Source organism: Burkholderia guangdongensis (assembly GCF_013403875.1).
GTDB classification, from domain to species: Bacteria; Pseudomonadota; Gammaproteobacteria; order Burkholderiales; family Burkholderiaceae; genus Burkholderia; species Burkholderia guangdongensis.
Window position 1 is genome coordinate 115344 of sequence record NZ_JACBNX010000007.1, and the last position, 56920, is coordinate 172263.

Annotated in this window: 50 protein-coding genes and 1 pseudogene (2 of these 51 only partly in view); 25 read left to right on the top strand and 26 right to left on the bottom strand. The window is 67.0% G+C overall.

What is annotated here, in order from left to right; genetic code table 11:
• The 4 genes from HZI36_RS09025 to HZI36_RS09040 form a co-directional block, all read right to left on the bottom strand.
• Positions 1-266: the 5' portion of a DUF4148 domain-containing protein gene (locus HZI36_RS09025; protein WP_179402301.1), read on the bottom strand. The gene continues 46 nt to the left of window position 1, outside the view; only the first 266 of its 312 coding nucleotides appear in the window; it begins with the start codon at positions 264-266; the stop codon falls past the left edge of the window.
• Between the two features lie 214 nt (positions 267-480).
• The gene (locus tag HZI36_RS09030; RefSeq protein ID WP_179402302.1) at positions 481-768 is read right to left on the bottom strand and encodes a DUF3331 domain-containing protein; all 288 of its coding nucleotides are present in this window, start codon (positions 766-768) and stop codon (positions 481-483) included.
• A gap of 213 nt (positions 769-981) precedes the next feature.
• Complete coding sequence (locus tag HZI36_RS09035) at positions 982-1521, bottom strand: hypothetical protein (protein WP_179402303.1); 540 nt, start codon at positions 1519-1521, stop codon at positions 982-984.
• 311 nt (positions 1522-1832) lie between these two features.
• Positions 1833-2132: a 2Fe-2S iron-sulfur cluster-binding protein gene (locus HZI36_RS09040; RefSeq protein ID WP_179402304.1), complete on the bottom strand. Its 300-nt coding sequence runs from the start codon at positions 2130-2132 to the stop codon at positions 1833-1835.
• A 277-nt stretch (positions 2133-2409) separates the two neighbouring features.
• Between HZI36_RS09040 and HZI36_RS09045 the strand changes: the two genes are divergently transcribed.
• Entirely contained in the window at positions 2410-2601 is a 192-nt protein-coding gene (locus HZI36_RS09045) for a DUF2964 family protein (protein WP_179402305.1), read from the top strand.
• Positions 2602-2812: 211 nt separating this feature from the next.
• Positions 2813-3100 carry a DUF1488 family protein gene (locus tag HZI36_RS09050; protein ID WP_179402306.1) on the top strand — a complete coding sequence of 96 codons (288 nt, stop codon included), beginning with the start codon at positions 2813-2815 and terminating at the stop codon, positions 3098-3100.
• A gap of 164 nt (positions 3101-3264) precedes the next feature.
• On the opposite strand, the gene HZI36_RS09055 is transcribed toward HZI36_RS09050, so the two are convergent.
• Both HZI36_RS09055 and HZI36_RS09060 read right to left on the bottom strand, forming a co-directional pair.
• Positions 3265-3693 carry a cupredoxin domain-containing protein gene (locus tag HZI36_RS09055; RefSeq protein WP_179402307.1) on the bottom strand — a complete coding sequence of 143 codons (429 nt, stop codon included), beginning with the start codon at positions 3691-3693 and terminating at the stop codon, positions 3265-3267.
• Positions 3694-3881: 188 nt separating this feature from the next.
• On the bottom strand, positions 3882-5183 hold the full coding sequence (locus tag HZI36_RS09060) for an NCS2 family permease (RefSeq protein ID WP_179402308.1): 1302 nt from the start codon (positions 5181-5183) through the stop codon (positions 3882-3884).
• A 480-nt stretch (positions 5184-5663) separates the two neighbouring features.
• Between HZI36_RS09060 and HZI36_RS09065 the strand changes: the two genes are divergently transcribed.
• Complete coding sequence (locus tag HZI36_RS09065) at positions 5664-5942, top strand: hypothetical protein (RefSeq protein WP_179402309.1); 279 nt, start codon at positions 5664-5666, stop codon at positions 5940-5942.
• Positions 5943-6000: 58 nt separating this feature from the next.
• Here the strand turns inward: HZI36_RS09065 and HZI36_RS09070 are convergent, their stop codons facing one another.
• The 7 genes from HZI36_RS09070 to HZI36_RS09100 all read right to left on the bottom strand — a co-directional run bounded on the left by HZI36_RS09070 (position 6001) and on the right by HZI36_RS09100 (position 13839).
• Entirely contained in the window at positions 6001-6285 is a 285-nt protein-coding gene (locus HZI36_RS09070) for a hypothetical protein (protein WP_179402310.1), read from the bottom strand.
• 60 nt (positions 6286-6345) lie between these two features.
• Entirely contained in the window at positions 6346-7254 is a 909-nt protein-coding gene (locus HZI36_RS09075; RefSeq protein ID WP_179402311.1) for a metal-dependent hydrolase, read from the bottom strand.
• 36 nt (positions 7255-7290) lie between these two features.
• Positions 7291-9078 (bottom strand): SDR family oxidoreductase, encoded by a 1788-nt coding sequence (locus HZI36_RS09080; RefSeq protein ID WP_179402312.1) that lies wholly within the window; start codon positions 9076-9078, stop codon positions 7291-7293.
• Positions 9079-9200: 122 nt separating this feature from the next.
• Positions 9201-10088: a M24 family metallopeptidase gene (locus tag HZI36_RS09085; RefSeq protein WP_425485210.1), complete on the bottom strand. Its 888-nt coding sequence runs from the start codon at positions 10086-10088 to the stop codon at positions 9201-9203.
• A gap of 224 nt (positions 10089-10312) precedes the next feature.
• Complete coding sequence (locus tag HZI36_RS09090; RefSeq protein WP_179402360.1) at positions 10313-11086, bottom strand: slipin family protein; 774 nt, start codon at positions 11084-11086, stop codon at positions 10313-10315.
• Positions 11086-12714: an NfeD family protein gene (locus HZI36_RS09095; RefSeq protein ID WP_179402313.1), complete on the bottom strand. Its 1629-nt coding sequence runs from the start codon at positions 12712-12714 to the stop codon at positions 11086-11088. Before HZI36_RS09095 ends, HZI36_RS09090 begins: the two co-directional genes overlap by 1 nt.
• 72 nt (positions 12715-12786) lie before the next feature.
• A complete protein-coding gene (locus HZI36_RS09100) occupies positions 12787-13839 on the bottom strand; it encodes an AraC family transcriptional regulator (protein WP_179402314.1) in 1053 nt (350 codons plus the stop codon).
• A 156-nt stretch (positions 13840-13995) separates the two neighbouring features.
• On the opposite strand from HZI36_RS09100, the gene HZI36_RS09105 reads away from it, so the two are divergent.
• The 5 genes from HZI36_RS09105 (at position 13996) to HZI36_RS09125 (ending at position 20607) form a co-directional block, all read left to right on the top strand.
• Positions 13996-15129, top strand: coding sequence for an acyl-CoA dehydrogenase family protein (locus HZI36_RS09105; protein WP_179402315.1), 1134 nt, complete (start codon positions 13996-13998; stop codon positions 15127-15129).
• A gap of 35 nt (positions 15130-15164) precedes the next feature.
• The gene (locus tag HZI36_RS09110) at positions 15165-16880 is read left to right on the top strand and encodes an AMP-binding protein (RefSeq protein WP_179402316.1); all 1716 of its coding nucleotides are present in this window, start codon (positions 15165-15167) and stop codon (positions 16878-16880) included.
• A 12-nt stretch (positions 16881-16892) separates the two neighbouring features.
• Complete coding sequence (locus tag HZI36_RS09115) at positions 16893-18422, top strand: CoA-acylating methylmalonate-semialdehyde dehydrogenase (RefSeq protein ID WP_179402317.1); 1530 nt, start codon at positions 16893-16895, stop codon at positions 18420-18422.
• 12 nt (positions 18423-18434) lie between these two features.
• Positions 18435-19334, top strand: a complete 900-nt coding sequence (mmsB, locus tag HZI36_RS09120; RefSeq protein ID WP_179402318.1) for a 3-hydroxyisobutyrate dehydrogenase — start codon at positions 18435-18437, stop codon at positions 19332-19334.
• Between the two features lie 115 nt (positions 19335-19449).
• A complete protein-coding gene (locus tag HZI36_RS09125; protein WP_179402361.1) occupies positions 19450-20607 on the top strand; it encodes an enoyl-CoA hydratase/isomerase family protein in 1158 nt (385 codons plus the stop codon).
• Positions 20608-20687: 80 nt separating this feature from the next.
• On the opposite strand, the gene HZI36_RS09130 is transcribed toward HZI36_RS09125, so the two are convergent.
• Entirely contained in the window at positions 20688-20948 is a 261-nt protein-coding gene (locus HZI36_RS09130; RefSeq protein ID WP_179402319.1) for a hypothetical protein, read from the bottom strand.
• 587 nt (positions 20949-21535) lie between these two features.
• Here HZI36_RS09130 and HZI36_RS09135 point away from each other — a divergent pair.
• The 5 genes from HZI36_RS09135 to HZI36_RS09155 all read left to right on the top strand — a co-directional run bounded on the left by HZI36_RS09135 (position 21536) and on the right by HZI36_RS09155 (position 28891).
• Positions 21536-22795, top strand: a complete 1260-nt coding sequence (locus HZI36_RS09135; protein WP_179402320.1) for an HlyD family secretion protein — start codon at positions 21536-21538, stop codon at positions 22793-22795.
• Positions 22796-22806: 11 nt separating this feature from the next.
• Positions 22807-25023, top strand: coding sequence for a peptidase domain-containing ABC transporter (locus HZI36_RS09140; RefSeq protein WP_179402321.1), 2217 nt, complete (start codon positions 22807-22809; stop codon positions 25021-25023).
• A 5-nt stretch (positions 25024-25028) separates the two neighbouring features.
• The gene (locus HZI36_RS09145) at positions 25029-26456 is read left to right on the top strand and encodes a TolC family protein (RefSeq protein ID WP_425485212.1); all 1428 of its coding nucleotides are present in this window, start codon (positions 25029-25031) and stop codon (positions 26454-26456) included.
• Between the two features lie 161 nt (positions 26457-26617).
• Positions 26618-27925 carry a dicarboxylate/amino acid:cation symporter gene (locus HZI36_RS09150; RefSeq protein ID WP_179402323.1) on the top strand — a complete coding sequence of 436 codons (1308 nt, stop codon included), beginning with the start codon at positions 26618-26620 and terminating at the stop codon, positions 27923-27925.
• A gap of 15 nt (positions 27926-27940) precedes the next feature.
• Positions 27941-28891, top strand: a complete 951-nt coding sequence (locus HZI36_RS09155) for an amino acid ABC transporter substrate-binding protein (RefSeq protein ID WP_179402324.1) — start codon at positions 27941-27943, stop codon at positions 28889-28891.
• A 51-nt stretch (positions 28892-28942) separates the two neighbouring features.
• Here HZI36_RS09155 and HZI36_RS09160 read toward each other — a convergent pair whose 3' ends face one another.
• Positions 28943-31159 (bottom strand): transglycosylase domain-containing protein, encoded by a 2217-nt coding sequence (locus HZI36_RS09160; protein ID WP_179402325.1) that lies wholly within the window; start codon positions 31157-31159, stop codon positions 28943-28945.
• Between the two features lie 184 nt (positions 31160-31343).
• Between HZI36_RS09160 and zwf the strand changes: the two genes are divergently transcribed.
• Complete coding sequence (gene zwf, locus HZI36_RS09165) at positions 31344-32819, top strand: glucose-6-phosphate dehydrogenase (protein WP_246327023.1); 1476 nt, start codon at positions 31344-31346, stop codon at positions 32817-32819.
• A gap of 109 nt (positions 32820-32928) precedes the next feature.
• Here the strand turns inward: zwf and HZI36_RS09170 are convergent, their stop codons facing one another.
• Complete coding sequence (locus HZI36_RS09170; protein ID WP_179402326.1) at positions 32929-34353, bottom strand: DHA2 family efflux MFS transporter permease subunit; 1425 nt, start codon at positions 34351-34353, stop codon at positions 32929-32931.
• A 5-nt stretch (positions 34354-34358) separates the two neighbouring features.
• Complete coding sequence (locus HZI36_RS09175) at positions 34359-35216, bottom strand: LysR family transcriptional regulator (RefSeq protein ID WP_179402327.1); 858 nt, start codon at positions 35214-35216, stop codon at positions 34359-34361.
• A 170-nt stretch (positions 35217-35386) separates the two neighbouring features.
• Between HZI36_RS09175 and HZI36_RS09180 the strand changes: the two genes are divergently transcribed.
• The 6 genes and pseudogenes from HZI36_RS09180 (at position 35387) to HZI36_RS09200 (ending at position 39374) form a co-directional block, all read left to right on the top strand.
• Positions 35387-35581: a hypothetical protein gene (locus HZI36_RS09180; RefSeq protein ID WP_218883758.1), complete on the top strand. Its 195-nt coding sequence runs from the start codon at positions 35387-35389 to the stop codon at positions 35579-35581.
• Positions 35582-35705: 124 nt separating this feature from the next.
• The gene (gene yfcF / locus HZI36_RS09185) at positions 35706-36338 is read left to right on the top strand and encodes a glutathione transferase (RefSeq protein WP_179402328.1); all 633 of its coding nucleotides are present in this window, start codon (positions 35706-35708) and stop codon (positions 36336-36338) included.
• Positions 36339-36395: 57 nt separating this feature from the next.
• Positions 36396-37070 carry a dihydrodipicolinate reductase C-terminal domain-containing protein gene (locus HZI36_RS09190; protein WP_179402329.1) on the top strand — a complete coding sequence of 225 codons (675 nt, stop codon included), beginning with the start codon at positions 36396-36398 and terminating at the stop codon, positions 37068-37070.
• A gap of 357 nt (positions 37071-37427) precedes the next feature.
• Complete coding sequence (locus tag HZI36_RS09195; protein WP_179402330.1) at positions 37428-38372, top strand: WD40/YVTN/BNR-like repeat-containing protein; 945 nt, start codon at positions 37428-37430, stop codon at positions 38370-38372.
• A 33-nt stretch (positions 38373-38405) separates the two neighbouring features.
• A pseudogene (locus HZI36_RS26960) lies at positions 38406-38626 on the top strand (PAAR domain-containing protein); the annotation flags it as partial.
• A gap of 130 nt (positions 38627-38756) precedes the next feature.
• Positions 38757-39374 carry a hypothetical protein gene (locus HZI36_RS09200; protein ID WP_246327024.1) on the top strand — a complete coding sequence of 206 codons (618 nt, stop codon included), beginning with the start codon at positions 38757-38759 and terminating at the stop codon, positions 39372-39374.
• Between the two features lie 53 nt (positions 39375-39427).
• Here HZI36_RS09200 and HZI36_RS09205 read toward each other — a convergent pair whose 3' ends face one another.
• Positions 39428-40741, bottom strand: a complete 1314-nt coding sequence (locus tag HZI36_RS09205) for an MFS transporter (protein ID WP_179402332.1) — start codon at positions 40739-40741, stop codon at positions 39428-39430.
• A gap of 92 nt (positions 40742-40833) precedes the next feature.
• Positions 40834-41916, bottom strand: a complete 1083-nt coding sequence (locus HZI36_RS09210) for a tartrate dehydrogenase (RefSeq protein ID WP_179402333.1) — start codon at positions 41914-41916, stop codon at positions 40834-40836.
• Positions 41917-42027: 111 nt separating this feature from the next.
• On the opposite strand from HZI36_RS09210, the gene HZI36_RS09215 reads away from it, so the two are divergent.
• Together HZI36_RS09215 and HZI36_RS09220 are read left to right on the top strand one after the other, a co-directional pair.
• On the top strand, positions 42028-42945 hold the full coding sequence (locus tag HZI36_RS09215) for a LysR substrate-binding domain-containing protein (protein WP_179402334.1): 918 nt from the start codon (positions 42028-42030) through the stop codon (positions 42943-42945).
• 235 nt (positions 42946-43180) lie between these two features.
• On the top strand, positions 43181-44515 hold the full coding sequence (locus HZI36_RS09220) for an alkaline phosphatase family protein (RefSeq protein ID WP_179402335.1): 1335 nt from the start codon (positions 43181-43183) through the stop codon (positions 44513-44515).
• Positions 44516-44620: 105 nt separating this feature from the next.
• Here HZI36_RS09220 and HZI36_RS09225 read toward each other — a convergent pair whose 3' ends face one another.
• On the bottom strand, positions 44621-45562 hold the full coding sequence (locus HZI36_RS09225) for a LysR family transcriptional regulator (protein ID WP_179402336.1): 942 nt from the start codon (positions 45560-45562) through the stop codon (positions 44621-44623).
• Positions 45563-45738: 176 nt separating this feature from the next.
• On the opposite strand from HZI36_RS09225, the gene HZI36_RS09230 reads away from it, so the two are divergent.
• Both HZI36_RS09230 and HZI36_RS09235 read left to right on the top strand, forming a co-directional pair.
• Positions 45739-47058, top strand: coding sequence for an MFS transporter (locus HZI36_RS09230; protein ID WP_179402337.1), 1320 nt, complete (start codon positions 45739-45741; stop codon positions 47056-47058).
• A gap of 359 nt (positions 47059-47417) precedes the next feature.
• Positions 47418-48998, top strand: a complete 1581-nt coding sequence (locus HZI36_RS09235; RefSeq protein ID WP_179402338.1) for an isocitrate lyase — start codon at positions 47418-47420, stop codon at positions 48996-48998.
• Between the two features lie 87 nt (positions 48999-49085).
• Here the strand turns inward: HZI36_RS09235 and HZI36_RS09240 are convergent, their stop codons facing one another.
• The 3 genes from HZI36_RS09240 to HZI36_RS09250 all read right to left on the bottom strand — a co-directional run bounded on the left by HZI36_RS09240 (position 49086) and on the right by HZI36_RS09250 (position 51891).
• Positions 49086-50330, bottom strand: a complete 1245-nt coding sequence (locus HZI36_RS09240; RefSeq protein WP_179402339.1) for a saccharopine dehydrogenase family protein — start codon at positions 50328-50330, stop codon at positions 49086-49088.
• A 34-nt stretch (positions 50331-50364) separates the two neighbouring features.
• Complete coding sequence (locus tag HZI36_RS09245; RefSeq protein WP_179402340.1) at positions 50365-51291, bottom strand: acetoacetate decarboxylase family protein; 927 nt, start codon at positions 51289-51291, stop codon at positions 50365-50367.
• Between the two features lie 150 nt (positions 51292-51441).
• Positions 51442-51891: a MerR family transcriptional regulator gene (locus HZI36_RS09250; protein ID WP_179402341.1), complete on the bottom strand. Its 450-nt coding sequence runs from the start codon at positions 51889-51891 to the stop codon at positions 51442-51444.
• A 183-nt stretch (positions 51892-52074) separates the two neighbouring features.
• Here HZI36_RS09250 and HZI36_RS09255 point away from each other — a divergent pair, with 183 nt between their 5' ends.
• Positions 52075-53307: an NADH:flavin oxidoreductase/NADH oxidase family protein gene (locus HZI36_RS09255; RefSeq protein ID WP_179402342.1), complete on the top strand. Its 1233-nt coding sequence runs from the start codon at positions 52075-52077 to the stop codon at positions 53305-53307.
• Between the two features lie 97 nt (positions 53308-53404).
• Here HZI36_RS09255 and HZI36_RS09260 read toward each other — a convergent pair whose 3' ends face one another.
• The 3 genes from HZI36_RS09260 to HZI36_RS09270 form a co-directional block, all read right to left on the bottom strand.
• Positions 53405-54328 carry a glutaminase gene (locus HZI36_RS09260; protein ID WP_179402343.1) on the bottom strand — a complete coding sequence of 308 codons (924 nt, stop codon included), beginning with the start codon at positions 54326-54328 and terminating at the stop codon, positions 53405-53407.
• Between the two features lie 130 nt (positions 54329-54458).
• A complete protein-coding gene (locus HZI36_RS09265; RefSeq protein WP_179402344.1) occupies positions 54459-55958 on the bottom strand; it encodes a flavin-containing monooxygenase in 1500 nt (499 codons plus the stop codon).
• A 33-nt stretch (positions 55959-55991) separates the two neighbouring features.
• A protein-coding gene (locus tag HZI36_RS09270) for a long-chain-fatty-acid--protein ligase (RefSeq protein ID WP_179402345.1) crosses the window boundary here: on the bottom strand, positions 55992-56920 show its 3' portion. 493 nt of this gene lie beyond the right edge of the window; the window shows 929 of its 1422 coding nt (coding positions 494-1422); its start codon lies off the right edge, out of view; its stop codon occupies positions 55992-55994.

The following is a 56920-nucleotide window of genomic DNA, read 5'->3' on the forward strand; positions in this document are numbered from 1 at the left end:
GGCGCGGCAACCGGGCTGCCTGCATGGACGACCGGAGCCGGCTGCGCGCCGTAGCCGGTGCTGTCGGCGGCGTGCACGCGCGCTTCGGCGGCCTGGATGTTGTCCGGGTAGTACGGGCTCGCCTCGCCCGGGCGGAAGCCGGCCTGTTCGAGTTGGACGAGTTCGCCGCGCACTTGAGCGCGGGTGACCGGGCTTTGTTGAGCGAATGCGCCGAACGAAGCGGAAAGAGCGGCAGCGGCGACGACAGCGGTAACGAGCGACTTCATGATGACCTCCAATATTTTGTTCAGGGCGCCTTCGACTCGATGTCTTAAGCGATTGGTTAAATCATAGTCATCGTGAACTTGCGGGTAAACGCCGATTTGCGCGAAAGATTGTTGCCGTGGTGGTAAAAATGCCGGGGGAATTAATCTTTCGAAGAGCTTTCGTTGTGGGCTGCGCAACAACCATCACGCAGCGCGCGAGCGATTCGGCGCGCCTTCACTTGCCGCCGGACAGGCCGAGCACGTCGGCGGAGATCATCGCGGCGGCGTTCGCGGGCAACGGACGCTCGGCGGGGCGGAACACTTCGTCGCCGCGGTGGATGATCTGACGCGACAGCGCGCAGGTGCCGGTGCGCTGCGCGAAGCGGCGGCGCCAGCGCTGCTCGCCGTAATGACAGCGGCCGGGCTCGACCCAGCGCACGATGAGGAGCGTGTCGGAACGTTCGAGGATTTCGATGTGGACGTCGTCGGGATCGCGCGCAGGCAGGGGTTGGGACGATTTCATTTTGCCGTTTCCTAAAGCTCGCGCGGCATCGGCGTCGGCGCCGACGCCGTAGGGGTTTCCGTGTGGTTTGCTAAATGTAAGCGCGCGCGATCGGAAATAACATCCTGCGCGGACCCAATTACCTATTGCCGATTTAGAAACAATCGACGCCATTTTGTGGGGAAGGTGTCGGTAGAACTTGCCGGAACGTGGCCGGGCACCGGCACCGCGCCGTCAGCGGACGTTGCACGACGTGCGCGCGACGTCCGGGCTCAGGCTCGTGATGCAGCGCGAGCCGGAGCCGTTGTCGTAGAAGCTGCGCGTCTCGGCCTGTTGCATCGACGGATCATACGGATTCGGCGCGGCGGGGCGTTCGTGCTGCTGGCGGTAGGCCTCCCAGTCGCGCAGCCGCGTTTCGTGTTCGGGCAGTGTCCGGCCGAGACTGTCCGGGCCGCCGTCGCCGAGCGTGATGCGGTTCGGCTGCCAGTCCTGCGCGCGGCCGGGCCGCGTGCCGGATGCCGGTTGCGCGGCGATCGGGCGCGAGCCGTGTTCGAGACCGGTGCTGAACGGATCGCCTGCGGCGGGCGCGGCGAAGCGGGCCGAACTGGCGCCGCGCGCGGCGCGGACGCCGCCGGCGGCGTCGGTTTCGGCTCGGAAGACGCTGGTGCCGGGTACGGGCTCGGCTTGCGTATCGGGACTCCACGCGAACGCACTCGACAGGGCGACCGCGCAGGCGAGCGTGAGGGTGCGGGCAATGAGAACGGGGGATTTCATCGACGATTTCCTTCGGAGCGAGAGGGTGGACAAACGGACGATGGCTGGCGGGCGGGGCGCTCGTGAAGCGACGCGGGGAGCGGCGCATACATCGGAGGCGAGCGCGAATCGCGATGAGGGCTGGCTGGATCGCTGACGCGAGCGCCTATTATTTCATATGTCTGACAAATTTCGCGCGGCCGGCTCCAGCCGTGTCTGCTTGTCGATGCGCTCGGCTTGTCGAGTCATGGCGGCTTCTCCAGGGCTCGTTCGAGGTGGACGGCGTTGCGCGGTCGCGCGCGCGGCGAGACCGTTGGCGTCGTGCCTGCAGGCTACAGCGGCGTCGCGTCGGGCACGTCGAGCACGACGTCCGACGTCGCGATCGCGACGCACGGCAGCGTGTAGCCTTCCGCCTTTTCCTCGCGGCTCAGCCCCGGCCATTCGATCGTGTAGCGCACGGTGCCGCTGACGATCCTGCACAGGCAGGTCCGGCATGTTCCGTTGCGGCAGGAGCGCGGCAGCGATACGTGCGCGAAGCCGGCCGCTTCGAGCAGCGTCAACGATTCGGGCGCGTCGAAGCTGGCGCCGAGCGGCTCCAGGCGAACGCGGTGGGACGATTCTGTATCGCTCATGAATGAAGGGCGGCCGGATGCCGGATATCGAAGCGGCGAACCATCAAGGATACCCGACGACGCCGGCCGCCGGCCGCCGGCCGCCGGCCGCGCGCTGCGCGCTGCGCGCTGCGCCGGCGTCGGCGCCAGCGCGAGTCGGGCCGCGCCGCGCGACCGGGGGAAAAATCCCCTTGCGTTTGCGTTGCCGCCTGCAATGATGGAAATGGAGCACGCGCGCGTCGTGCTCCATACCGCAACACGCATGTGCCGCGACATGCATCCGTTCGGGAGAGGCGCGATGGTTCGGGCGGAACTCAGGGTGGTGGTGGCGGCGATCGCGACGTTCGTCGTGCTGGCCGGGATTGCGATGGCGATTCACGGGCTGCTGTTCGACCGGGCGGGCGCGCTGTACGGCGGCGTGCTGGCGATCACGCTCGGCGTGACGACCTGCGTGGTCGAGCTGACCGTCTGGCCGAAGGATCGATCGTGATGCGCGCCGAAAGCGGTCGCCCGCAACGGGCGCCGCCGTAAAATTTGCCTCTTGCGCCAAACCGTCTAAAGTGAAGGCAACCGGTTATGCATTGTGCGCTCGACACTCAGCGCGCGACGCGACCACCGGCCAGCCCCGCGCGCTTCGCCCGACGAGTTGATACGGACGACGCGCGCGGCCCTGTATTTTCACGACGGTAGAGGCAGCGCGCATGCAAATTCATTTCCCGAACGAGGCGCCCGAATATTCGGGGCGCGAACTGACGCTCGCGTTCCCGGCCTTGATCAATGGCGAACGGGTCCAATGCCACATTACCGCGGAGGCGCTCGAAGATCACTTCGGCGCGGCGTCGCCGCGCTTCGAGGATATGGTGGGCGCGTTCGACACTCACCGCACACGAATCGAGGCTGCCGCCCGGCGGCTGCTGTCTGAGACGCGCGCGCAATGCGTGGTGCTGCGCAGCGGCTACGTGCGGTTTTACGAGGCGAACTGGCGCTGAAGGGCCAGACTGGCGCGAGCGGGCGCGGTCGAGACGATCGCGCGCCGCGTGGTCGGACGCGCGTTGCGCCGGTAAACCAGGCAAGGAACGCGCGGAGAGAACGCCACCCGGACTGTGGCGTTTTTCGTTCCCGGCGGGGGCTGGCTGCGATCGGCCCGTTCGGCTCATCGCGCAACGACGAGCGTCGTATGCATGCCGAGCGCGTAGTGACCGGGCATGTTGCAGATGAGCGCGTAGCGGCCGGGCGCGAGCGTCAGCGTCAGATGCCTGCTCTGGCCAGGCGCGATGTCCTCGATCTCTCCGATCTTGCGCAACCCCCGTTCTAGCACCTGCCCGTCGCGAACCGGCAGCGCGCCGTCGGCGAGGTCCGTCTTCAGCACGACGAACTCGTGCGTCATCGGGCTGTCCGCCGAATTCCTGACGTCGAACGTGACCCGGCCCGGCTTCACGCTGTGCGTGCCGAGTTCGATCGAGCTCGCGAGCAGCGTCGCGTCGACGGTCTGCTGCGCGTGAGCGGGTTGAGCGGCCATGCCGAGCACGGCCGCGTTGGCGATGATGGCGAGATGGTGAGTGACACGATAAGCGACACGCATGGCGGCCTCCCGTTGCGTCGACACGTTGATCCGTCGGCATCCGCCACGCCGTCGTGCGCGGCGTCGCCTGCACGCGCGAGGACGCGCGTCCCCCCGGCGATGCACGAAGGCTTCGTGTCGCGGATGCTACGGTACGTGCGGTAAACGTTCGGTGCGCATGGCTTATTCCTGCGGCTGGCCGCCCGCGCTCACTCGCTGCCGAGGTAGAAGAAGCGGAACAGGAACACGGCCGCGATGAGCCACACGATCGGCTTCACCTGCTTCGCCTGGCCCGTCAGCAGCTTGAGGCCGCCGTACGCGATGAAGCCGAACGCGACGCCGTTCGCGATCGAATACGTGAACGGCATCAACAGCGCGGTCAACGCGGCGGGCACGGCTTCGGTGGCGTTGTCCCACGGCACCTCGACCATGTCGCGCAGCATCAGGCACGACACATAGAGCAGCGCGGGCGCGGTTGCGTACGCGGGTACCACGCCGGCGAGCGGCGCGATGAACAGGCACGCGAGGAACAGGATCGCGACCGTCAGCGCGGTCATGCCGGTGCGGCCGCCCGCCTGCACGCCGGACGCGCTTTCGATGTAGGCGGTCGTCGACGACGTGCCGAGCAGCGAGCCGGCGACGATCGCGGTGCTGTCGGCGAGCAGCGCCTTGTTCAGGCGGTCCATCTTGCCGTGCACGAGCAGGCCCGCGCGGTTCGCGACGCCCATCAGCGTGCCGGTCGCGTCGAACAGCTCGACGAGGAAGAACACGAGAATCACGTTGATGATGCCGGTCGACACGGCCGCGTGGATGTCGAGCTTGAACAGCGTCGCGTCGATCGACGGCGGCGCGGACACGACACCGTGAAACTCGTTGCCGCCGAAGAAGAACGACAGCACGGTGACGCCGAGAATGCCGATCAGGATCGCGCCGCGCACGCGCAGATGATCGAGCGTGACGATCACGAAGAAGCCGATGATCGCGAGCACGGTCGTCGGCTTGTGCAGGTCGCCGAGCGTGACGAGCGTCGCCGGGTTGCCGACGATCACGCCGGACGTCTTCAGCGAGATGATCCCGAGAAACAGGCCGATACCCGCGGTGATCGACACGCGCAGCGAATGCGGGATGCCGTTGACGATCGCCTCGCGCACGCGGAACAGCGTGACGACGAGGAACAGGCACCCGGAGATGAACACCGCGCCGAGCGCCGCCTGCCACGTGAAGCCGAGACCCTTGACGACGGTGTACGCGAAGTACGCGTTCAGGCCCATGCCGGGCGCGCAGGCGATCGGGTAGTTCGCGTACAGGCCCATGATCAGCGACGCGAGCGCGGACACGAGGCAGGTCGCGACGAACACGGATTCCTTCGGCATGCCGGCGTCGCCGAGGATCGCGGGATTCACGAAGATGATGTAGGCCATCGTCAGGAACGTGGTGACGCCCGCGAGTATTTCGGTGCGGAGGTCGGTGCCGGCTTCTTCGAAGCCGAAATACCGTTTGATCGATTCCATGAGCGCGTTTCTCCGGTCTGGTTGTCGTATTTCTCGGCCTGCTATCGGCGGATTGTAATCGCGTAGATCGATCCGGAGATAAAGCGTCTGTTGCAAACGCGTGACAGCACGAAAAATGCGTGCGCATGCAACCGGGAGGGGGTGGGGATGGGCGCGGACACGCGCTTGAAATGGAACGCCGGCATGCTGGCGGCAGCCATGCAACGAACGGCCGGCGGCGTTGACTGGCGATGCGCGGGAACCGTCCGACCCGGCGCCGCGCGAGCATCCGGCTATCCTGCTCCGAAGCCGCACGGCGCGCAACTGTCGGATATCCGGGCATATCGGACTGTGGTTTTTGTGTGTAAAAGATTGCAAGACCGGATCGCGTCAGCCGGCAACTCTTCTAGGATAGGAACACCGGCCGTGCGTGCCCGGGCAGGCGCGCGGCGCTCGAACGAATGCCCGAATGCGGGTTCGTCCGTTTTCGCGGAGGTCAGCATGTTGAATTGGATCAGCCGTTGGGCAATGCGTCACGCCCCTACGCCGGAAAAAACCGCCGCGTCGATGCTGGTGACGGCACGCATGGAGCTGTTCACTGCCGAGCAGCGCGTGATCGACGCGAAATTACAGGCGGATTACTGGCGCACGCGGGTGTCGTTCCTCGAGGAGGTGCAGAAGCAGGGCATCGAGCCTTGGGTGAGCGCATCGGTGTCGCTGCGGCCCGAGCTCGAGGCCGCGCCGCGCGCGGCGGGCCCGCGGCTCGCCGCCAGCACCTGATGGCGGATCCGTTCGCGCGCGCGGCATGCGCAGTGCCGCACGCGCCTGCGTAGGCGTCTTACGCGTCCGCCTGTGCGAGCCCCTGCTTCAGCAGATCGGTCAGCAGGCCCGTCATCCCTTCCGGATGCGTCGCCGCACGTGCCTTCAACTGCTCGACGAGGTCCGCGTTCAGCTTGCATGCGAACGGCACGAGGCCTTGCTCCTGGTCGAGCTTGCGCTGCGCGCGGCGGTCGAGCTTCGCATCTTCGGCGCCTTTGCCGAAGCGCGCGGAAGCCGTCTGCTTCATCGCGTGCGTGAGCTTCAGCGCCTTGTTTTTCTCGAGATCGGTTTTCTTCATGGCCATCGCGGCACCTCGTGCGGAAACAAAGCCGCGATTGTACGCATTCCGCCCGGTCCGCGCGCGTCAGGACGCCGCTTTGCTCGTCCCCCAGTTGCCGCCGTGCGCGGCGGCCTGAGCGGCCGGCGAGCGCGCGAGATAGGCGAGCGCCTGCTCGGTCGAGCCTTCGCCGTGCGGCGTATAGCCCGGCAGGAAGAAGCGCAGCGCCGCGCCCATCACCTTCCAGAACGACGGCAGATGGCCGCGCCGTGACCCGCGCCACCATGCGATCACGAAGCCCGGATAGCGGCCCGCGCCCGGATCGCGCTGATACATGAATCGCGCGCCGGTCGTCATGAAGTGCAGCAGCATCCCGATCGACAGCGTCATGTGAAAGCAGCGGCCGACGTAGCTGCCGCCCAGGTGCCGATAGATGTCGAACGCGACGTTCCGGTGCTCGACCTCCTCCGCGCCGTGCCAGCGCAGCAGGTCGACCATCGTCGGGTCGGCGTGGCCGCGGTCGAGGGCTTCCGCGTTGAGCACCCAGTTGCCGAGATAGCCGAAGAAATGCTCGAGCGACGCGATCACCGCAAGCTGCTGGCGCAGCCAGAAGCGCGTATGCCCGATCTTGAGCCCGAACGGCGTCTCGCCGAGCGCGCCCGTAAACATCCGGTTCAGCTTCCGCGTGAACGGCTTCGTGTCGATTCCGTGCCGCTCGTAGTAGTGCTTCAGCACGCCGCCGTGCGAGCGCGAGTGCACGGCCTCCTGGCGCAGGAAGCCGTCGGCGTCCGCGTGCAGGTTCGGGTCCGTGATGTGCGGCAGCGCCTTGTTGTACACGCGGCAGAACCATAGTTCGCCTTCCGGGAACAGCAGATTCAGCGTGTTGATGATGTGCGTGCTGCCCGGGTCGTTCGGAATCCACGTGATCGGCGTGTCGCTGAAGTCGAATTTGACGTGGCGGGCCTTGATCGGATAGTGGTCGGCGGTGGCGGTCATCTGTGAGTGTCTCCGTGGGCGGTATCGCGGCCCCCGTCAGTGCGAGGCCATGCTGACCCGGGCGATCGCGCGTCCGAGCCAGGGCAGGAAGCGGCCGACGAAGCGCAGCGCGTGCGCCTCCGTGCCGATGGCGACGACCGGCCGGTTGCGCAGCACGCCGTCGATCATCGCCTGCGCGACGGCCTCCGGCTTCAGCCCGCGCATCTGGTACAGCTTCGTCGCGCGCTTGCGCAGGCGGGCTTCGTCCTGCGCGCTGGCGCCCGCGTATTGCGTCGACGCCATGATTCCGGTTTCCGCGAAGCCGGGGCAGACGGCCGTCACGCCGATCCCGTGGTCCGCGAGCTCCGCGCGCATGCATTCGCTCAGCATCAGCACCGCGGCTTTCGTGCTCGCGTATGCGGGCAGGTCGCGCGACGGGCCGAACGCGGCCGCCGACGCGGTGTTCACGATGTGTCCGCCGATGCCGCGCGCGGCCATCTGCTTCGCGAACAGCCGCGAGCCGTGGATCACGCCCCACAGGTTCACGTGCAGGATGCGCTCCCAGTGCGCGGCGCTCGTGTCGAGGATGCCGCCCGCCATGCCGATTCCCGCGTTGTTGATCACGACGTCGGCGCCGCCGAGGTCGGTTTCGACCCAGCGCGCGAGCGCTTCCATCTCGTCGGCGGCACCGACGTCGACGCGCCGCGCGTGCGCGTTCGCGCCGACGAGACGCGCGAGCAGCGCGGTGCGCTCGGCGCTCGCCGCGTCGATGTCGACCGCGACGACCGTCGCGCCTTCGCGCGCGAAGGCGAGCGCCGCGCAACGGCCGATGCCGCTGCCCGCGCCGGTCACGACCGCGACCTTGCCGCAGAAGCGTCCGCTGGTGTGGCGGCGGCGCGCGTTCGCGAGCGCCGGCGGCTCGTCGCCGGTTTCCACCGCGTCGATCAGCTCCTGCGCGAGACCCGCGAAGCGCGCCGGATCGGCGATCGGTAGCCAGTGGCGCGCGGCGACGGTGCGCCGGTAGTAGTGCGGCACCCAGCGCGACAAATCTTCGGACAGCGCGGGGCTCACGTAGCGGTCGTTGAGCGGCACGATCACCTGCACCGGCGCGTGCGCGTGGCGCTCGCGCGGCGCGAAGATCGAGCGGATGAAGTTCGCGCGATAGAGGCGCACGCCGTGCGCGCCGTCGTCGGCCTGCGTCGCGCGCGGCTCGAGCGTCGTCTTTTCGATGCGACGCAGCACCTTCGGCCACGCGCGGCCGAGCCACAGCCGCCACGCCAGCTCGGGCACGAACGGCAGATGGAACAGGTACACGTACCACGAGCGCGCGAGCTGGCCGCCGAGCTTCGCGAGCGACGCCGGCGTCGGGTGCAGCACACGCTCGCGCAGCCAGTAGCCGACGTGGTCGAGGCACGGCCCCGAGCACGACGTGAACGACGCGATGCGGCCCGCGAGCCGCGGCTCGGTGACGAACGCCCAGCTCTGGATCGACCCCCAGTCGTGCGCGATCAGGTGTACCGCGCGGCCCGGGCACAGCGCGTCGATCACCGCGACGAAATCGTCGGTCAGCTTTTCGAGGCGATAGTCGGACGTGCGCGTCGGCACGCTCGACAGGCCCGCGCCGCGCACGTCGTACGCGATCACGTAATGGCGCCGCGCGAGGATCGGCGCGACCGCGTGCCAGACTTCACTGCTGTCCGGGTAGCCGTGCACGAGCACGACGGGCGGGTGGCCCGGGTCGCCCCAGGTCTTGACCGCGAGCGTCACGTCGCCGGATGCGACGGCGGTTTCGGCATGAACCGATTCGAACAGGGCCAGCGGCGCTTCGTCGGAGAGGGCTTGCATCGGGTGTCCGTTTCTAGTCGGAAAGTGAGCGTGAGACCGGATGTCGCGCGCGGCATCGGCGGCGTGCGCGGCATGCGCGTGCGTCAGGCATGCCCGTCAGGCATGCCCGTCAGGCGTGCGCGTCAGGCCGCCGCGTCGGCGACCGCGCGCGCCGCCTGACGCTGCTGCCAGCGCCGCACGTGCGGCAGGTCGTCGTCGAGCCAGTACGCGTCGTCGTCGGTGATCACGAGCAGCTCCTCGAATTTCGCGCCGACGCCGGAAAAGCCCAGATGCGGCTCGACGGCCCACAGGCCTGGCACCGGCGCATGCTCGGAGCGGCGGTCGATCGACCACAGCGGCGACCAGCCCTGCGCCTTGCCGGCGCGCCCCTGGTCGAGCAGCAGGTTGCGCGTCGCGTTGAGCCCGAAGCGCGCGACGAAGTGCGGCTTCCACGGATGCTCGATCCGCGCGACGCGATGCGCGAGCACCTTGAACGGATACGCCTTGTGGCGCGGCTCGACGCCTTGCCGGCGGCACAGCGCGTCGACTGCCTGCGCGACCTCGGCCATCGGGCGGCGCGCCTTCACGAGCCGCACGATCAGCTCGCGGTGGTCGATCAGGTCGTCCTGAAGCTGCGCGAGGATCGGGTTCTCGCCGAGGCAGCATGCGTAGCCGACGTCGGCGACGATCCCGTCGAGCACCGGCGCGACGTCGAGGATCACCGGCATGTCGGTCTCGAGCTGGCGATTGCCCGGAAAGAACGCGAGATTGAAGCCGCCCATATGCTTCAGCCCGGAGAAGCCTTCGAACGCGGTGCGCTCGCCGAACCACGCGAACGGCTTGTGCAGCCAGTCGCGCACGCCGTGGTCCTGCAGCCATTCGGCGAGCAGGCGCGCGGCCGCCTTCTCGGTGATGCCCGGATACAGCATGCCGCCGACCGTTTCGACGCAGCGGTACGCGAGCTGCTGCAGCGCGCGGAACTGCGCGAGTTCTTCCAGACGGACTTCGGGTAGCGCATGCTCGGCCATCATCAAGCTCCTGGTCGCTGATCCGGAACACGCCCGCCGCGCGCCGAGGCCGCTGGGTTATTCAGTCAGCTATAAATGTGACATTGAACAATGGCACAATCATAGACGGTTCAGCCGGAGATGCCAGCGTTTCGGGATCGGGATTTGTACGGATGCGGGAAGCCGGAAGCCGGAAGCCGGATGCGCGGCGTGGTCGCCGCGCGGCCCGGTTATGGGGATGGATCGGTTCAGGACTGGCGCGGCGCGCCGAAGCGGTCGAGCACCGCGGTCAGCAGGTCGACCGGCAGCGGGAACACGATCGTCGAGTTCTTGTCGGCGGCGATCGTCGTCAGCGTCTGCAGATAGCGCAACTGCATCGCCTGCGGCTGCCGCGCGAGTGTTTGCGCGGCCTGCAGCAGCTTCTCGGACGCCTGCAGCTCGCCTTCCGCGTGGATCACCTTCGCGCGGCGCTCGCGCTCCGCTTCGGCCTGCCGCGCGATCGCGCGGATCATCGTCTCGTTGATGTCGACGTGCTTGATCTCGACCATCGACACCTTGATGCCCCACGCGTCGGTCTGCGCGTCGAGCGTCTTCTGGATGCCCGCGTTCAACTGCTCGCGCTCGGCGAGCAGCGCATCGAGCTCGTGCTTGCCGAGCACGGAGCGCAGCGTGGTCTGCGCGAGCTGGCTCGTCGCCTCGAAGTATTTCGCGACCTGGATCACCGCCTTCTCCGGATCGACGACGCGGAAGTACACGACCGCGTTCACCTTCACCGACACGTTGTCGCGCGTGATGATGTCCTGCGGAGGGACGTCGAACACGACGGTGCGCAGATCGATCCGCACGACCTGCTGGACGATCGGAATGATCAGCACGAGCCCCGGCCCCTTGACCTTCCAGAAGCGGCCGAGCATGAACACGACGCCGCGCTCGTACTCGCGGAAGATCTTGATCGCCGATGCGGTGAGCAGCACCGCGAGCACGATCAGGAGGCTGCTGAAGCCGAACGTATAGCCGATCATCATGATTGTTCTCCGCGTTGTTCTCCGTGTGGCCGCCCCGGTATCGTGGCGTCGTAGAGCGGCGCGACGGTCAGCATCAGCCCGCTGCGGCCGGTCACGCGCACGCGGCAGCCGGCCGCGAGCGGCGCATCGCACGCGACGCGCCAGCGCTCGCCGTGCACGCGCGCCCAGCCGGCGGCCGACGGCGGATGGCCGGCCGCCGTCGGCGGCTGGTCGGGCTTCAGGCCGTCGTCGAGCACTTCGCCGATGCTGCCGACGATCGCCTCGGCGCCCGTCACGACCGGCCGGTGCCGCGCGCGCAGCGCGAGGCTCGACACCGCGCCGACGAGCAGCGCGCCGCAGCCCGCGAGGCCCGCGATCAGCGGGATCGGAACGCCGTAGCCGGGCACGTCGGTGTCGATCAGCATCAGCGCGCCGATCGAGAACGACACGATGCCGCCGAAGCCGAGCACGCCGAACGTCGGCAGGAACGCCTCGGCGATCAGGCAGCCGAGCCCGACGAGCACGAGCGCGAGGCCCGCGTAGCTGATCGGCAGCAGCTGCATCGCGAACAGGCCGATCAGCAGGCAGATCGTGCCGACGACGCCGGGCAGCACGAAGCCCGGGTTCGCGAATTCGAAGAAGAGGCCGTAGATGCCGAGCGTCAGCAGGATCAGCGCGACGTTCGGGTCCGCGATGATCGCGAGGAAGCGGCTGCGCCAGTCGGGCTCGACGACGACGAGCGGTGCGTGCGCGGTCGCGATCCGCACGACGCCGGCCGCTGTCGTGACGCTGCGGCCGTCGAGCTGGCGTGCGAGGTCGGCCGGATTCTCCGCGATCAGGTCGACGACGTGCTGCGCGCGCGCCTCGTCGGCGGACAGGCTGACCGCCTCGCGCACCGCGCGCTCGCCCCACGCGGCGTTGCGGCCGCGCAGTTGCGCGAGCCCGCGGATGTACGCGGACGCGTCCTGCATCGCCTTGCGGATTTCCGTCGACGCGGTGTCGACGGGCAGCGCGGCGGGCGTGCCCGAGGCACCCGATGTGCCGGATGTGCCCGATGCGGCGCCCGGCAACGCCGGCGTGCCGCCGGGCGCGCCGCCGCCGCCGATCCCGAGCTGGACCGGCGACGCCGCGCCGAGATTGGTGCCCGGCGCCATCGCGGCGATGTGGCTCGCGTACACGATGTAGGTGCCGGCGCTCGCCGCGCGCGCGCCGCCGGGCGCGACGAACGCGGCGACCGGCACCGGCGACGCGAGGATCGCCTTGATGATCTGCCGCATCGACGTGTCGAGGCCGCCCGGCGTGTCGAGCTGCAGGATCGCGAGCGGCGCGTGCAGCTTCGCGGCGCGGGCGAGCGAGCGGACGATGAAGTCCGCGCTCGCGGGCCCGATCGCGCCGTTGATCGGGATCACGACGACGGGCGGCCGGTCGGCGGCGGGGGCGGCGGACGCTGGGGCGGGCGACTGAGCGGACGACTGAGCGGACGACTGAGCGGCGGCGATCGCGCGCATCGGCGCGGCGGCCGCCGCACAGACGACGAGCAACACGACGAGCAACGCGGCTCGGGCGACCCGTGCCGGCAGCGGATGATGCGGTTGACGATCCGGCGCGTCGCGCGCGGACGAGTGCGAGGGATGGTGAAAGCGCATCGGGGTGTCCGCACGACGCGCGGTCGCGCGCCAGGCGGACCGAAAAAAGGGCGCTGGCCCGATGCTTAAAGATTAGGTGGTTTCCGAGGACTTCGCGCGTGCCGGGTGCGCGCGCAGCACGTCGTCGCGGTACTCGGCCGGGCTGCGGCCGCTCCATTTGCGGAACGCGCGATAGAACGCGCTCGGCTCCGCGAAGCCGGCCGCCATGGCGACGTCGGCGATCGTCCGCGACGGATCGGCGAGCGCTTCGAACGCGAGATCGCGGCGCAGCGCGTCCTTGATCGACTGATACGCGTGGCCTTCGCCCAGCAGCTTGCGGCGCAGCGTCGCCTCGGCGACGAACAGCCGCGCGGCCATCCCGGCCGCGTCCGGCCACGCGGCGGGCGGCAGCCTGCGCAGCACGGTGCGCACGCGCTGCGCGAACGCGTTCGGATTCCGGTACTTGACGACGAAGCTCGCGGGCGCGTCGCGCAGGAACGTCTTCAGCGTCCGCGCGTTCTGCACCACCGGCAGCGCCGCGAATTCGGGATCGAAATCGACATACGATTCGGACTGGTTGAAGCGCATGTCGTCGCAAAACATCGACGGATATTCGTGCTCGACCGGCGGCGTGTCGCAGCGAAAGCTCGCATGCAGCAGCGGAATGCGCCGGCCGATCAGCCAGCACGTGAGCCCGTACACGAGCATGAAATAGGTCGCGTACGTGAACATCGCGGGCACCGGCGCGTTGTTGCGGTGCACGAAGCGCAGCCGCACGCGCTGCGGGTTCGCGTCGATCTCCGCGTGCAGATCGTCGAGCACGCAGTGCATGAAGTTCACCGCACGCGTGAGCGCGTGCAGCCCGTCGCGCGCGGTCAGCGCCGCCTGGCTCATCGCGATGAAGCTGCCGCTCCTCATCGGATGGCCGTCCTGGCCGAAGAATTCGTCGTCGAGCGCGCGCGCGATCGCGTTCCACAGCGCGCCGTACTGCTGCGCGGACACCCGCGCGCGCGGCTGGCCGAGCAGCGCCGGCGCGATGCCGGCCCGCGCGAGCAGCGGCTCGGCCGCGATGCCGCGCCGCGTCGCGAGCGCGACGCTGTATGCGACGAGGCTGATCGCGACGGTTCCTTTCTCTTGCTGCGTCATCGGCGGCGGATCCGTTTCGGGTGTGTGTGGCAAAAACGCTCAGTGTAAATGAGCGGCGCGAGCATCGATGCGCGGCGCGCGCTTGCCTACACTTTATCCATCGAGACAGACAAGGCGGCCGCGGCAAGCCCGGCCGCCCCGAGACGGACGAACGAGATGGACGATCTCTATACCGAAGACCAGCGGATGATCCGCGATGCCGCGCGCGCTTTTGCCACGGAAGCGCTCGCGCCGAACGCCGCGCAGTGGGACCGCGACGCCCATCTGCCCGACGAGGTCGTCGCGCAAATGGGCGAGCTGGGCCTGCTCGGCATGATTGTGCCGCAGGAGTGGGGCGGCGCGTACACGGATTACGTCGCGTACGCGCTCGCGATGGAGGAAGTCGCGGCCGGCGACGCCGCGTGCGCGACGCTGATGAGCGTGCACAACTCGGTCGGCTGCGGGCCGATTCTCGCGTACGGCACGCCGGAGCAGAAGCAGCGCTGGCTCGGCGACATGGCGATCGGCCGCACGATCGGCGCGTTCTGCCTGACCGAGCCGCAGGCCGGTTCCGAGGCGCACAACCTGAAGACGCGCGCCGAGCTGCGCGACGGCCGGTGGGTGCTGAACGGGGCGAAGCAGTTCGTGACGAACGGCAAGCGCGCGGGCGTCGCGATCGTTTTCGCGCTCACCGATCCGGAGCAGGGCAAGCGCGGCATCTCCGCGTTCATCGTGCCGACCGACACGCCCGGCTTCGTCGTCGGCAAGCCCGAGAAGAAGATGGGGATCCGCGCGTCGGACACGTGCCCGATCACGTTCGACAACTGCGCGTTTCCCGAAGCGAACCTGCTCGGCGAGCGCGGCGACGGGCTGAAGATCGCGCTGTCGAACCTCGAGGGCGGCCGGATCGGGATCGCCGCGCAGGCGGTCGGGATCGCGCGCGCCGCGTTCGACCGCGCGCGCCGCTACGCGGGCGAGCGCGTGCAGTTCGGCAAGCCGCTGAACGCGCATCAGGCGATCGCGGAAAAGCTCGCCGACATGGCCACGCAGATCAACGCCGCGCGGCTGCTCGTGCATCACGCGGCGAAGCTGCGCAGCGCGGGGCTGCCGTGCCTGTCGGAGGCGTCGCAGGCGAAGCTGTTCGCATCCGAGATGGCCGAGCGCGTGTGCTCGGACGCGATCCAGATCCACGGCGGCTACGGCTATCTCGCCGATTACGACGTCGAGCGCTATTACCGCGACGCGCGGATCACGCAGATCTACGAAGGCACGAGCGAAGTGCAGCGGATGGTGATTGCGCGCGGGCTGTAACGAACGCGCGAACGACGACGACAGGAGACGACACGATGACGGCACAGGCATTCCTGGACGCACGCGACTTTCTGCTGCGCCATCGCATCGACTACGACACCGCGTATCGCGATTTCTCGTGGCCGGCGCTCGACACGTTCAACTGGGCGCTCGACTACTTCGACGCGATCGCGCAGGGCAACGACGCGCCCGCGCTGTGGATCGTCGACGCGGCGACCGGCGACGATCCGCGGCGCGGGCGCTACTCGTTCGCGCAGATGTCGGAGCGCTCCGCGCGGATCGCGAACTGGCTGCGCGGGATCGGCGTCGCGCGCGGCGACCGGATCCTGCTGATGCTGCCGAACCGCGTCGAGCTGTGGGACGCGATGCTCGCCGCGATGAAGCTCGGCGCGGTCGTGCTGCCCGCGACGACGCAGCTGTCCGCCGACGACGTGCGCGATCGCGTGCAGATCGGCGGCGCGACGTTCGCGATCGTCGACGAGAACGAGACCGCGAAGTTCGAGCAGCCGGGGCTCGGCCTCGCGCAGAAGATCGTCGCCGGCGCGCCGCGCGCGGGCTGGCTCGCGATGAACGACGGCTACGCGTCGCCGGCCGCGTTCGTGCCGGACGGCGTTACGCGCGCGAGCGACCCGATGCTGCTGTATTTCACGTCGGGCACGACGTCGAAGCCGAAGCTCGTCGAGCACACGCACCGTACGTACCCGGTCGGCAGCCTGTCGACGATGTACTGGGTCGGGCTGCAACCGGGCGACATCCACTGGAACATCAGCTCGCCGGGCTGGGCGAAGCACGCGTGGAGCTCCTTCTACGCGCCGTGGAACGCGCAGGCGTGCGTGTTCGCGTTCAACTACGCGCGTTTCGAGCCGAAGGTCGTGCTCGACGCGCTCGTCGACTATCAGGTGACGACGATGTGTGCGCCGCCGACCGTCTGGCGGATGCTCGTGCAGCAGCCGCTCGCGTCGTTCGACGTGAAGCTGCGCGAGATCGTCGGCGCCGGCGAGCCGCTGAATCCGGAGATCATCGAACGCGTGAAGAAGGCGTGGGGCGTGACGATCCGCGACGGCTACGGCCAGACCGAGACCACCTGCCTGATCGGCAACGCGCCCGGCCAGCCGGTCGTGCCGGGCGCGATGGGGCGGCCGATGCCCGGCTACCGGATCGAGCTGCTCGATCCGGACGGCGCGAGCGTCACCGAAGGCGAGATCGCGCTGCCGGTCGGCGCCGGCGCCGCGCGCCCGGTCGGGCTGATGAACGGCTACGCGAACAATCCGGACGCGACCGCGCACGCGATGCGCGACGGCCACTACCGGACGTCCGACATCGCGATGCGCCGCGACGACGGCTATTACGTCTACATCGGCCGCGCGGACGACGTGTTCAAGTCGTCCGACTACCGGCTGAGCCCGTTCGAGCTCGAGAGCGTGCTGATCGAGCATCCGGCGATCGCCGAGGCGGCAGTCGTGCCGAGCCCGGATCCGCTGCGGCTGTCGGTGCCGAAGGCGTTCGTGATGCTGCGCGACGGCTACGAGCCGAGCGCCGCGCTTGCGCTCGAGATCTTCCGCTTTTCGCGCGACACGCTCGCGCCGTACAAGCGAATCCGCCGGCTGCAGTTCGCGGAGCTGCCGAAGACGATCTCCGGAAAGATCCGCCGCGTCGAGCTGCGGCGGCGCGAGATCGAGCGCCGCGACGAGGCGACCGCACGGGCGGCGGACGAATACTGGGAAGAGGATTTTGCCTCCGAACTGAAATAGGAGAGTTCTGCAATGAATGCGACTTCGACGCCCCAGCCGGGGCAGGCTGTACCGACCGTAAAGCTGCTGATCGACGGCGAGTTCGTCGATTCCCGCACGAGCGAGTGGCGCGACATCGTCAATCCGGCGACGCAGCAGGTGCTCGCGCGCGTGCCGTTCGCGACCGTCGATGAGGTGGACGCCGCGGTGCGCGCCGCGCAGGCCGCCTATGCGACCTGGAAGAACGTGCCGATCGCCGCGCGGATGCGGATCATGCTGAAGTTCCAGGATCTCGTGCGCACGAACCTCACGCGCATCGCGAAGACGCTGACCGCCGAGCAGGGCAAGACGTTGCCCGACGCGGAAGGCGACATCTTCCGTGGGCTGGAAGTCGTCGAGCATGCGTGCTCGGTCGGCACGCTGCAGCTCGGCGAGTTCGCGGAGAACGTCGCGGGCGGCGTCGACACGTACACGCTGCGCCAGCCGCTCGGCGTGTGCGCGGGCATCACGCCGTTCAACTTCCCCGCGATGATTCCGCTGTGGATGTTCCCGATGGCGATCGTCTGCGGCAACACGTTCGTGCTGAAGCCGTCCGAGCAGGATCCGATGTCGACGATGGAGCTCGTCGAGCTCGCGGTGCAGGCCGGCGTGCCGAAGGGCGTGCTGAACGTCGTGCACGGCGGCAAGGAGGTCGTCGACGCGATCTGCACGCATCCGCTCGTGAAGGCGATCTCGTTCGTCGGCTCGACCGCCGTCGGCACGCACGTGTACGAGCTCGGCAGCAAGCACGGCAAGCGCGTGCAGTCGATGATGGGCGCGAAGAACCACGCGGTCGTGCTGCCCGATGCGAACCGCGAGCAGACGATCAATGCGCTCGTCGGCGCCGGGTTCGGCGCGGCGGGGCAGCGCTGCATGGCGACGTCGGTCGCGGTGCTCGTCGGCGACGCGCGCGACTGGCTGCCGGAGCTTGCCGCGAAGGCGAAGGCGCTGAAGGTCAACGCGGGCGATCAGCCGGGCACCGATGTCGGGCCGCTCGTGTCGCGTACGGCGAAGGCGCGCGTGCTGTCGCTGATCGAGGCGGGCGTGAAGGAAGGCGCGACGCTGGTGCTCGACGGCCGCGACGTGAAGGTGCCCGGCTACGACGACGGCAACTTCGTCGGCCCGACGATCTTCTCGGACGTGAAGACGGACATGTCGATCTACACGCACGAGATTTTCGGGCCGGTGCTCGTCGTGCTGACGGCCGACTCGCTCGACGACGCGATCGCGCTCGTCAACGCGAACCCGTACGGCAACGGCGTCGGGCTGTTCACGCAGAGCGGCGCGGCCGCGCGCAAGTTCCAGAGCGAGATCGACGTCGGGCAGGTCGGGATCAACATTCCGATTCCGGTGCCGGTGCCGTTCTTCAGCTTCACCGGCTCGCGCGGCTCGAAGCTCGGCGATCTCGGCCCGTACGGCAAGCAGGTCGTGCAGTTCTACACGCAGACGAAGACCGTCACCGCGCGCTGGTTCGACGACGACGCGACGGCCGGCCCGGTGAACACGACGATTCGTCTGCACTGACGGGAGGTCACGATGAAGATCGGATTTATCGGTCTCGGCCACATGGGCGCGCCGATGGCATTGAATCTGCTGAAGGCGGGCCAGCAAGTCCACGTATTCGACCTGAGCGCCGACGCGCTGCGCGTGCTGCAGGAGGCGGGCGCCCAGCCCGCGAGCTCGCCGCGCGACGCGGCCGCGGGCGCCGCGTTCGTGATCACGATGCTGCCGGCCGCGCCGCACGTGCGCTCGGTGCTGTCGGGCGAGAACGGCGTGCTCGCCGGGCTCGACGCGGGCGCGATGGTGATCGATTCGAGCACGATCGATCCGGCGAGCGCGCAGGCGTTCGGCGCGCTGGTGCGCGAGCACGGCGGCGCGTTCGTCGACGCGCCGGTGTCGGGCGGCACCGGCGGCGCGGCGGCGGGCACGCTGACGTTCATGGTCGGTGGCAGCGACGACGACTTCGAGCGCGTGAAGCCGGTGCTGTCCGGGATGGGCAAGAACATCGTCCACTGCGGCGCGACCGGGATGGGGCAGGTCGCGAAGGTCTGCAACAACCTGGTGCTCGGGATCTCGATGGCGGCGGTGTCCGAATCGATGGCGCTCGGCGCCGCGCTCGGCATCGATCCGAAGGTGCTCGCGGGGATCATCAACACGTCGACGGGCCGCTGCTGGAGCTCGGACACGTACAACCCATATCCGGGCGTGATCGAGACCGCGCCGTCGTCGCGCGGCTACACGGGGGGATTCGGCACCGACCTGATGCTGAAGGATCTCGGCCTCGCGACCGACGCCGCGAAGCAGGCGCACCAGCCCGCGTATCTCGGCGCGCTCGCGCAGCAGCTCTATCAGGCGATGAGCAGCCGCGGCGATGGGCTGCTCGACTTCTCGGCGGTGATCCGTCTCTATCAATCGGCGCCGAAGAAGGACGCGTGATGATCGAGCCGGACGATGCCGATGACGGTGGCGACGACGGCGCGATCGCGTGCGCGACGTCGACGCGCGCGCCGCAATGGATGCGCGAACGCGGCCCGTCGCGATGCGCGCACCGATGACGACGCCGCACGGCGCGCTGCGTGACGGGACACCCGACGGGACACGCGACTCCACGCCGGACGTGCTGTGCCGCGTGCTGAACCGCGTCGCGGTGATCACGCTGAACCGGCCGGCGGTGGCGAACGCGCTGTCGCACGGGATGGTGCGCACGCTCGCCGCGCTGCTCGAGCGCTGCCGCGACGACGACGCGATCGTCGCGGTCGTGCTGCGCGGCGCCGGCGACAAGGGTTTCTGCGCGGGCGGCGACGTGCGCGAGCTATACCGGATGACGGGCGAGCATGGCTCGGAGTGGCTGCCGTGCTTCGTCGACGAATACCGGCTCGACTACCTGCTCCATACGTTCCCGAAGCCCGTCGTCGCGCTGATGGACGGGATCACGACGGGCGGCGGGATGGGGCTCGCGCAGGGCGCTGCGCTGCGCGTCGCGACCGAGCGCAGCCGGATCGCGATGCAGCAGACGCGCATCGGCCTCGTGCCCGACGTTGGTGCGACGCATTTTCTCGCGCGGATGCCGGTCGAGCTCGCGCTGTATGTCGGGCTGACGGGCGTCACGCTGTCGGGCGCCGATGCGCTCGTCGCACAGCTCGCGGATCGTTGCGTGCCGTCGTCATGGCTACGCACGTTCGACGCGCGCCTCGAGCGCGTGAAATGGGACGGCGACGTGCTCGCCGCGCTGCGGCGCGTGTTCGAACCGCCGTGCAACGTGGTGCCGCACGCGGCGCTCGACGGCCAGATGGCGTGGATCGTCCGTTACTTCGACAAGCGTTCCGGCGTCGAGCGGATCGCCGCGACGCTGCGCAATGATCTCGCACGCGACGATCTCGCGCGCGAGCATCGGCAGTGGCTGCAGGCGACGCTCGATGCGCTCGCGTCGCATTCGCCGACGATGCTGTGCGTGACGCGCGAAGCGCTGCTGCGCGGCCGGCAGTCGACGCTTGCCGAGTCGTTCCGGATGGAACTCGGCATCGTGTCGCGCGCGATCGGTGAAGGGGATTTCCGCGAAGGCGTGCGCGCGTATCTCGTCGACAACGATCGTAAGCCGCGCTGGGCGCCGATGTCGCTCGCCGAGGTGCAAGCCGAGCGAGTCCGGCACTTTCTCGCGTCGCCGTGGAAGCCCGACGCGCATCCGCTTGCGTCGCTCGGCGACGCGTGAGGGAATTCCGTCGGCGCGGCATGCGCCTGAAAACGAAATCGGACAGCGCGAACGCTGTCCGACCGACTGGCACCGTGAAGTTACGCGCCCGTTAAGAAGAAGCCGTCGACGGCTCCGACAACCCCACCCACAGCCCCGCCGGCCAGGTAGCCGAGGACGGAGCCCGCCAGCGACGTCGCCGGCGCGCCGAGGCCTGCCGTGCCGTACTCGCCGGTGATCCAGCCGCCCAGCGCGGCGGTGTTCACCGCACCCGCCTGCGCACCGTTGACCAGACCGAGAACGGCGCCGATGAGGCCCGCGCCGGACACGGCGTCCACTTCCTGCATGTTGAGTTCTTGCATGATGAGTATTCCTTTCTTGTTGCATGCATACCAGATGCCCCTTCTGGCAGGGTTATCGGCCCGGACCGTCGCGGTCGCCGGCCAATCTCGCGTGTCGCGGCACGTCGGCGCATCGGGGTGCCGTCGCGCTGCGCAATATCTGGAATCCGGATCAACGGTGGTGACAGGAAGAGATTCTATATATGGAAAGATATTATCAATTGATTTTTATAGAATTTTATAAGTCTTTCTTGTCGGGATTGGAGTGGTTGGTTATGGAAATATTATTGTGGATTGATTTAATGTTTGAATGTGACGAACGGCTTTCTAAAGGCCGGGAGGGGGCTGAGTCGGGGGTGATGCCCCGGGTGGGAGCCGCATGTCATGGGGCTTAACAATTATATAACTATTTTCAACACTGAAAGATTTGACCGGGTCGAGAAAAAATATTGGGTTTTGCCCGTGGTTTGTGATTGAATGAGTGACTGTTGGATTGAATATTTTACGTAAATTAATTGCGCGACGAATTTCTCGGGTAATTTTTACGTGGCGACCTATTTCAATTCATCAATATTCAATAATTATCAACCGGGAAGTGCCATTGCCTTATGGCGATCGATAATCTTTTCCGCCCGGAAGCCCGGGAAGCACAACGCGCATCGACGCTGGGCGAGATCGTGCTGGTGCGTCCCGTGTCGTTCACGTTCCTGGTGGCCGCGGCCGTCTGCATGGCGCTCGGCGTCGTGCTGCTGTTCGCGTTCGGCAGCTATACGCGCCGCACGACGGTCGACGGCGTGGTCGTGCCCGATGCCGGCCTCGTCAAGGTCTACGCGCAGCAGTCGGGCACCGTGCTGCGCAAGGCCGTGGTCGAAGGCCAGCATGTGACGCGCGGGATGGTGCTGTATACGGTTTCCACCGACCTACAGAGCGCCACCGGAGGCCATACGCAGGCCGCGCTGATCGACCAGGCGCGGCAGCGCAAGTCGTCGCTGCTGCAACAAATCGACAAGACGCGGCTGTTGCAGCAGGACGAGCGCGACACACTACGGGCCAAGCTCGCGAGCCTGCACGCCGAACTCGCGGGCATCGACGATCAGCTCGCCGATCAACGCGCGCGCGCGTCCCTTGCCGCGGACGGCGTTGAGCGCTATCGGCGCCTGCTCAAGCAAGACTACATCTCGACCGACCAGTTTCAGCAACGCGAGGCCGATCTGCTCGATCAGCGCTCGAAGCTGCTGGGCCTGCAGCGCGACCGCGCGACCGTGTCGCAGGCGCTCGACGAGGCCACCAACGAATTCAACGGCCTGCCGCTCAAGCAGCAGAACCAGCTGTCGCAGATCGACCGCAACGTGATCGACGTCGATCAGACGCTGATCGAGAGCGAGGCGAAGCGCGAAATCGTCGTCACCGCGCCGGAGACGGGCGTCGCGACGGCCGTGATCGCCGAGCCGGGGCAGACGATCGACGCCGCGCATCCGGTCGCGAGCATCGTGCCGGACGGCGCGCGCTGGCAGGCGAACCTGTTCGTGCCGAGCGCGGCGGTCGGGTTCGTGCATGTCGGCGATGCCGTGCTGGTCCGCTATCAGGCCTATCCGTATCAGAAGTTCGGCCAGTACCGCGCGCGCGTAGCGTCGATCGCGCGCACCGCGCTGTCGGCCGCCGAGCTGTCGACGAGCGGCGCGCCCGCGGCCGGCGAAGGCTCGTTCTACCGGATCACCGTCGCGCTGGCGTCGCAGCACGTGACGGCCTACGGCCAGCCGCAGCCGTTGCAGGCCGGCATGGCGCTGCAGGCCGACATCCTGCAGGAGCGCAGGCGCCTGGTTGAATGGGTGCTCGAACCGCTGTACAGCCTCACCGGCAAACTCTGAACGTACCGATCATGTCCTTCCTCGACCGTCTCTCGTTCGGCGTCGGCAGCAAGCTGCCGATGATCCTGCAGACCGAAGCGACCGAATGCGGGCTCGCGTGTCTCGCGATGATCGCCGGCTACCACGGCCATCACGTGGACGTGGCGACGCTGCGCGGCCGCTTTCCGGTGTCGCTCAAAGGCACGGGCCTCGCGCGCGTGATCGAGATCGCGCAGCGGCTTGATCTCGGCACGCGCGCGCTGAAGCTCGATCTCGACCATCTCGGCCAGTTGCGGATGCCGTGCATCCTGCACTGGAACTTCAATCACTTCGTCGTGTTGAAGGAAGTGAACGGCAAGAGCGCGGTGATCCACGATCCCGCGCAGGGCATCCGCAAGCTGCCGCTCGACGTGCTGTCGCGTTCGTTCACCGGCGTCGCGCTGGAGCTGTGGCCGACGAGCGGTTTCGAGACGCGCGACGCGGCCCCCACGGTCAAGCTGCGCGCGCTGCTCGGCCCCGTGTCCGGGCTGTCGCGCTCGCTCGGCCAGGTGCTGGTGCTCGCGCTCGCGCTCGAAGTGTTCGCGCTGGTGCAGCCGTTCTTCCTGCAGTGGGTGATCGACGAGGTGATCGTCAGCGCCGATCGCGACCTGCTCACCGTGCTGGCGCTCGGCTTCGGCCTGTTGCTGCTGATGCAGCAGGCGACGAGCGCGATCCGCGCGTGGGCGCTGATGTACCTCGGCACGATGCTCAACGTGCAATGGCGCGCAAACGTTTTCTCGCATCTGTTGAGCCTTCCCGTGCGCTATTTCGAACGCCGGCACCTCGGCGACGTCGTGTCGCGCTTCGGCTCGATCGATACGATCCAGCAGACGCTGACCACGTCGTTCCTCACCGCGGTGATCGACGGGCTGATGACGATCGTCACGCTCGCGATGATGTTCGTGTACAGCCGCGTGCTCGGCTGCGTCGCGCTCGCGGCGATGACGCTGTATGCGCTGCTGCGCTGGCTCTGGTATCGGCCGCTGCGCCGTGCGACCGAAGAGCAGATCGTGCGGGCCGCGAAGCAGCAGAGTCACTTCCTCGAGACCGTGCGCGGCGTGAAGACGATCAAGCTGTTCGGCCGGCAGCACGAGCGTCGCGCGAGCTGGCTGTCGCTGCTGGTCGAGCAGGTCAATGCGGGGTTGCACGCGCAGAAGCTGCAACTGCTCTACCAGCAGCTCAACGGGCTGCTGTTCGGCATCGAAGGATTGCTGATCATCTGGCTCGGCGCGCGGATGGTGATGGACGGCCAGTTCACGGTCGGCGTGCTGATGGCGTTCAACGCCTATCGTGGGCAGTTCGATGGCCGCGTCGGCAGCCTGATCGACAAGTATTTCGAGGTCAAGATGCTGCAACTGCAGGGCGAGCGGCTCGCCGACATCGTGTTCGAACAACCGGAACCCGACGCGAGCCTGCGCCAGGTGCCGGGCGAAGCGGACGATCTCGCGGCGAGCATCGAGTTCGACGCGATCGGGTTTCGTTACGCGGACGGCGAGCCGACGGTGCTCGACGGCGTATCCTTCGCGATCGCGCCCGGCGAATCGGTCGCGCTCGTCGGGCCGTCCGGTTGCGGCAAGACGACGCTCGTCAACGTGCTGCTCGGCGTGCTGGACCCGACGGCGGGCAAGGTGCGGATCGGCGGCATCGACGTCGGCCGGCTCGGGCTCGACCGGCTGCGCTCGCTCGTGGGCACCGTGCTGCAGGACGACGCGCTGTTCGCGGGCTCGATCGCCGACAACATCAGCTTCTTCGATCCGGACGCCGACCTGCGGTGGATCGCCGAGTGCGGGCAGCTCGCGGCGGTGCACGCGGATATCGTCGCGATGCCGATGGGCTACAACACGCTGGTCGGCGACATGGGCACCGTGCTGTCCGGCGGGCAGAAGCAGCGCGTGCTGCTCGCGCGCGCGCTGTACAAGCGGCCGAAGATCCTCGTGCTCGACGAGGCGACGAGCCATCTCGACCTGCACCGCGAGCAACAGGTCAACGCGGCCGTCGGCGCGCTGCGGATGACGCGCGTGATCGTCGCGCACCGGCCGGAGACGATCGCGTCCGCCGAGCGCGTCGTGATGCTGGACGGCGGCCGGATCGTGCTCGACCGGCCGACGGCGCCGCGCGCGCCGACTTCGACTTCGACTCCGCCTTCGCCTTCGCCTTCGTCCCCATCTCCGTCCTTGTCCCCGATCATCGCGGAGCAGGCCGGCCGATGAAACGCATGCTGCTGCTCGCCACGATCATGTGCGCAACCGCTGCCGACGCGCAGATGCTCGACGTATTCCGCACGCGCGAGGACGTGTCGGCCGGGCCCGCCACCCCGTTGCTGGTCGACGCGTCGTGCCGCCCGATACCGGACGACCGCCCGCTCGAGCTCGACGATGCGATCCTGCAGGCGATCTGCACGCATCCGCAGGCGCGCGAGGCATGGGCGAACGCGCGCGCACAAGCGGCTGCCGTCGGCGCCGCCGAGGCCGCCTATCTGCCGACGCTGAACGCGACGGCCGGTATTGAGCGCGACAAGCTGTCGACGACCTACGACTACAGCGCGCTCGGTCTCGGCTCGCAGACCCAGTCGCAGCAGTCGACCAGCAAGTACGGAACGCTCAACCTGAGCTGGGTGCTGCTCGATTTCGGCAAGCGCGGTGCCGCGCTGCGGCATGCGCGTGCGCTGCTCGCGGCGGCCAACGACGCGCAGGGCGATGCATTGCAGACGGTATTTTTCGATGCCGCGCAGGCATACTACGCGGTGCAGAGCGCGCGAGCCTCCGTCGATGCGGCGGAGCAGGCGGAACGCATCGCGAGCGACAGCCTCGCGGCGACCAAGGCGAAACACGACGCCGGCGCCGGCACGCTGAGCGACCAGTTGCAGGCGCAGACGCTGTATCGCCGCGCGGTGCTCGACCGTGTCAGCGCCGAAGGCGACGCACGCGTGGCGGCGGGCGCGCTCGCGGTCGCGATGGGGCGCGATGCGAACGCGCCGGTGCGGATCGCCGCGCCGCAGTCCGTTCGGAACGTGACAGACGAGGCCGAGACCGAGGCCGTTGAAGTCGATCGTCTGATCGCGGAAGCAATGGATCGCAATCCGAAACTTCTGGCGGCACGCGCGCAACTGGACGCGGCCCGCGCGAACGTCGACGCCGCGCGCGCGCAGGGCCGGCCGACGGTATCGTTGACGGGCAGCCTGACGCAAAACAATCCGTCGTACCAGCAGCAACCCGAATCGTTTCCGATCTCGCGCAGCCACGGCAGCTCGATCGGCATTCAGGTGACGATTCCGTTGTTCGAGGGCTTCGCGTCCGGCTATCGCGTCGCTCAGGCCGAGGCGCAGGCCGACGGGCAGGCGGCGGAGGTGCGCAATACCGAGCTGCAAGTGTCGCTCGACGTGTGGAAAAGCTATCAGGAATTGCGGGCCGATACGACGAATCTGACGACGTCCGGCGCGCTGCTGGACGACGCGCAGCGCTCGCTCGACATCGCGCGCGGACGCTACGACGAAGGTGTCGGCGGCTTCACCGAACTGCTGAATGCGCAGACGGCGTTCGTCGATGCGCGCAAGCAGCGCGTGCTCGCCGTGTCGAAATGGCGAACCGCGCGCCTCAGGCTCGCGGCCGGCCTCGGGAAATTAGGGTTGTCGACAGACAAATAGGGGAGCGCTGCGTGAAATGAATTCGTAATATAGCTACCTTGACAATGCCGCGCGATCTGCTTGAGACTGCTCAAAGCCGCGCGGCCGTCCCCGGTAGCGCCGGTCGCATCTTGTATCGTCTGTTCCAACCGCAGTGACACGCAGTGCTTGGAGGCTTCGAGATGAACAAGAAGAATGCCGCGGCTATCTGGATCCTGATCGCGATGCTGATCGGGATCGCGATCGGCTACATGATCTTCACCAACTCGCCCGACAAGAAGGCCGCGACCGAAATCGCCGGCTACATCTCGCTCGTGTCGGACGTGTTCCTGCGGCTGATCAAGATGGTGATCGGCCCGCTCGTGTTCTCGACGCTGGTGGTCGGCATCGCGCACATGGGCGACGCGGCGTCGGTCGGACGCGTATTCGCGAAGGCGCTGGGCTGGTTCGTCACCGCGTCGCTGCTCTCGCTGCTGCTCGGCCTGTTCATGGCCAACATGCTCAGGCCCGGCGAGAACCTCGGGCTGCCGCTGCCCGACATCGGCGCGTCGGCCAACCTCGCGACGTCCAAGTTCACGCTGAAGGATTTCGTCGGCCACATGGTGCCGCGATCCTTCGCCGAAGCGATGGCCAACAACGAGATCCTGCAGATCGTCGTGTTCTCGATGTTCTTCGGCATCGCGCTGTCCGCGCTCGGCGACAAGGGCAAGATCCTGGTGGCCGCGATCGACCAGCTGTCGCACGTGATGCTGAAGATCACCGGCTACGTGATGAAGCTCGCGCCGCTGGCGGTGCTGTCCGCGATGGCCGCGACCGTCGCGGTCAACGGGCTGTCGATCCTGGTGAAATTCGCGGTGTTCATGGGCGACTTCTACGTCAGCCTGTTCCTGCTGTGGGCGGTGCTCACGGGCGCCGGCCTGCTGTTTCTCGGGCCGCGCGTGTTCAAGCTGCTGTCGCTGATCAAGGAAGCGTTCATGCTGTCGTTCGCGACCGCCAGCTCGGAAGCCGCGTATCCGAAGATCCTCGACGCGCTCGACCGTTTCGGCGTGCGGCGCAAGATCTCGAGCTTCGTGATGCCGATGGGCTACTCGTTCAACCTCGACGGCTCGATGATGTATTGCACGTTCGCGTCGCTGTTCATCGCGCAGGCCTACGACATCCACCTGTCGCTCGGCACGCAGATCACGATGCTGCTGGTGCTGATGCTGACGTCCAAGGGCATGGCCGGCGTGCCGCGTGCGTCGCTCGTCGTGATCGCCGCGACACTGAGCCAGTTCCACCTGCCGGAGGCGGGGCTGCTGCTGATCATCGGCGTCGATACGTTCCTCGACATGGGCCGCTCGGCGACCAATGCGGTGGGCAACTCGATCGCGAGCGCGGTGGTCGCGAAGTGGGAAGGGGAGCTGATGTCGGCCGAGGAAGCGGCCGCCAACGCGGCGCGCATCGATGCCGAACTCGAAGCGTCGCTCGCGCATCCGGCTGGGTCCTGACGCGGAGATCGGGCGATGAAGATGCGGCGATTCTGGTCGGTGCTGACCGTCGCGTGCCTGCTGGCGGCCGGTTCCGCGGCGCGCGCGCAGGAGCAGGACGCACTGCCTTCCGGCACGGACGCCGACCGCGCGGCGCCGGCCACGCTGACCGGCACGCTCGCGAAGGTGCGCAACACGGGCACCATCGCGCTCGGCTACCGCGACGCGTCGATTCCATTTTCCTATCTCAATGCGCGCAAGGAGCCGATCGGCTACTCGATCGAGCTCTGCAAGGCGCTGGTGTCCGCGATCGAGGACGCGATCAACAAGAGCGTGGCCATTCAGTGGGTGCCCGTCACGCCCGAGAACCGGATCGACGCGGTGGTCAGCGGGCGGATCGACCTCGAATGCGGCTCCACGACCAGCAACCTCGAGCGCCAGAAGCGCGTCGCGTTCTCGCCGATCATCTTCGTGGCCGGCACGAAGGTGATGGTGAGAAAGGGCTCGCCGATTTCTTCGTTCCGCGATCTGGCGGGGCGGAAGGTCGCGGTGACGGCCGGCACCACGAACGAGAAGGCACTGCGTGACCTGGACCGCCGATTCAAGCTCGGGATCCAGCTGCAGGTGGTGGCCGACCATGCGCAGGGCTTCGCGCAGGTCGCCGGCGGCCAGGCCGATGCGTTCGCCACCGACGACGTGCTGCTGTACGGCCTGATCGCCGAGAATGCCGGCAAGGGCGGCGAGTATCGGGTCGTCGGCGACTATCTGTCGTACGACCCGTACGGGATCATGTTTCGCAAGAACGATCCGCAACTCGCGCAGGTCGTGAAGGATACGTTTCAGGAACTCGCGGCGGACGGCGAGATCGAGCGTCAATACAAACGCTGGTTCTTGCGCCGCCTGCCGTCGGGCACCAGCCTCGACCTGCCGATGAGTGCGCAGCTCGAGACGATCATCGACGCGATCGCGGGCGGCGCGCCGCAGTAAGCCCGCGGGTGAGCCGCGGGTGAGCCGCGGCGCCCGCGCCCGCCGGCGGCATCAGAACGGCCAGAACAGGAAGCGCCGGTGCCGCCGCGGATGGGTTGTTGCGCGAGGCGGCCGGATTTCCGGGTAGAACTGCGCGCGCGGGTCGATCACGCGCGCGCGCAGCGCCATGTCGTAGAACGCGCCGACCATCGGCAGCGCGCTGTGCGCGCCTTCGCCCCAGTAATCGTCGCCGAGCGTCACGCGCGCGTCGTCGAAGCCGACCCACGCGCCCGCGACCAATTGCGGGTGCATCAGGATGAACCAGCTGTCCGTGTCGTCCTGCGTCGTGCCCGTCTTGCCGGCGACGTCGGCGCGAATGCCGAAGCGCGTGCGGATGCCCGCGCCGGTGCCACGGGTCACGACGTCGCGCATCACGTCGACGAGCGTTTGCGCGGCGCCGGCGGGCAGCGCCTGTTCCGGCGCGACGCTCGGAAATTCGGCGAGCACCTTGCCGTCGTGATCCTCGATCCGCGTGACCATGCGCGGCGCCACATACGCGCCGCGGTTCGCGATCGTGCCGTACGCGGAGACCATCTCCTTCAGCGTGACCGGGCTCGTGCCGAGCGCGAGCGACGGCACCGCGTCGAGCGGGCTCTCGCGCACGCCCATCGCGCGCGCGAGCCGCGCGACCTTCGCGGGGCCTTCCTTTTCCATCAACTGGGCGGTGACGCGGTTGCGCGAATACGCGAGCGCGTCGCGCAGCGTCATCGGCCGGCCGGTTGCCGGCTCCGCGTCGGTCGGTCGCCATACCGCGTGCGCGGACAGCGGGATCGCGACGTTCCGGTCGACGATCGTGTCGGTCGGCCGCGCGCCGTCCGCGAACGCGGCGCCGTAGACGAACGCCTTGAACGTCGAGCCCGGCTGACGCCGGGCCTGCTGCACGTGGTCGAACGGCTCGTCGGCGAAGTCGCGGCTGCCGACCCAGGCCTTGATGTCGCCGTTGTGCGGATCGATCGCGACGAAGCCAGCCTGGATCCGCGTCTTGTCGCGGCACAGCGCCTGGACGAATGCCGCGTTCGTGCCGAGCTGCGTGAGCGCGGCACGATCCGATTGGCCGGCGTCGCGCGCGGCGCGATAGTCGGGCGTCTGCCGGATGAACGACTGGAACAGGCCGTTACCCGGCCAGCAGCCGGTGCGCGCGTTCCACGCGTCGTTCGCGATCGACTGCAACTGGCTCGTCTGCCAGTCCATCGCCTGCGTCGCCATCGCCTGCAGCCTCGAGTCGATCGTCGTGCGCACGACGAGCCCATCCGAATAGATGTTGTAGCCGTTGCGGTCGGCCCATCCGATCAGCCATTTGCGCAATTGCGCGGAAAAATGCGGCGCCGGGCCCGGCGGCTCGGTCTGCCGCTCGAAGTCGACGTCCAGCGGCTGCCGCGTCAACCGCGCCAGCGCGGCGGGCGTGAGCTTGCCGTACTTGTTCATCTGCCCGAGCACCGTGTTGCGCCGCTGCAGCGCGCGCTCCGGGTTCAGCACCGGGTTGTACGCGCTGTTGGCCTTCAGCATCCCGACGAGCGTCGCGCTGTCGAGCACGTCGAGCTGATCGGCCGATTTGCCGAAGTACGTGCGCGCGGCCATCTCGACGCCGTATGCGTTGTACAGAAACGGCACCGTGTTCAGGTACGTTTCGAGGATCTGGTCCTTGCTGTACACGGCTTCGATCTTCAGCGCGGTGATCGCTTCCTTCAGCTTGCGCGTGAGCGTCGGCGCGCGGCCGATCTCGTCAGGGTACAGATTGCGCGCGAGCTGCTGTGTGATCGTCGAGCCGCCCTGACGGTCGCCGGAGAACGTGTGCAGCGCGGCCGACGCGGTGCGCTTCCAGTCGAGCCCGTGATGCTGATAGAAGCGGCGGTCCTCGGTCGCGATCAGCGCGTCGACCATGTACGGCGAAATCCGCGACAGCGGCACCCACTCGCGATTGACCGGCTTGAACTCGTCGAGCAGCTTGCCGTCCGCGGACACGATCAGCGCGGGCCGGTCGACACGCGCCTTGCGGATGTCGCCGATGCTCGGCGTGAACGGGATCAGCGCGAGCACGTACGCGACGAACAACGCCGGCAGCACGGCGAGCGTCAGCGCGATGCCGCGCCGCGTCGGGTGACGCACGCGCCGCAGCACGCCGGCGAGGGCGAGTCCGGTTGTGGTGCGGACGGCGGCGGCCAGCGGTCGGATGCGGGCGAGCCACCGTGCGCATTGCTCACGAAACAACGATACGTATCGGCGATTCACGGTGGCGGGGCGCTGACGGAAAAGGCGCGATCGTACCAAAGCGGAACGGCGTTTCCGTCGTCAAAACGGGACGGCGGCACGCCGCATTAACAGACGATTACAACTGTTTCGCGTCGACAACGTGTTGGTATCATGCACGTTCGCGCCGCCCGGCCGTGCCAACCCCGACATGCTCCGAACCACGATGATCACTCCCGCTTCCTCCTCCGCTCTCGACCCTGCGCTCGACATGGTCATTTTCGGCGGCGCCGGCGATCTGTCCGCGCGCAAGCTGCTTCCGGCGCTGTACATGGCGCATCTGCACGACAGCCTGCCCGCCGAGACGCGCATCATCGCGGTGGGCCGCGCCGACTGGACGCGCGAGCAGTATCTGAACTTCGTCGAGGAGCGCTCGCGGCCGTTCGTCGACAACCACGCGCTGAACGACCAGGCGTGGGAGAGCTTCCTCGCGCGCTTCGACTATGCGCGCGTCGACATCAGCGTCGCGGATACGTACGGCCATCTCGCCGAGAAGACGCGCGGCGATGCGCTGCGCGTGTTCTATCTCGCGACCGCGCCGAACCTGTTCGAAACCGTGTGCGACAACCTCGCCGCGTGCGGGCTCATCGACGACCGCGCGCGCGTCGTGCTCGAGAAGCCGCTCGGGCACGACCTCGCATCGGCGAAGGCGATCAACGCGTCGGTCGGCCGCCACTTTCCGGAAGACCGGATCTACCGGATCGACCACTACCTCGGCAAGGAGACCGTGCAGAACCTGATGGTGCTGCGCTTCGGCAATGCGATCTTCGGGCCGCTGTGGCAGGCGCCGTACATCCGCAGCGTGCAGATCACGGTCGCGGAGTCGGTCGGCGTCGGCAGCCGCGCGGGCTTCTACGACGGCACCGGCGCGATGCGCGACATGATCCAGAACCATCTGCTGCAACTGCTGTGCATCGTCGCGATGGAGCCGCCGGTGTCGCTCGATCCCGATGCGGTGCGCGACGAGAAGCTGAAGGTGCTGCGCTCGCTGCGGCCGATGACGATCGAGACGATTTCCCGCGATACGGTGCGCGGGCAATATGCGGCGGGCGCGGTGGACGGCGAGTCGGTCAAGGGATACCTGGACGAGGCGGGCGTGCCGGCCGGCAGCGTGACGGAGACGTTCGTCGCGTTGCGCGCGCAGCTCAACAACTGGCGCTGGGCGAACGTGCCGTTCTTTCTGCGGACCGGCAAGCGCCTGCGCGATCGCCGCTCGGAGATCGTGATCGAGTTCGCGGACATGCCGTTCTCGATCATTCCGCGCGGGCCGTACGCGCACGCGAACCGCCTCGTGATCCAGCTCCAGCCGGAGGAATCGATCCAGTTGCAGATGCTCGCGAAGGAGCCGGGCAGCGGCATGCACGTGCTGCCGGTGAGCCTCAACCTGGACTTGCAGCAGGCGCTGGCCGGGCGCCGGGCCGAGGCTTACGAGCGCCTGCTCGTCGACGTGATTCGCGGGCGCCTCACGCATTTCATGCGCTGCGACGAGCTCGAGGCCGCATGGGCGTGGGTCGAGCCGATCCTCAGCGGCTGGAAGGCGCTAGGCGACAAGCCGCGCAGCTATATCTCCGGCACGTATGGGCCGGCCGCGTCGTCCGCGTTGATGGCCCGCGAAAACATGGTGTGGGCGGAAGAGGCCTGAGGCCGCCGAACGCCGGGCGCGCGATGGCGGCCGGCCCGCCGCCGCCCGCCGCTGCCTGCCGTAACCGCCTGGCGAGCACCCGCCGTCACCACCTGGCGCGCACCCGCCGTCACCGCCCGACGAGCACCCGATGCCCCGCATCGGCCGGCAGCAGCACGCTGTCGACCACGGCCAGCAACGCCAGCCCGGCGATCAGCCAGAACGCGAGCCGGAAATCCGCGGCGCTCGCGAGGCCGGCCGCGGTGCCGCGCATCCGCTCGGCAACCGACAGCGCGAGCGCGCCGATCGCGATCCCCAGCCCGCCGTTCATCTGCTGAAGCACCGAGAACAGCGTGTTCGCGTCGCGCACCTGTGACGGCGGCACGTCCGCGAAGCCGATCGTGTTGAGCGCGGTGAATTGCATCGAGCGGGTCATGCCGGTGACGAACAGCAGCGCGCAGACGAGCCAGTGCGGCGTCGACGCCGCCAATTGCGCGACCGCGACGAACCCGGCGGCGACCAGCAGCCCGTTGCCGACCAGCACGTTACGGAATCCGAAGCGATGCATGATCCACGTCGTGCCGGGCTTGATCGCGAGATTGCCCGCGAACAGCCACAGCAGCAGCGTGCCGGCCTGCACCGCGCTGTAGCCGAAGCCGATCTGGAACATCAGCGGCAGCAGGAACGGCGCGGTGCTGATCGCGATCCGGAACAGCGAGCCGCCGACCGCGGTGGTGCGGAACGTGCGCACCGCCAGTGGCCCGAGTCCGAACAGCGGATGCGTGGCGCGCCGGAGGTGGCGCACCGTCAGCAGCAGCAACGCGATGCCGGCGCCGAGCACGCCGAGCGACAGCGCGTGCGGGACGTCCGCGCGGCTGACCGCCTCGATCCCCGCCATGAAGAGCCCGAACCCGAGTGCGCTCAGCGCGAAGCCGGCGAGATCGAACTGCTGCCGCTGCGGTGGGCCGTTGCGGATCAGCGCGAGCGCCGCGACGAACGCCGCGACGCCGAGCGGCAGATTGAGCAGGAAGATCCAGTGCCAGCTCCAGTGCGTGCTGATCCAGCCGCCGACCGGCGGGCCGAGGATCGGCGCGACCAGCGCGGGCCAGGTCAGGATCGCGATCGCGCGGACGAGCTCTTCCTTCGGTGTTTCCCGCATCACGACGAGCCGCCCGACCGGCACCATCATCGATCCGCCGAGGCCCTGCAACGCGCGCGCGGCGGTGAAGCTCCACAGGCCCTGACTTGCCGCGCACAGCAGCGAAGCGAGCGTGAACACGACGATCGCGGCGCCGAAGATCCGGCGCGCGCCGAAGCGGTCGGCGGCCCAGCCGCTGATCGGGATGAACACCGTCAGCGCGACCAGGTACGCGGACACGCCGACCGACAGGTACGCGGGCGCGGTGCCGAAGTCGCGCGCCATCGCGGGCAGCGACGTCGCGATGACGGTCGCGTCGAGGTTCTCCATGAAGAACACGCCGGCGACGAGCAGCGCGATCGCCATCCGCTGCTCGTTCTGTCGGTCGTTCGAACCGCGCCGGGGCGTATCGTCCATCGAGCTCATGCGCGCATTTGCAGATCGGCCATGATCTGCTCCGCGAGAAAGTCGCACGGCGGCCGCTTCGATTTCGTGCTGCGCGCGAGAATCAGCTCGAGCGGCGGCAGGTCGGGCAGCCCGTGCGTGCGCCCGAGCACCGTCAGTTGCGCGGGCACCGCGCACCGCGCGAGCGGCGCGACCGCGAGCCCCGCCTCGACCATGCTGACGAGCCCGAGCAGGCTCGGGCTCTCGTAAGACGTCCGGTACGGGATCTTCGCGCGCTCGAGGCTGAGGATCGCGTGCTCGCGCGCGACGCTGCCGGGCAGGAACACCGCGATCGGCACCGGCCGTTCCTCCCACACGCGCGGGCCGTTCGCCATCGCGGCCCAGACCATCGGCTCGTGGCGGACGAACTCGCCGGACAGCCCCTTCACGCGCGTGCCGCAGACGAGGTCGACGGTGCCGTTCTTGATCAGCGGCGCGAGCGCGACGCTTGGCAGCCCCATCACCTGGATCTCGACCTTCGGATACGACGCGGAAAACTTTTTCAGCACGGACGGCAGCAGCGACGACGCGTAATCGTCCGGCACGCCGATCACGACCTTGCCGGTCACGTCCGGCCGCACGACGGCCGCCCACGCCTCGTCGCGCAGCGCGAGCATCCGCCTCGCGAAGCCGAGCAGCACCTCGCCCTCGCGCGTCGGGACGATGCTGCGCGGGCGCCGCACGAACAGTTGCCGGCCGAGCGCGTCCTCCAGGCTCTTGATCTGCATGCTGACAGCGGACTGCGAGCGGTTCACGGCTTCGGCGGCGCGGCTCATGTTGCCGGTCTCCGCGACCGCGATGACGGTGGCGAGCACGTCATGATCGAGCATCTTCATGGGTATCAGGAAAACTGAATGCGACGATCAGTATTATGCGATTTTATTGTCGGCGCGTGTCTGCGATAGTTCCGGCTCGCGAATGCCGCCGTTGTCGTTGATGCAATGTGGCAGGCGCTTAAAACGAACGATTCGACATCCCGATTTTCCGTTTCCATCCAGGAGCAACGATGATTGCCAACCCGATCCAGCCGGAATTCTTCGACGTGTTCGCCGAGCCCGGCGACTGGCCCGCCGACGCGGCGCCGGCCGACGACGCGCGACTGTCGTCGTATCTGGCGGCGCTGCAGGAGCCGACCGCGTCGCTCGTCGGGCAGGGCGATCGTCCGGACGTCGCGACGGTCGCGATTCTCGGGTACAACTGAGCGGCGGCCGGCCGGCGCTACGGCCGAAGCGGTGGCAGTATTACGGGTCGGCGTCATGCGCGCATGCGGTGACGCCGAACGCGATTCCGGGGTCGCGTAGTCAACCGAATACAAGGAGAACACATTGGCGCACGGCAATCTTCGTCTCTACGTGGACGCGCAATTCACGAGCCCTTATGCGATGTCGGTTTTCGTCGCGCTTCACGAAAAATCGCTGCCGTTCGAATTGCTGACCGTCGATCTGCACCAACGCGCGAATCACGCGTCCGATTACGCGGCGACGTCGCTCACACAGCGCGTGCCGACGTTGGTGCACGACGGCTTCGCGTTGTCGGAGTCGTCCGCGATCACCGAATATCTGGACGAGACGTTTCCGGGAGCGCGCCTTTATCCGGTCGACCGGCAGCAACGCGCGCGGGCGCGCCAGATTCAGGCGTGGCTGCGCAGCGACCTGATGTCGGTCCGCGCGGAGCGGTCGACGGAGGTCGTGTTCTATGGAGCGCCGGCGGCGCCGCTGTCCGATGCGGCGCAGGCCGCCGCCCGCAAGCTGTTCGCGGCGGCCCAGACGCTGCTAGCGTCCGGCGAAACGAATCTGTTCGGCGAGTGGTGCATCGCCGATGCGGATCTGACACTGATGCTCAACCGTCTCGTGCTGAACGGCGATCCGGTGCCGCAGCGGCTCGCGGACTATGCGAAGCATCAGTGGCAGCGGCCGTCGGTGCAGCGCTGGGTGACACTGGAGCGGCCGCCGCGCTGAGCGCGCGGCGTCGCGTATCGCGACGTTCGAATCGACCACAACGGGGAGCCGCGGTCCATGCAAGTCATCGTCGTAGGATCGGGCAAGCTCGCGACCGAACTGCTCGATTCGATCGAGCCGGGCGACGCGTTTGATCTGATGCCGTGGTCCGGCAAGAAGCCGGCCGGCGAACGATCGATCGTCGTCCATGCGGGCTCGGGCCGCGAGCTGTCCGAGGTCGTCGCGTTTTGCCGGGCCACCGCGTCGACGCTCGTCGAGCTGTCGACGGGCTCGGCGATCGAAGGCGCGCGCCCTGACTTCCCGGTCGTGCTGTGCCCGAACACCAATATCCTGATGCTGAAATTCATGCACATGCTCGAGACGAGCGGGCATCTGTTTCGCGGCTATGGGATCAGCGTCGTCGAATCGCATCAGGCGTCGAAGACGTCGGTGCCGGGTACGGCCGTCGACATCGCGCGTTCGCTCGGGCTCGCCGATGATGAGATCCGATCCGTCAGAAATCCGGATGTTCAGCGCGAGCAACTTGGAATTCCTGACGATCAGCTCGCGCGTCATGCGTTTCACCGAATCCGGATCGAGGATGGTGCAGGCAGCATCGAGATGGACACGCGCGTGTATGGCGCGTCGCCGTATGCGGACGGCGTGTCGCGGATCGTCGACGCGGTGTGCCGGCACGATCTCGAGCCGCGTATCCATTCGGTGATGGAACTGGTGGCGAACGGGTGGGTTTGAGTGGTGCGGAGGCTCGCGGCCTCTGGCTGGTTCGCGCGGACGCCGCCTTGCCGCGCAGGCACCGCTCGGCTCGCCGACGATTTGCGCGATCATCGGCGACCGCATGATCAGTTCCAATCGGTGATGCAGACACCGGCCCCAAGCTCACGAAATCGGCAAGTGGCGTAAACAAGCACATGAATAAAGTAGAGTGCAGTGACTTGCAGGAATCGATCGACGCAATCAAGTCCTTCATGGCTTCAGGGCCGAATTCGAAGTATGTGTACGACAATTTCCGTGCTGGCGGGTCGGGAACTGCGGGAATTCGAATTGGTGGATCGCGATTCTGGCTGTCACGTACTGGCAAGGAGTTGGTCGATGCAAATCCGTAACACGATGTCTGCCGCCCGAGCGGTGGTGGCTTGCGTCTTGGCGTGCTGGCAGACGCTGTCAGTTGCAAATCCGGTTTTACACCTCGAAATCGGCAAACTGAAAATTCGTCAGCAAGAGGGCGCGTTCATCCAGTTCGACACGACAGATGGCAAGTCGGTTCGTGTTGGTGATCGAGCTGGGGCCCAATGGCCGCCAATCGCGACTGATAGTGAGGGGATGTTCTATATCGGCGACAAAATTCTATCTTCGCGCACGGGTCGACTTGTTGCCGACGAGCACAATGCGAGGCTTGTGATCTTGGGGGCTCACTACCGGATTCAACCCGATACTGCCGGTAAAGTTCTTCACATCACGCACGGAGCGCACTCTTGTGTATTCACGCCAAGCGAGTTAGGCCTTCGTACCAGAGACGGAATGCAGTCGATGGATTTGCTGAAGAATGAGTCGATTCGCTTTGTCGATGCGAATGGACCGTTGGTCGGCCTTATCACGTTGTTGGGGGATAGTCCGGCAGATACCCGTTACCGCGCGGTGAAGATTGCCGTTGGTTCGTGCCGTGTCGTGTCGTCCGCGGATCTCGGGAATCCTGACAATCTGGTCGACCTTGGGTGGTCTGAAGCGGGACACTGGTGGCTTGTCGGGTCGATTGAGAATACATTGCTGTTGTCAAACGATGGGGAGCACTGGTCTACAAGGACGTTACCCGATACCGTTTCCGAGTTGATGAGCGCCTATGTGGAAAACGATCGGCGCATCTGGTTGGCCGCGGTTGATAGTCGGCTTCCGCTTGACGCGGGGCCATTGATTGTTTTTTCATCGGACGGCGGGAAGACATGGACTCCTCTGAAATGGGGTGATCCACTGATCAAAGAGGTTCCTTCGTTCTGGCTCGATGGACAAATGCGTGCTCGAGGCAAGGAGACTGACTAGCTTTGCCGGTAGCATAGGGCAGTGCATGCAATTGTCGCTCGTAAGGGCGATGAAGTATCGTGCCCTCAGCATCTGGACGTCAACCGAATCTGATCAAGGAGGGTGACGAATCGGTGACCAACAATGGCGTCCCAATCGCCCGGCATGACAGTCGGACAACCAGCGATTGCAGTACGTTATCGACCGTATCGGCTTGCTATTGCGGTCCAATCCGATGCAGGACGCGCTCATTCCTCATCCGCGCATGCGCTTGACTCGCGAGGTCCGTCGATCCTGGGGATCGCTTCGCGAGTCGTTTGCGATGACGCATATCGATATGGCCGACGCATGCCCACCGAAGATCCGTCGAATTACGTCGCACATCACTTGCAGGATTTTTCGTCGATGACGCTGCACGTACAGGCGCCCATCGACTTCTGGAATCCCTACACGCTGGCGGCGCTCGGCGTGCTCGCCGCGCTGGTCGCGTATCAGGCCGCGCGCAAGGGCGATACCCTGCTGTTCGGCATGACGCCGCCGATGAGCGCGGGGCGACGCTTGTCTCTGTTCTGGTCTTGCCTCTGGCGGCAAATTCTCGTGATGTTGCCCGTGTACGTATTCGGCCTGCTCGTAACGATATTACTGAGCCTGAGCCTCAGGGCCATCTGGGACATGCCGCCTTCCGCGGCGCCGGCAATGCTGCAGTCCTACGGGCGGATGCTGTTCATCGACGGGATCGTCTGCTTCGTCGCGCTCGTTCCGTTGACCGGATACGCGGTGCGGCGCGGGTTTCGCGCACATGCGCTCGCGTCGTCCGCGCCGACGACGTTCCGGCAGGCGTTGTTGCTTGGCTGCACAACGGTATTCTGGGGTGTCGTCGCCGAGTTGCTGATCGGCGCGCTGCTGCTTTCGTTTCAGGGGCCGGTGGCGGAAGCGGTTCGTATCGTGCTGCTCGCGCTCGGCGGGATGTACGTCGTGCTGCCGCGGCAGATGCGTCGGGTGGCGGGTTTCGACGGCGGTTGATCATAAGGTTTCGCTCGATGCCGCGCGAAACTTCGCCCACCCGCCCCCGCGCCTCAATGATTGTGCCGAACGTTCGACGCAACCGTCCGCCGAGGCGCCGTCTTCCGGCTCAGCAACAGCGTAACGATCGCCGACAACGCGAGCGTCGCGGCCACGACGTAGAGCCCCGCCGCATAACCGCCGGTCCGGTTCTTCAGCCAGCCGATCGCGAACGGGCCGACGAACCCGCCCAGATTGCCGATCGAGTTGATCATCGCGATCCCGGCGGCCGCGCCGGTGCCCGACAGGAACGTGCTCGGCATCGCCCATAGCGGCGCCTTCGCGGCGCTGATTCCCACGTTCACGACGACCAGCGCCAGCACCGTCAGCAGCGCAGTGTTCGTCTGACCCGCGAACGCGAAGCCGACGCACGCAAGCACGCACGGAATGACGACGTGCCACGTGCGTTCGCCGGTGCGGTCCGAATGCCGTGCCCAGACGATCATCGCGACGATCGCGGCCACGCTCGGCACGCCGTTGAGCAGGCCGGTCTGCCACGCGCTGAAGCCGAACTGCCGGATCATCAGCGGCGCCCACAGGCCGAGCGTGTAGAGTCCGGCCGATGTGCCGAAGTAGATCAGCGCGAGCGCAAGCACGCGCGCGTCGCGCAGCGCATGGAGCGCGCCGGCCGTATGCCCGGCGTTCGCGTGGCGCGTGTCCGCCTCGGCCTTCAGCTTCGCGAGCAGCCAGTCGCGCTCGTCGGCATTCAGCCAACTCGCCTTCGACGGCGTATCGATCAGGTATTTCAGCACCGCGAAGCCGAGTAGCACCGCCGGCAGCGCTTCGAGCACGTACAGCGTCTGCCAGTCGGCGAGCCCGAAGATCGGCGGCAACTGCATGATCGCGCCCGAGACCGGCGAGCCGATCGCGGTCGAGATCGGCGCGGCCGCCATGAACCACGCGGCCGCGACCGCGCGCTGCTTCGCCGGAAACCACAGGCTCAGGTACAGAATGATGCCGGGGAAGAAGCCCGCCTCGGCGACGCCGAGCAGAAAGCGCAGCGCATAGAAGCTGGTCGGGCCCGTGACGAACGCGGACGCGGCCGACACGATGCCCCACGTGATCATCACGCGCGCGATCCAGATGCGCGCGCCGACGCGATGGAGAATCAGGTTCGACGGCACTTCGAACAGAAAGTAGCCGATGAAGAACAGCCCGCCGCCGAAGCCGAACGCGGTCGGCGACAGGCCGATCGCCTTGTTCATCGACATCGCGGCGAAACCGACGTTCACGCGATCGAGAAAACTGACGAAGTAGAGCAGCATCACGAACGGGATGATGCGCCACATCAGTTTCCGCGATACGCGGCGCTCGAGATCGGATTGCATGTGTGTCTCCTCCTTGGAGGTTGCGCGGTGCATGGCCGCATCGATCCGGACGCGCGTCGCCGGCGGCGCGCGCGTTCCCCGCGAGCCGGCGATTACGCGTGGATTTCCGCGCGCTCGACGAGATCGCAGACGGCGGCCGTCACCTCGGCGGTCGTCGCGTTGCCGCCGAGGTCGCGCGTGTGGCGCGCGGGGTCCGCGGTCACCGCTTCGATCGCACGCATCACGCGCGCGGCGGCTTCCGTTTCACCGAGATGCTCGAGCAGCATCACGACCGACCAGAACGTGCCGATCGGGTTCGCGAGCCCCTTGCCCATGATGTCGAACGCGGAGCCGTGGATCGGCTCGAACATCGACGGATAGCGGCGTTCCGGATCGATGTTGCCGGTCGGCGCGATCCCGAGGCTGCCCGCGAGCGCGGCCGCGAGGTCGCTCAGGATGTCCGCGTGCAGGTTCGTCGCGACGATCGTGTCGAGCGACGCCGGCCGATTGACCATGCGCGCGGTCGCCGCGTCGACGAGTTCCTTGTCCCAGGTCACGTCCGGGAATTCCTTCGAGATCGCGGTCGCGATCTCGTCCCACATCACCATCGCGTGACGCTGCGCGTTGCTCTTCGTGATCACGGTCAGCAGCTTGCGCGGCCGCGACTGCGCGAGACGGAACGCGAAGCGCATGATGCGTTCGACGCCGGCGCGCGTGAGGATCGACACGTCGGTCGCGGCCTCGATCGGATGCCCCTGATGCACGCGGCCGCCGACGCCCGCGTATTCGCCTTCCGAGTTCTCGCGCACGATCACCCAGTTCAGGTCCTCCGGGCGGCAGCGCTTGAGCGGCGCGTCGATGCCGGGCAGGATGCGCGTCGGCCGCACGTTCGCGTACTGGTCGAACCCCTGGCAAATCTTCAGGCGCAGGCCCCACAGCGTCACGTGATCGGGCACGTCGGGGTCGCCGGCGGAACCGAACAGGATCGCGTCCTTGCCGCGCAGCGCGTCGAGGCCGTCGTCGGGCATCATCGCGCCGTGCTCGCGGTAGTAGTCCGCGCCCCACGGGAAATCCTCGAACTCGAACGCGAAGCGTTGCGTCGTGCCGGCGAGTGCCTCCAGAACCTGTTTGCCGGCCGGAACGACTTCCTTGCCGATGCCGTCGCCGGGAATGGTCGCGATGCGATAGGTCTTCATTGTCTCCGTCCTTGGGAAGTGGGTCTGTGTGAGCGCACTTTACCCAACCGACGGTGCGGAAACCGGTGCTAAACTCAAAGCATCTTTAACTTGAATTCACAAGTGAGCGCCGTGGCCGAAGCCGTTCAGCCCGCCGATCTGGGGTTTTTCTCGACGCTTGCCGCATCGGGTAGCCTGAGCGCGGCCGCGCGCGAGCTCGGGCTGACCGCGGCGGCGGTCAGCAAGCGATTGACGCAGATGGAGCAGCGCGCCGGCGTCGCGCTCGTCAATCGCACGACGCGGCGGATGATGCTGACGCCGGAAGGGGAGGTGTACCTCACGTATGCGCGCCGGATTCTCGATCAGATGGACGAGCTCGGCGAATTGCTCGGTAGTGCGAAAAAAAGCCCGAAGGGGCTGCTGCGCGTGAATGCGACGCTCGGCTTCGGACGCAGCCACGTCGGCCCAGCGATTTCGCGTTTCGTCGCGCAGTATCCGCAGGTGACGGTGCAGCTGCAACTGTCGGTGATGCCGCCGCCGCTGACCGACGACGCGTTCGACGTGTGCATCCGCTTCGGCGAGCCGCCGGACACGCGCGTGATCGCGCGGCGCCTCGCGCCGAACCGGCGGCTGCTGTGCGCGGCGCCGGCGTATCTCGCGCGGCGCGGCACGCCGGCCGCGCCGCACGATCTGACGAAGCACAACTGCATCGGCATCCGGCAGGGCGACGAAGGGTACGGCGTCTGGCGTCTGACGAGCGGCCGCGGCGCGGCGCGCAAGACCGAGGCGGTGCGGATCGACGGCAACCTGACGACGAACGACGGCGAGATCGCGGTCAAATGGGCGCTCGACGGGCACGGGATTCTGATGCGCGCCGAATGGGACATCAACGAATATCTGGCCGACGGGCGGCTCGTCGTCGTGCTGCCCGACTACGAGACGCCGGGCGCGGACATCTACGCGGTCTATGCGCAGCGCCACCAGATGTCGACGCGCATTCGCGCGTTCGTCGATTTTCTGGCGGGCGAACTCGGACGAACGCAGGGCTAAACGCAGGGCCAAACGCAGGGCCAAACGCAGGGCCGATCGCAGGGCCGATCCCAGGAGCGGCCGCAGGGCCGGTAGCGACGGCGCGGGCTTCAGCCTCGCGCTGCTCGCGGACTTCATCGCGAGTCGTCACGTTCTCCCGCTCGCCCCGTAGCGCGTATGAACGTTCGTTCACGTCCATGTCATCGACGGTCGTGATAATGCGTCGCCCCCACCCGACTTCCCCCTGGAGATTCACATGCGAATTCATCGAGCCGCCCTGGTCGCGGGCGCGCTGGCGGTCATTGTGTCGCTCACTGCCCCCGCAGCCGCGGAGACGGCCGCTCCGGCGACTTCGCTGCCGAACGGCGCCATCAAGCATGTCATGGTCATCGACCTGGAGAACGAAGACTACGCGTCCTCCTTTGGCCCCTTCTCCCCGGCGAAGTACCTCAACGACGTGCTGGTACCCATGGGTCAACTGCTCACCCAGTACCACGCGACCGGCCACGCCAGCACGGACAACTACCTCGCCCAGGTGTCCGGCCAGGCGCCGAACGCCGTGTCCGGCTCCGACTGCATCACGAACATGACGACTCTCGCGTCGACGTACACCAACGTCACGCCCGGCACGCCCGCGGACCCGGCGAAGTACCCCGGTCAGGTCAACGGCAGCGGTTGCGTCTACCCGTCGTCCGTGCAGACCATCGGCAACCAGCTCGACGCGCTCACCCATGGCTACGCCCACGAACAGCCGCTGACCTGGCGTCAGTACGCCGAAGACATGGGCAACGTGCCGGCCCGCGACTTCGGCACCCCCGACCCGATGGGCGGCACCGACTGCGCCCACCCCGCGACCGACGGCATCTTCCCCAATGTCGCGACAGCGACGGACCAGTACGCGATCCGTCACGTCCCGTTCCTGTTCTTCCGGTCCGTCACCGGCGATCAGGCGTACTGCAACAATCACGTCGTGCCGCTCGGCCGCTTCGTGACCGGCCCGCACGGCGACACGTTCAGCGGGCACCTCGCCGAGGATCTCGCTCAGGCACGCACCACCCCGGCGTTCTCTTTCGTCACGCCAAACGTCTGCAACGACGGACACGACGCAACCTGCGTGGGCACCAATGCCGAAGGCGGCCACACTGGCGGCCTCGTTGCCGCGGACCTGTGGCTCAAGCACTGGATGCCGCTGATCCTGAACTCGCCCGCCTACATGTCCGGCGAGATGCTCGTGATCGTGACTTTCGATGAGGCCAGCATCTCCGACACCTCGGCCAGCAACAACGAGCAGCCCGGCCCCGACAACGCCAACCCCGGAATGCCTCCCCTCATCGCCAAGCTCTATGGGTACCCGTACCCGTCTCCGGCTGGCACGTACCCCGGGGGTGGCCGGATCGGTGCCGTGCTGCTGAACTCGAAGTGGATCGCCCCCGGCAGCGTCAACGACACCCCATACAACCACTACGCCGCTCTGCGCAGCTACGAAGACCTGCTCGGTATCACCACCGGTGGGTCGGACGGCAAGGGGCACCTCGGCTTCGCGGGGGCCGCGGGGCTCCGATCGTTCGGATCCGACGTGTTCACCCACTGAAGCCGCATGCGACGGAGCCACCGGGACGACGCCTGACCAGGCTCCCGGCGGCTCCGTCTTCTGGATTACCCGATAACCTGCGCGACTCGGTCGCGGGCCGCCGGTTCACGCATGGCCGTCGGCGGCGGCCGCGCGCAGCGTGTCGAGCAACAGCGACATCGACGCGGAAACCGGGCGGCCGCTGCGCGTGACGATCCCGTACGGATCGAGCTTGCGCGGCAGCGGCACCGGTAACACCTTCAGCACCTCGAGGCGCGCGTAGAACGCGGCGACCGACGACGGCAGCACCGCGATCAGCTCGCTGCCGGGCAACAGCGACGCGGTCATCAGCACCGCGGCGGTCTCGATTGTGCTCGGCGGCGGCGCGACGCCCGCGTCGGCGAACGAGCGGTCGACGAGCGCGCGCATCGGGCTCGGCCGCGGCTGCATGATCCACGGAAACTTCGCGAGCGCCTCGAACGACGGCTTGCGGCGCCGGCGCACGAGCGGATGCTCGCGGCACACGACGATCGACAGCCCTTCGTCGCCGAGCTGCTCGAACTCGAGCTGGCTGCTGTCCCAGCCTTCCGGCACGCGGCCGAGCACGACGTCGAGCTGGTCGTGCTCGAGCAGCGGCACGAGCATGTCGCTCGTATCCACCTGCACGCTGACGTCGAGCAGTGGATGATCGCGCTTCAGGCGCCGGATTACTTCCGCGAGCAGCCCGGGCGTCGGCGCCATCACCGCGCCGATGCGGACCTTGCCGATTTTGCCGGACTCGAGCGCGACCAGTTCGTCGCGCAGCCCGGCCATGTCGGAGAACACGAGCCGCGCGTAGCGCGTCGCGGCGGTGCCGAAGCGCGTCGCGCGCAGCCCGCGCACGTGGCGCTCGAACAACGGCACGCCGAGCAGCGCTTCCATGTCCTGCAGCATCTTCGTGACGGCGGGCTGCGTCAGCGCGAGCTCGTCGGCGGCCTTGCGCAGCGAACCGCGCTCCTCGATCGCGAGCAGCAGGCGCAGATGTTGCATGCGCAAGCGTCCTTGCAGCGTGTTGACGGATGGAATCATCGGGACGAACAGGGGAGGGCGGAGGGAGGGGGTATGAATAATTCTTATCGGTGCATATAAAAACGTCAATCGATTTTATCTCCCCGCGCTTCTATATTTCCGAGCCAGCGAGCCGCACGGCCACGCGATATCGACAACGCCGGCCGCCGAGCCGGTCAGACACCCGGAGACACTGCATGTCCTCAACCTCGCCCGCCGTCGCCGCGTGCGCGTCGGCGCTGCGCAAGTGCCGTTGGCGCCTTCTTCCGTTCCTCGTGCTGATGTACGTGATCGCGTTCATCGATCGCGCGAACGTCGGCTTCGCGAAGAACGCGCTGCAGGCCGATACCGGGCTGTCGAACGCCGCGTTCGCGTTCGGCGCCGGCGTGTTCTTCCTCAGCTACGCATTGTTCGAAGTCCCGAGCAACCTCGCGCTGCATCGCTTCGGCGCGCGCCGCTGGATGGCGCGGATCATGGTGAGCTGGGGGATCGTGTCCGCGTCGATGGCGTTCGCGCACAGCGCGACCGCGTTCTATCTGCTGCGCTTGCTGCTCGGCGCGGCCGAGGCCGGCTTCTTTCCCGGCGTGATCCTGTATCTGACTTACTGGTTCCCGGCGCGCGTGCGCGGGCAGGCGATGGGGACGTTCTATTTCGGGCTGCCGCTCGCGCTCGTGCTCGGCGGTCCGCTGTCCGGGCTGCTGCTCGAGCTGCATGCGCCGTTCGGCCTCCAGCCGTGGCAGTGGATGTTCGCGTTCGAAGGGATTCTCGCGTCGGGAGTCGGCGTGATCGCGTTCTTCTATCTGACCGACAGTCCCGCGAAGGCGGACTGGCTCGCGCAGGACGAGCGCGCGGCGCTGCTCGACGAGCTCGGCCGCGACGAGCATGACAAGCGCTCGCACGGCGTGTCGTCGCTGAGCGCGCTGTGGCGCAGCCCGCGTCTTCTCGCGTTCTGCGTCGTGTACTTCACGATCCAGATGAGCGTGTACGGCGTCGTGTTCTATCTGCCGACGCGGATCGCCGAGCTGTTCGGCGGCAAGATCGGCCTCACGGTCGGCTGGCTGACCGCGATTCCGTGGCTGAGCGCGCTCGTCGCGACGTGGCTCGTCACGCGCGCGGCCGACCGCACCGGCGCGCATCGCGGGCTCGCCGCCGCGATGCTCGCGTGCGCGGGCTGCGGGATCGCCGCATCGGCGCTCGGCACGAGCCTCGTGCCGGTGCTGATCGCGTTCTGCTTCGCGGCGAGCGGCTTCGTCGCGGTGCAGCCGCTGTACTGGACGCTGCCGACGAACTATCTCGGCGGCATCGCGGCCGCGGGCGGCATCGCGCTGATCAACTCGCTCGGCAACGTCGGCGGCTTCGTCGCGCCGAACCTGAAGGCGTGGTCCGAGCGCGCGTTCGCGGATCCGCGCGCGGGGATGTTGTGTCTCGCCGCGGTCGCGATCGCCGGCTCGCTGATGCTCGTGTGGCTCGGCCGCGCGACGCGCGCCGAATCGAATGACCGCCTGCCGGCCGCGTAAAGGGGACTCGTGCGGACTCGCGCACGTTCGCCGGCGCGACCGCGATCTGGAGGAGGTGGGAGTCGCTCAAGCCATCCGTGCTTGTCCTGCCTCCAAGGGCTGAAAGCACATTTCATATTGCGGAATCCGCTGCAAATCTATGCGACATCAATTTTTTGCTGCTTGAAAATATGCTCCACATTGCAAAATGTGCGTCATATCTCATTGAAAAATAAGCGTAAATTATGTCTTATGTCTTATATAAGACATCGCCCAGGAGCATCAAACAGCGCTACTATTCAGTCATGCAGTTCGCTTCGACATACGTGGCGACACGCTGACCCATTTATCCAAACGCGCTTTGCTCTCAGGAGAGTCACATGGCCCAATATCAAGACGACATCAAGGCAGTTGCCGGTTTGAAGGAGAAACAAGGCAGCGCGTGGAATGCCATCAATCCGGAATCTGCCGCGCGCATGCGTGCCCAGAACAAGTTCAAGACGGGCCTGGACATCGCCAAGTACACCGCCGGGATCATGCGCGCCGACATGGCCGCCTACGATGCAGACCCGTCCAAGTACACCCAGTCGCTGGGCTGCTGGCACGGCTTCATCGGCCAGCAGAAGATGATCTCGATCAAGAAGCACTTCAACAGCACCGAACGCCGCTACCTTTACCTGTCCGGCTGGATGGTGGCCGCGCTGCGCTCCGAGTTCGGCCCGCTGCCGGACCAGTCGATGCACGAAAAGACTTCCGTCAGCGCGCTGATCCGCGAGCTGTACACCTTCCTGCGTCAGGCCGACGCCCGTGAACTGGGCGGCCTGTTCCGCGAGCTGGACGCGGCCACTGGCCCCGCCAAGGCCGCCATCCAGGAAAAAATCGACAACCACGTCACCCACGTCGTGCCCATCATCGCGGACATCGACGCGGGTTTCGGCAACGCCGAAGCCACTTACCTGCTGGCCAAGCAGTTCATCGAAGCGGGCGCCTGCTGCATTCAGATCGAAAACCAGGTGTCCGACGAGAAGCAGTGCGGTCACCAGGATGGCAAGGTCACCGTGCCGCACGAGGACTTCCTGGCCAAGATTCGCGCCGTCCGCTACGCGTTCCTGGAACTGGGTGTGGACGACGGCATCATCGTGGCCCGTACCGACTCGCTGGGTGCCGGCCTGACCAAGCAGATCGCCGTGACCAACACGCCGGGCGACCTGGGCGACCAATACAATTCCTTCCTCGATTGCGACGAATTGTCGATCGACGAACTGGGCAATGGCGACGTCATCATCAAGCGCGACGGCAAGCTGCTGCGTCCGAAGCGCCTGCCGAGCAACCTGTTCCAGTTCCGCGCCGGCACGGGCGAAGCGCGCTGCGTACTGGATTGCGTCACCGCACTGCAAAACGGCGCCGACCTGCTGTGGATCGAAACCGAAAAACCGCACATCGCGCAGATCGGCGGCATGGTCAGCGAGATTCGCAAGGTCATCCCGAACGCCAAGCTGGTGTACAACAACAGCCCGTCGTTCAACTGGACGCTGAATTTCCGCCAGCAGGTGTATGACGCGATGAAGGCCGCGGGCAAGGATGTGTCGGCATACGACCGCGCCCAGCTGATGAGCGTGGAATACGATCAGACCGAACTGGCGAAGCTCGCGGACGAGAAGATCCGGACCTTCCAGGCCGACTCGTCGCGCGAAGCCGGTATCTTCCACCACCTGATCACGCTGCCGACCTACCACACCGCCGCACTGTCGACGGACAATCTGGCCAAGGAATACTTCGGCGACCAGGGCATGCTGGGTTATGTGGCTGGCGTGCAGCGTAAGGAAATCCGTCAGGGCATCGCCTGCGTCAAGCACCAGAACATGTCCGGCTCGGACATCGGCGACGACCACAAAGAGTATTTCAGCGGCGAAGCGGCCCTGAAGGCGGCGGGTAAAGACAACACGATGAACCAGTTCTGATACCCGTCATACCCCAGGCAAAACGCCAACCCATACCGGTTGGCGTTTTTTTTCTGTGCGCCCGGCAGGGCGCACTCATCTGCGTGGTCATATCAACTCGAAACCCAACCCCGCATGGCGAACCAAACGTTCGATAAAGCGCTCGTCGAACATCGTGGCAGGTGTCCAGAAGCCGCCGCCGCGCCCGGTCTTGTCGCCGTCCCTGCGGCAATCCAGCGCGAGACTGATCGCGGCCTGGCCCAGCATCTTGCCCGTGGAACCGTAACCCGGATCGCGATCACCGGTGACTTTCACGCGCAAGGTCCGCCCGTCGCTGGCGCGGCCGAAGAAACGCAAATCGTAGCGGCCAGCCAACTGGGCCTCGGCGCTCGGCCCCTCACCGGGCTTCGGCAGCAGGAAGCGCTCCATCAGGCCGCGCACCGGCTTGACGACGACGCCCACCATGAACGCGCCCAGGCCGGCCACCATCGTCAGGGCCGCCAGACGGCCTTTGGCGCCCCTGCCGGTCATGATGGCTTCGTCATAGGTGAACCCGCGGCCATAGGCATTGCCCGAGAGCGCATTGGAGCGATGCACGACACGCTCGTTGATGGCCGCCATCACGAACGGGGCGATCCATGCAACGCAGTCGCGATCGAATTCGGCCGATCTGACGGCGTGCTGGCGTGCCGTGAAGCCGTGACCTTTCGGGCACAGCGAATAAGGATCGAGCAGTTCCCTGCGCAACGCGGGATCGGCCGCGGCTTCCCGAACGACGTTGATCACGCTCGCCACCGTTCCGCCCGATGCGCCGCCCTTCAGCGTCCTGACGCGCATCTTTACCTGGGCGGCCGGCGCCCCCCATTGCCGCATGGCCTGTTGCTGCAGGAAAAACACGCCCATGTCCGACGGAACCGAATCGAAGCCGCAGCAATGGACGATGCGCGCGCCCGATTGCCGAGCCGCTGGCTCGTACTTTTCGATCATCCGCTTGATCCACTGGGTCTCGCCCGTGAGGTCGCAGTAGTCCGTGCCGCTTTCCGCGCAGGTCTTGACGAGCGGCTCCCCGTAAAGCGCGTAGGGCCCGACGGTGGACACGACCACCCGCGTTTGTGCACATAGCGCCTGCAGCTGCGCTTCGTCGGCGGCGTCGGCGACGATGATCGGCAAGGACTGCGCCGCCGCGCCCAGCGAATCCCTGAGCTGCGCGAGCTTCGTTTTCGATCGGCCGGCAATGGCCCAGCGCAGCGTCTCGCCGTCACCCGACAGGTGTTCGGACAGGTAGCGGGTCAGGATCTGCCCGACAAAGCTGGTGGCGCCAAACACGACGAGATCATAGGCCGGCGTGGTCATGGACGTTTCCTTTGGAGTGGGGGTGTCGGGGGCATCAGCGTCGTTGCCTTTGCTTTCCGGGTTCATCGAATGCCTTTAAAGGCGTCGGCAGATTCAGGACCAACTGCGCGTCCTTGACCACGTCGAGACGAACGATGGTGGATGCGCCCAGCCCGTCGAGCAACTGGCTCAGCGGGCCGCCATGCCGCACCAGCTCGACGTCTCGCGGCAACAGGCGCTGAGCGAACGACAGCGTATTGGTCTGCACCGAGCTTTGGTGCCATTCGCCGTCGATGAGATTGACCATGGTCGTCGTGCCCATCCGCGATTGCGGCGCAACGTTGCTGAGCGCAGGCAGCGGCGCGCTCAAGCTCAGATCCGGCCGGCCTCCCGGGCCGGCGATGCGGGCGCGTGCGTCGGCGCCGATGTTCACGTCGATATCCGCGAGCCACTTGGGCAGCTGATAGCCGTGCACGCCGCGAACCCGCGCGATTTCCGTGGTGACGGGAAGCGCCAGCACATGCGCAAAGAAGCTCCGGCGGCGCATGGAATCGATCAGCTCCAGCGCGTGCGACCCTCGCGCGCCGGGCCTGCGGATGACCACCGCGACGGACGCTTCGTCATAGGGATCGTTATCGCAGACCGAATACGAAAAGAATGTCAGCGCCACCAGCCCGTGCCCCGGAAGCGCCCGCAGCGGCTCGAGCGGCGCCGGCAGCATGGCGCGCAAGCGTTCGAGAGGCGCAAGGAACAACAGCTGGATGTTGCTGGAACGATAGTAGAAGTTCGGCGCCCATGTCGGGCCCACCCTCGAGGCAACCAGACGCTTCGGTATCCGACGGAAAAAATCGATGTTCCCCGCGGCGGGATCCCGCGCCACCTCGTCGAGGTTCGGATTCATCCGGAACCGGTCGTAGTATCCGCCTTCAGGCACGTCGACCTTGTGCGGCCCGAATTCGACCTGTGTAAACCGCCTGTCCATGTTCGTTGCCCCTCCTCGGTGATCGACCGTGGCAGGCAACACCCGAAGCCTGCTGACTCACCGCCGTCCGCAAGCACTTTAAGGTTGAACTCAACTTTAAGGTCAAGGGTCCGGATAGAGGAACGAGTCGGTTGTCGTCTCGTCTTCGAATCATTCGGTGCTCGAGCGGCGGCCCTTGCCCCGTATCGCCACCACGCCGTGATCGCGCAGCCGATCCATCACCCACCGCGTCCGCTCGGTGCAGTTCAGGTCGGTCGGCCTGTTTTTGATGCTGTCGATGGCGACGAGGAGTTGCGCCTTGTTCTCCTTGAGGCGTTTCTGCATCGCGTCGATTTCGGCGACTTTCCGTTCGAGCGCTTCCACCAGCCCGTCATGCTCCCAGTTGCCGGCCCCCACCGGCAGCAGATGGCGGATCTGCTCGAGCGAGAACCCGGCGCGCTGCGCGCTGGAGATGATCTCGAGCATCCACACCGCGTCCTCGGCGTAGTCGCGATAGCCGTTCGTCCTGCGTTCGACGGCCGTGATCAGGCCTTCCGCCTCGTAAAAGCGGATCCGGGAGGCCGTCAGGCCGCTGAGCTTCGCCAGCTCCCCAATTCTCATGCCTGCCTCGTCAGCGTGTTGACATTGAACCCAACTTTAATCCTGGAGCCGGTTCGTCGCCAAGCCGGGCGGACGGCCGAACTCGTCTGGCACGAAACCGCGCGTTCCGCACCTCGAAAAAGGTGTTGACATTAAAGTTGACTTTAACCTTAGAGTCTCGACATGCTCATACGAGGTGCTTCCATGAACGTGTTCGACAAGCTGACGCTCCCCAATGGTTCGACGATTCCGAACCGCATCGCCAAGGCCGCGATGGAAGAGAACATGGCCGACGCGGACCACGGCCCGTCGGAGCAACTGCTGCGTCTCTACCAGGCATGGGCGGATGGCGGCGCCGGGTTGCTCGTCACCGGCAACGTGATGGTCGACAGCCGTGCGATGACGGGGCCGGGCGGCGTGGTGCTGGAAGACGACGCGCAACTGGACAAGTTCAAGCGCTGGGCGCGGATCGGCCGATCCCAAGGCGCGCAATTCTGGTTGCAGATCAATCATCCTGGTCGCCAGATGCAGGCCAATCTCGGACAAAAAACCTGGGCGCCTTCGGCGGTACCGTTGGATCTGGGCAAGATGTCCAAGCACTTCAACACGCCTCATGCGATGACCCAAAGCGTCATCGACGACGTGATCCAGCGCTTTGCCCGCACCGCGCGGCTGGGTGAAATGGCCGGCTTTACCGGCGTGGAAATTCACGCGGCTCACGGCTACCTGCTGAGCCAGTTTCTTTCACCGCTTACCAATCGCAGAACGGACGAATGGGGCGGCTCCCTGGAGAACCGGGCGCGCCTGCTGCTGGCGATCGTCAAGGCGGTTCGCGCGGTGGTTTCGCCCGGGTTCGCGGTGGCCGTCAAACTCAATTCGGCGGATTTCCAGCGCGGCGGCTTCAGCGCCGACGACGCCCGGCAGGTGGTCGAACTGCTCAACGAGTGGGCCGTCGATCTGGTCGAGCTCTCGGGAGGCAGCTACGAAGCGCCGGCGATGCAGGGCGACGCACGCGACGGCCGGACGTTGGCCCGCGAAGCGTATTTCGTCGAATTCGCACGTGATATTCGGACGGTGGCCAACATGCCCGTGATGGTGACCGGCGGCATTCGCCGCCGGCCGGTGGCCGAACAGGTGATCGACAGCGGCGTGGACATGGTCGGCATCGGCACGGCGCTGGCCCTCGACCCGAATCTGCCGCGCGACTGGCGGCTCGGTAAAAACAACGCGCCCCAACTGTCGCCGATCGTGTGGAAGAACAAGGCCTTGGCGTCGCTCGCGAACATGGCCACCGTCAAGTTCCAGCTGCGCAAACTCAGCCTCGGCGGGACGCCCGATCCGGAGGTGTCGCCGGTGCGCGCGCTGATCCTGCAACAACTGGCGAATGCATGCCGGACCCGCCAGTACCGGCGCAGGATGGCGCAACGATCCCAATGACGGTTCCGGCGGCGCTATCGGGCTGGTGAACCGGTGCGAACTGGTGCGATTCGGTGCAGTCCGGTGCAATCCGGTGCATCCGGTACGATTGGGCGCTTCAGAAGATCGACCGCCCCGAATGGGTCGTCAGCCATTCCAGCGCCAGCACGCCCGCCAGCGAGTTTCCGTTCGCATCGAGCCCCGGCGACCACACGCAGACCGCCATCTCCCCCGGCAGCACCGCGACGATCCCGCCGCCGACGCCGCTCTTCGCCGGCAGCCCGACGCGGTAGACGAAGTCGCCGGCCGCGTCGTACGTGCCGCAGGTGAGCATCAGCGCCGACAGCCGCTTCGCCGAACTCGCATCGAGAATGGGCTCGCCCGACACGGGCGCCACGCCGCCATTCGCAAGAAAGAGCGCGGCCTTGGCAAGTTCGACGCAGTTCATCGCGATCGCGCACTGGCGGCTGTACGCGTCGACGACCGTGTCGGGCGGCATCGTCATGTTGCCGAAGCTCGCGATGAAATGCGCCATCGCGCGATTGCGCTCCGCGTGCCGCAGCTCGGACTGCGCGACGCGCGAATCGTAGTCGATGTTCGCGACGCTGATCAGCCGCCGCACGAACTGGACGAGCGCGGTCTCCGCATGCACGAAGCGGCGGCACAGCACGTCGGTGACGACGAGCGCGCCCGCGTTGATGAACGGATTGCGCGGCTTGCCGCGCTCGCTCTCGAGCTGCACGAGCGAATTGAACGCGGTGCCCGATGGCTCGCGGCCGACGCGTTCCCACAACGCGTCGCCGAGCAACTGGAACGCGAGCGTGCACGCGAACAGTTTCGAGATGCTCTGGATCGAGAAGCGCTCGTACGCGTCGCCGATGGTGTGCACCGCGCCGTCGAGCGTGACGACCGCCATCCCGAACTTGTCGGCGGGCACCTTCGCGAGCTCGGGGATGTAGTCGGCGACTCGACCGGCGGTGCGCCACGGTTCGATGTCGCGATGAATCCGTTCGAGGATGGCTCGATAGTCCGGGGCGGTCATGCGCGCGCGCCTTTGAAAGCACTGGGGTTCGCGATGATACCGCAACGCCCCGGCCCCACCGGCGCCGGGGGCATCCGCCCCACTGGCGCCGGAGGCGTCCGCCTCGATCCGCGCGCGCTTTGCCCCGACATCAACCCTGAAGCGGCTGTTCAGCGCGCGTGAGCGTGCGTTCGAACGCGGAAAGATCCGGCGCCGCCATCACATCCCTGAAGCGCGCATAGTTCCAGGGCCAGCTCGCGGGTACGCCTTCGCCGTCGAGATACCAGCTGTTGCAGCCCGATGCGAAGATCGTGTTCTTCGCGGCGGCAAGACGCGCCGCCTCGTACGCATCGAGCGATTCCTGCTTCACGGAAATTTCGGTGCAGTCCCCGCGGCGCAGCCATTCGAGCAATTGCGCAATGTAGCCCCATTGCTTCTCCGCGACGTCGATCAGCGAGAAGTTGCCGACAGGGCTCGTCGGGCCGTTGAGCATGAAGAAGTTCGGGAACTCGGGGATCGCGATCGCCAGATACGCGTGAGGCCGCTTGGCCCACACGTCGTCGAGACGCCGGCCATCGCGGCCGGTGATCTGCATCGGCCGCATGAACCGGTCGGCGTGGAAGCCGGATGCGAGAACCAGCACGTCGAGTTCGTGCAGCGTGCCGTCGCGCGTGAGCACGCCGTCTTTCGTGACGGTCTCGATGCCGTCGGTCACCAGTTCCGCGTTCGGGTGCTGGATCGCCTGATAGTAGTCCGGCGAGAAGATCAGGCGCTTGCACGCCGCCCGATAGTTGGGACGCAGCTTCTCGCGCAGCACGGGATCCTGCACGCTGCGTTCGAGGTTATCCAGCACGATCGCTTCGATCGTGGCGATTTCGGGCGAGCTCGCATCGGCCACGGCCGTCGTGAACCGCTCGACGTTCGCCAGGTAGGTCTCGTCGTTCTGCATGCGCTTGAGCAGCGCCGGATCGTCGCGAAACGCCTGCTTCTGCGCTTCGGTGAACGCGGGATTTTCGACCGGCATGATCCATTGCGCGGTGCGCTGGAACTGCTTGAGCTTGCCGGCCCGGCCGGCCAGCGCCGACACCAGTTGCACGCCGGTCGATCCGTTGCCGACGATGCCGATGCGCTTGCCGTCCAGCGCCACGGAGTGATCCCACCGTGCGCTGTGAAGCAGATGGCCGCCGAAGGTCTTCAGGCCGGGAATGTCCGGCGTGCGCGGGTGGTGCAGCACGCCGGTGGCCGCGATGACCACGTCGGCCTCGTCGCGCACGCCGCTGGCCGTTTCCAGATGCCAGCGCCCGTCTTCGAATGCGCAGCGGGTCACCTCCTGCCCGAAGCGAATCAGTTCGTCGATCCTGTATTTGCGGGTCATGCGCTCGAAATAGTCCTGCACTTCGGCGCCCGGCGGCAATTGGCGCGTCCACTCGGCATTCGGCGCGAACGAGTACGTGTAAGCGTGGGAGGGGACGTCGCAGGTCAGCCCTGGATACGTGTTTTCGCGCCACGTGCCGCCCACGCGCGAGGCCTTCTCGTAGATCGTCACGTTCCGGTATCCGGCTTCGAGCAGCTTGATGCCGCTCAGGATGCCTGACATGCCCGCACCGAGCACGACAATGCGCAGGTCGGGATGGGGGAGGGTTTGCGTCATGATGTCGTTCGTCCTTTTGAAGTGTGATTCGAATCAGGGTTGCGTCGTCGAAAGCAGGAATTCGACGGCGCGGTCGTGTGCTTCGGGTGCGCCGGCGCAGTTGATCTTGTCGGTGCCGCCCTGTTGCTCGCTGTAGCGGCGCACGGTGCCTTCGATCCACGGGCCGTGACGCCCGCACTCGCACGGTTCGTCCCAGCCGCCGAGCGTGACTTCGTCGCCGCTGATCAGCCCGCCCCAGTAGGTGTCGGGGAGTAGATCGAGGTAAGCGAAGCGGCCGGTCTGGCGGCCTTCGCGCGGCAGGGCCTTACCCGTTTCGGGATCCAGAACGAACGGCACGAGCACCGGCGGCACGTGATAGTGGCCGTATTCGCAGCGCGGGCAACTGACCATCAGTTCGCTCATGCTGTAGAACTCGAACACGCGCTCGAAGCCGAGGAACGTGAAGATCCGTTCGCGGTAGTCGTCCGGAAGCGCGCGTCCCTTGCTGCCGCCGCCGCTCATCAGCACGCTGCCCGGGCCGAACGCGTGGCGCACGCCCGCGGCCAGGGCCTCGTCGGCCCACTCGAACAGGATCGGCCAGACGGCGAACAGGCAGATGTCCTGGCCGCCGAAGCGCCGGATCGCCATGTCGAGAAACTGCTTCATCCGCTGCGGCCGCGCCTGTTCGCGCGCGGCGAATTCGTCGCGACGCGCGAGCAGCGCCGGCGACAATTCCAGCCGGCCCTGCTCGCCACGCGCTTCCGCGGCGCGCAGGCGTCCCGCCAGCGACGCGATGTCGGCGCTGAAGTAATCATCCGGATACAGGAACAGCGCATTGTCGTCGCCGCCGGCCCACCGCTCGACCATCTGCGCGACGCCGCGATAGGTCGCGCCCGCCCCGTGCCGATAGCCCGGCTGGACCATCGGCATCCGCGCGGCATGCAGGTCGGGGCCGGAATCCGGGCCATGCCAGTCGCGCACGC

Excerpts from the sequence above, each read along its gene's own strand:
- HZI36_RS09030 (WP_179402302.1), bottom strand. The coding sequence starts at position 768 with ATGAAATCGTCCCAACCCCTGCCTGCGCGCGATCCCGACGACGTCCAC.
- HZI36_RS09035 (WP_179402303.1), bottom strand. The coding sequence starts at position 1,521 with ATGAAATCCCCCGTTCTCATTGCCCGCACCCTCACGCTCGCCTGCGCG.
- HZI36_RS09040 (WP_179402304.1), bottom strand. The coding sequence starts at position 2,132 with ATGAGCGATACAGAATCGTCCCACCGCGTTCGCCTGGAGCCGCTCGGC.
- HZI36_RS09045 (WP_179402305.1), top strand. The coding sequence starts at position 2,410 with ATGGTTCGGGCGGAACTCAGGGTGGTGGTGGCGGCGATCGCGACGTTC.
- HZI36_RS09050 (WP_179402306.1), top strand. The coding sequence starts at position 2,813 with ATGCAAATTCATTTCCCGAACGAGGCGCCCGAATATTCGGGGCGCGAA.
- HZI36_RS09055 (WP_179402307.1), bottom strand. The coding sequence starts at position 3,693 with ATGCGTGTCGCTTATCGTGTCACTCACCATCTCGCCATCATCGCCAAC.
- HZI36_RS09060 (WP_179402308.1), bottom strand. The coding sequence starts at position 5,183 with ATGGAATCGATCAAACGGTATTTCGGCTTCGAAGAAGCCGGCACCGAC.
- HZI36_RS09065 (WP_179402309.1), top strand. The coding sequence starts at position 5,664 with ATGTTGAATTGGATCAGCCGTTGGGCAATGCGTCACGCCCCTACGCCG.
- HZI36_RS09070 (WP_179402310.1), bottom strand. The coding sequence starts at position 6,285 with ATGGCCATGAAGAAAACCGATCTCGAGAAAAACAAGGCGCTGAAGCTC.
- HZI36_RS09075 (WP_179402311.1), bottom strand. The coding sequence starts at position 7,254 with ATGACCGCCACCGCCGACCACTATCCGATCAAGGCCCGCCACGTCAAA.
- HZI36_RS09080 (WP_179402312.1), bottom strand. The coding sequence starts at position 9,078 with ATGCAAGCCCTCTCCGACGAAGCGCCGCTGGCCCTGTTCGAATCGGTT.
- HZI36_RS09085 (WP_425485210.1), bottom strand. The coding sequence starts at position 10,088 with ATGATGGCCGAGCATGCGCTACCCGAAGTCCGTCTGGAAGAACTCGCG.
- HZI36_RS09090 (WP_179402360.1), bottom strand. The coding sequence starts at position 11,086 with ATGATCGGCTATACGTTCGGCTTCAGCAGCCTCCTGATCGTGCTCGCG.
- HZI36_RS09095 (WP_179402313.1), bottom strand. The coding sequence starts at position 12,714 with ATGCGCTTTCACCATCCCTCGCACTCGTCCGCGCGCGACGCGCCGGAT.
- HZI36_RS09100 (WP_179402314.1), bottom strand. The coding sequence starts at position 13,839 with ATGACGCAGCAAGAGAAAGGAACCGTCGCGATCAGCCTCGTCGCATAC.
- HZI36_RS09105 (WP_179402315.1), top strand. The coding sequence starts at position 13,996 with ATGGACGATCTCTATACCGAAGACCAGCGGATGATCCGCGATGCCGCG.
- HZI36_RS09110 (WP_179402316.1), top strand. The coding sequence starts at position 15,165 with ATGACGGCACAGGCATTCCTGGACGCACGCGACTTTCTGCTGCGCCAT.
- HZI36_RS09115 (WP_179402317.1), top strand. The coding sequence starts at position 16,893 with ATGAATGCGACTTCGACGCCCCAGCCGGGGCAGGCTGTACCGACCGTA.
- mmsB (WP_179402318.1), top strand. The coding sequence starts at position 18,435 with ATGAAGATCGGATTTATCGGTCTCGGCCACATGGGCGCGCCGATGGCA.
- HZI36_RS09125 (WP_179402361.1), top strand. The coding sequence starts at position 19,450 with ATGACGACGCCGCACGGCGCGCTGCGTGACGGGACACCCGACGGGACA.
- HZI36_RS09130 (WP_179402319.1), bottom strand. The coding sequence starts at position 20,948 with ATGCAAGAACTCAACATGCAGGAAGTGGACGCCGTGTCCGGCGCGGGC.
- HZI36_RS09135 (WP_179402320.1), top strand. The coding sequence starts at position 21,536 with ATGGCGATCGATAATCTTTTCCGCCCGGAAGCCCGGGAAGCACAACGC.
- HZI36_RS09140 (WP_179402321.1), top strand. The coding sequence starts at position 22,807 with ATGTCCTTCCTCGACCGTCTCTCGTTCGGCGTCGGCAGCAAGCTGCCG.
- HZI36_RS09145 (WP_425485212.1), top strand. The coding sequence starts at position 25,029 with ATGCTGCTGCTCGCCACGATCATGTGCGCAACCGCTGCCGACGCGCAG.
- HZI36_RS09150 (WP_179402323.1), top strand. The coding sequence starts at position 26,618 with ATGAACAAGAAGAATGCCGCGGCTATCTGGATCCTGATCGCGATGCTG.
- HZI36_RS09155 (WP_179402324.1), top strand. The coding sequence starts at position 27,941 with ATGAAGATGCGGCGATTCTGGTCGGTGCTGACCGTCGCGTGCCTGCTG.
- zwf (WP_246327023.1), top strand. The coding sequence starts at position 31,344 with ATGATCACTCCCGCTTCCTCCTCCGCTCTCGACCCTGCGCTCGACATG.
- HZI36_RS09170 (WP_179402326.1), bottom strand. The coding sequence starts at position 34,353 with ATGGACGATACGCCCCGGCGCGGTTCGAACGACCGACAGAACGAGCAG.
- HZI36_RS09175 (WP_179402327.1), bottom strand. The coding sequence starts at position 35,216 with ATGAAGATGCTCGATCATGACGTGCTCGCCACCGTCATCGCGGTCGCG.
- HZI36_RS09180 (WP_218883758.1), top strand. The coding sequence starts at position 35,387 with ATGATTGCCAACCCGATCCAGCCGGAATTCTTCGACGTGTTCGCCGAG.
- HZI36_RS09190 (WP_179402329.1), top strand. The coding sequence starts at position 36,396 with ATGCAAGTCATCGTCGTAGGATCGGGCAAGCTCGCGACCGAACTGCTC.
- HZI36_RS09195 (WP_179402330.1), top strand. The coding sequence starts at position 37,428 with ATGCAAATCCGTAACACGATGTCTGCCGCCCGAGCGGTGGTGGCTTGC.
- HZI36_RS09200 (WP_246327024.1), top strand. The coding sequence starts at position 38,757 with ATGACGCTGCACGTACAGGCGCCCATCGACTTCTGGAATCCCTACACG.
- HZI36_RS09205 (WP_179402332.1), bottom strand. The coding sequence starts at position 40,741 with ATGCAATCCGATCTCGAGCGCCGCGTATCGCGGAAACTGATGTGGCGC.
- HZI36_RS09210 (WP_179402333.1), bottom strand. The coding sequence starts at position 41,916 with ATGAAGACCTATCGCATCGCGACCATTCCCGGCGACGGCATCGGCAAG.
- HZI36_RS09220 (WP_179402335.1), top strand. The coding sequence starts at position 43,181 with ATGCGAATTCATCGAGCCGCCCTGGTCGCGGGCGCGCTGGCGGTCATT.
- HZI36_RS09225 (WP_179402336.1), bottom strand. The coding sequence starts at position 45,562 with ATGATTCCATCCGTCAACACGCTGCAAGGACGCTTGCGCATGCAACAT.
- HZI36_RS09230 (WP_179402337.1), top strand. The coding sequence starts at position 45,739 with ATGTCCTCAACCTCGCCCGCCGTCGCCGCGTGCGCGTCGGCGCTGCGC.
- HZI36_RS09235 (WP_179402338.1), top strand. The coding sequence starts at position 47,418 with ATGGCCCAATATCAAGACGACATCAAGGCAGTTGCCGGTTTGAAGGAG.
- HZI36_RS09240 (WP_179402339.1), bottom strand. The coding sequence starts at position 50,330 with ATGACCACGCCGGCCTATGATCTCGTCGTGTTTGGCGCCACCAGCTTT.
- HZI36_RS09245 (WP_179402340.1), bottom strand. The coding sequence starts at position 51,291 with ATGGACAGGCGGTTTACACAGGTCGAATTCGGGCCGCACAAGGTCGAC.
- HZI36_RS09250 (WP_179402341.1), bottom strand. The coding sequence starts at position 51,891 with ATGAGAATTGGGGAGCTGGCGAAGCTCAGCGGCCTGACGGCCTCCCGG.
- HZI36_RS09255 (WP_179402342.1), top strand. The coding sequence starts at position 52,075 with ATGAACGTGTTCGACAAGCTGACGCTCCCCAATGGTTCGACGATTCCG.
- HZI36_RS09260 (WP_179402343.1), bottom strand. The coding sequence starts at position 54,328 with ATGACCGCCCCGGACTATCGAGCCATCCTCGAACGGATTCATCGCGAC.
- HZI36_RS09265 (WP_179402344.1), bottom strand. The coding sequence starts at position 55,958 with ATGACGCAAACCCTCCCCCATCCCGACCTGCGCATTGTCGTGCTCGGT.